Source organism: Embleya sp. NPDC008237, from assembly GCF_042956465.1.
Taxonomy (GTDB): domain Bacteria; phylum Actinomycetota; class Actinomycetes; order Streptomycetales; family Streptomycetaceae; genus Embleya.
This window is the reverse complement of record NZ_JBIBGL010000037.1, coordinates 1-54,470: the sequence shown is the minus strand read 5'-3', so window position 1 is coordinate 54,470 and position 54,470 is coordinate 1. Positions and strand designations below refer to the sequence as shown.

Annotated in this window: 48 protein-coding genes and 1 pseudogene; 29 read left to right on the top strand and 20 right to left on the bottom strand. The window is 70.9% G+C overall.

Features of this window, described 5'->3' with window-relative positions:
- Window positions 1-442 precede the first annotated feature (442 nt).
- Entirely contained in the window at window positions 443-733 is a 291-nt protein-coding gene (locus tag ACFZBU_RS46915; protein WP_391589978.1) for a DUF6225 family protein, read from the bottom strand.
- 201 nt (window positions 734-934) lie between these two features.
- On the opposite strand from ACFZBU_RS46915, the gene ACFZBU_RS46910 reads away from it, so the two are divergent.
- Both ACFZBU_RS46910 and ACFZBU_RS46905 read left to right on the top strand, forming a co-directional pair.
- Window positions 935-1,627: a hypothetical protein gene (locus ACFZBU_RS46910; protein WP_391589977.1), complete on the top strand. Its 693-nt coding sequence runs from the start codon at window positions 935-937 to the stop codon at window positions 1,625-1,627.
- 21 nt (window positions 1,628-1,648) lie between these two features.
- Window positions 1,649-2,556, top strand: a protein-coding gene (locus tag ACFZBU_RS46905; protein ID WP_391589976.1) for an IS5 family transposase whose coding sequence is annotated in 2 segments (ribosomal slippage) — window positions 1,649-1,997 and window positions 1,997-2,556 — 909 coding nt in all. Because the reading frame shifts where the segments join, the coding sequence is not laid out codon by codon here.
- Between the two features lie 1,278 nt (window positions 2,557-3,834).
- On the opposite strand, the gene ACFZBU_RS46900 is transcribed toward ACFZBU_RS46905, so the two are convergent.
- Complete coding sequence (locus ACFZBU_RS46900) at window positions 3,835-5,772, bottom strand: hypothetical protein (protein WP_391589975.1); 1,938 nt, start codon at window positions 5,770-5,772, stop codon at window positions 3,835-3,837.
- 481 nt (window positions 5,773-6,253) lie between these two features.
- Between ACFZBU_RS46900 and ACFZBU_RS46895 the strand changes: the two genes are divergently transcribed.
- A complete protein-coding gene (locus ACFZBU_RS46895) occupies window positions 6,254-7,045 on the top strand; it encodes a hypothetical protein (RefSeq protein WP_391589981.1) in 792 nt (263 codons plus the stop codon).
- A gap of 501 nt (window positions 7,046-7,546) precedes the next feature.
- Here ACFZBU_RS46895 and ACFZBU_RS46890 read toward each other — a convergent pair.
- Window positions 7,547-8,773 carry an MFS transporter gene (locus ACFZBU_RS46890; RefSeq protein ID WP_391589974.1) on the bottom strand — a complete coding sequence of 409 codons (1,227 nt, stop codon included), beginning with the start codon at window positions 8,771-8,773 and terminating at the stop codon, window positions 7,547-7,549.
- A 69-nt stretch (window positions 8,774-8,842) separates the two neighbouring features.
- On the opposite strand from ACFZBU_RS46890, the gene ACFZBU_RS46885 reads away from it, so the two are divergent.
- Together ACFZBU_RS46885 and ACFZBU_RS46880 are read left to right on the top strand one after the other, a co-directional pair.
- Window positions 8,843-9,214: a MerR family transcriptional regulator gene (locus tag ACFZBU_RS46885; RefSeq protein ID WP_391589973.1), complete on the top strand. Its 372-nt coding sequence runs from the start codon at window positions 8,843-8,845 to the stop codon at window positions 9,212-9,214.
- A gap of 65 nt (window positions 9,215-9,279) precedes the next feature.
- Window positions 9,280-9,429 (top strand): hypothetical protein, encoded by a 150-nt coding sequence (locus ACFZBU_RS46880; RefSeq protein ID WP_391589972.1) that lies wholly within the window; start codon window positions 9,280-9,282, stop codon window positions 9,427-9,429.
- Between the two features lie 665 nt (window positions 9,430-10,094).
- On the opposite strand, the gene ACFZBU_RS46875 is transcribed toward ACFZBU_RS46880, so the two are convergent.
- The 3 genes from ACFZBU_RS46875 to ACFZBU_RS46865 form a co-directional block, all read right to left on the bottom strand.
- Complete coding sequence (locus ACFZBU_RS46875) at window positions 10,095-11,156, bottom strand: GNAT family N-acetyltransferase (protein ID WP_391589971.1); 1,062 nt, start codon at window positions 11,154-11,156, stop codon at window positions 10,095-10,097.
- Between the two features lie 76 nt (window positions 11,157-11,232).
- Window positions 11,233-12,837 (bottom strand): MFS transporter, encoded by a 1,605-nt coding sequence (locus ACFZBU_RS46870; protein ID WP_391589970.1) that lies wholly within the window; start codon window positions 12,835-12,837, stop codon window positions 11,233-11,235.
- Between the two features lie 197 nt (window positions 12,838-13,034).
- Window positions 13,035-13,508 (bottom strand): MarR family winged helix-turn-helix transcriptional regulator, encoded by a 474-nt coding sequence (locus ACFZBU_RS46865; protein WP_391589969.1) that lies wholly within the window; start codon window positions 13,506-13,508, stop codon window positions 13,035-13,037.
- A gap of 744 nt (window positions 13,509-14,252) precedes the next feature.
- Here ACFZBU_RS46865 and ACFZBU_RS46860 point away from each other — a divergent pair.
- The gene (locus ACFZBU_RS46860; protein WP_391589968.1) at window positions 14,253-15,065 is read left to right on the top strand and encodes an IclR family transcriptional regulator; all 813 of its coding nucleotides are present in this window, start codon (window positions 14,253-14,255) and stop codon (window positions 15,063-15,065) included.
- 10 nt (window positions 15,066-15,075) lie between these two features.
- Window positions 15,076-15,741: a TetR/AcrR family transcriptional regulator gene (locus tag ACFZBU_RS46855; RefSeq protein WP_391589967.1), complete on the top strand. Its 666-nt coding sequence runs from the start codon at window positions 15,076-15,078 to the stop codon at window positions 15,739-15,741.
- On the opposite strand, the gene ACFZBU_RS46850 is transcribed toward ACFZBU_RS46855, so the two are convergent.
- The gene (locus ACFZBU_RS46850; RefSeq protein ID WP_391589966.1) at window positions 15,718-17,154 is read right to left on the bottom strand and encodes an MFS transporter; all 1,437 of its coding nucleotides are present in this window, start codon (window positions 17,152-17,154) and stop codon (window positions 15,718-15,720) included. The genes ACFZBU_RS46855 and ACFZBU_RS46850 overlap by 24 nt on opposite strands.
- 312 nt (window positions 17,155-17,466) lie before the next feature.
- Here ACFZBU_RS46850 and ACFZBU_RS46845 point away from each other — a divergent pair, with 312 nt between their 5' ends.
- The 6 genes from ACFZBU_RS46845 (at window position 17,467) to hcaB (ending at window position 22,465) form a co-directional block, all read left to right on the top strand.
- Entirely contained in the window at window positions 17,467-18,315 is an 849-nt protein-coding gene (locus ACFZBU_RS46845) for an alpha/beta fold hydrolase (RefSeq protein ID WP_391589965.1), read from the top strand.
- Window positions 18,316-18,455: 140 nt separating this feature from the next.
- Window positions 18,456-19,361 carry a VOC family protein gene (locus ACFZBU_RS46840; protein WP_391589964.1) on the top strand — a complete coding sequence of 302 codons (906 nt, stop codon included), beginning with the start codon at window positions 18,456-18,458 and terminating at the stop codon, window positions 19,359-19,361.
- 16 nt (window positions 19,362-19,377) lie between these two features.
- The gene (locus tag ACFZBU_RS46835) at window positions 19,378-20,712 is read left to right on the top strand and encodes an aromatic ring-hydroxylating dioxygenase subunit alpha (protein WP_391589963.1); all 1,335 of its coding nucleotides are present in this window, start codon (window positions 19,378-19,380) and stop codon (window positions 20,710-20,712) included.
- Window positions 20,709-21,254 carry an aromatic-ring-hydroxylating dioxygenase subunit beta gene (locus ACFZBU_RS46830; RefSeq protein WP_391589962.1) on the top strand — a complete coding sequence of 182 codons (546 nt, stop codon included), beginning with the start codon at window positions 20,709-20,711 and terminating at the stop codon, window positions 21,252-21,254. Before ACFZBU_RS46835 ends, ACFZBU_RS46830 begins: the two co-directional genes overlap by 4 nt.
- 13 nt (window positions 21,255-21,267) lie before the next feature.
- Window positions 21,268-21,687 (top strand): bifunctional 3-phenylpropionate/cinnamic acid dioxygenase ferredoxin subunit, encoded by a 420-nt coding sequence (locus ACFZBU_RS46825; RefSeq protein ID WP_391589961.1) that lies wholly within the window; start codon window positions 21,268-21,270, stop codon window positions 21,685-21,687.
- On the top strand, window positions 21,674-22,465 hold the full coding sequence (gene hcaB / locus ACFZBU_RS46820; protein WP_391589960.1) for a 3-(cis-5,6-dihydroxycyclohexa-1,3-dien-1-yl)propanoate dehydrogenase: 792 nt from the start codon (window positions 21,674-21,676) through the stop codon (window positions 22,463-22,465). The genes ACFZBU_RS46825 and hcaB overlap by 14 nt, the downstream gene beginning before the upstream one ends.
- 433 nt (window positions 22,466-22,898) lie before the next feature.
- Here hcaB and dmpG read toward each other — a convergent pair whose 3' ends face one another.
- The 5 genes from dmpG to ACFZBU_RS46795 form a co-directional block, all read right to left on the bottom strand.
- Window positions 22,899-23,924 (bottom strand): 4-hydroxy-2-oxovalerate aldolase, encoded by a 1,026-nt coding sequence (gene dmpG, locus ACFZBU_RS46815; RefSeq protein WP_391589959.1) that lies wholly within the window; start codon window positions 23,922-23,924, stop codon window positions 22,899-22,901.
- Window positions 23,921-24,808, bottom strand: coding sequence for an acetaldehyde dehydrogenase (acetylating) (locus ACFZBU_RS46810; RefSeq protein WP_391589980.1), 888 nt, complete (start codon window positions 24,806-24,808; stop codon window positions 23,921-23,923). Before ACFZBU_RS46810 ends, dmpG begins: the two co-directional genes overlap by 4 nt.
- A 118-nt stretch (window positions 24,809-24,926) precedes the next feature.
- Window positions 24,927-25,727: a 2-keto-4-pentenoate hydratase gene (locus ACFZBU_RS46805; RefSeq protein ID WP_391589958.1), complete on the bottom strand. Its 801-nt coding sequence runs from the start codon at window positions 25,725-25,727 to the stop codon at window positions 24,927-24,929.
- Entirely contained in the window at window positions 25,724-27,088 is a 1,365-nt protein-coding gene (locus ACFZBU_RS46800) for an NAD(P)/FAD-dependent oxidoreductase (RefSeq protein WP_391589957.1), read from the bottom strand. The genes ACFZBU_RS46805 and ACFZBU_RS46800 overlap by 4 nt, the downstream gene beginning before the upstream one ends.
- A gap of 303 nt (window positions 27,089-27,391) precedes the next feature.
- Window positions 27,392-27,703 (bottom strand): EamA family transporter, encoded by a 312-nt coding sequence (locus tag ACFZBU_RS46795; RefSeq protein ID WP_391589956.1) that lies wholly within the window; start codon window positions 27,701-27,703, stop codon window positions 27,392-27,394.
- Between the two features lie 53 nt (window positions 27,704-27,756).
- Between ACFZBU_RS46795 and ACFZBU_RS46790 the strand changes: the two are divergent.
- Window positions 27,757-28,390 (top strand): annotated as a pseudogene (locus ACFZBU_RS46790) (LysR substrate-binding domain-containing protein); the annotation flags it as partial.
- 311 nt (window positions 28,391-28,701) lie between these two features.
- On the opposite strand, the gene ACFZBU_RS46785 reads toward ACFZBU_RS46790, so the two are convergent.
- From ACFZBU_RS46785 to ACFZBU_RS46775, 3 genes are read right to left on the bottom strand one after another with little or no spacing between them, the layout of a single operon-like run.
- The gene (locus ACFZBU_RS46785) at window positions 28,702-29,331 is read right to left on the bottom strand and encodes a DUF1989 domain-containing protein (protein ID WP_391589955.1); all 630 of its coding nucleotides are present in this window, start codon (window positions 29,329-29,331) and stop codon (window positions 28,702-28,704) included.
- Window positions 29,332-30,798 (bottom strand): APC family permease, encoded by a 1,467-nt coding sequence (locus tag ACFZBU_RS46780; protein WP_391589954.1) that lies wholly within the window; start codon window positions 30,796-30,798, stop codon window positions 29,332-29,334.
- The gene (locus ACFZBU_RS46775) at window positions 30,795-32,423 is read right to left on the bottom strand and encodes an amidohydrolase (protein WP_391589953.1); all 1,629 of its coding nucleotides are present in this window, start codon (window positions 32,421-32,423) and stop codon (window positions 30,795-30,797) included. Before ACFZBU_RS46775 ends, ACFZBU_RS46780 begins: the two co-directional genes overlap by 4 nt.
- 110 nt (window positions 32,424-32,533) lie before the next feature.
- Here ACFZBU_RS46775 and ACFZBU_RS46770 point away from each other — a divergent pair, with 110 nt between their 5' ends.
- On the top strand, window positions 32,534-33,532 hold the full coding sequence (locus ACFZBU_RS46770) for a LacI family DNA-binding transcriptional regulator (RefSeq protein WP_391589952.1): 999 nt from the start codon (window positions 32,534-32,536) through the stop codon (window positions 33,530-33,532).
- Window positions 33,533-33,752: 220 nt separating this feature from the next.
- Here the strand turns inward: ACFZBU_RS46770 and ACFZBU_RS46765 are convergent, their stop codons facing one another.
- Window positions 33,753-34,616: a carbon-nitrogen hydrolase family protein gene (locus ACFZBU_RS46765; RefSeq protein ID WP_391589951.1), complete on the bottom strand. Its 864-nt coding sequence runs from the start codon at window positions 34,614-34,616 to the stop codon at window positions 33,753-33,755.
- Between the two features lie 302 nt (window positions 34,617-34,918).
- On the opposite strand from ACFZBU_RS46765, the gene ACFZBU_RS46760 reads away from it, so the two are divergent.
- On the top strand, window positions 34,919-36,655 hold the full coding sequence (locus ACFZBU_RS46760) for a SpoIIE family protein phosphatase (RefSeq protein WP_391589950.1): 1,737 nt from the start codon (window positions 34,919-34,921) through the stop codon (window positions 36,653-36,655).
- Between the two features lie 277 nt (window positions 36,656-36,932).
- Here ACFZBU_RS46760 and ACFZBU_RS46755 read toward each other — a convergent pair whose 3' ends face one another.
- Window positions 36,933-37,457, bottom strand: a complete 525-nt coding sequence (locus tag ACFZBU_RS46755) for a hypothetical protein (RefSeq protein WP_391589949.1) — start codon at window positions 37,455-37,457, stop codon at window positions 36,933-36,935.
- An 11-nt stretch (window positions 37,458-37,468) separates the two neighbouring features.
- Complete coding sequence (locus ACFZBU_RS46750; protein ID WP_391589948.1) at window positions 37,469-38,287, bottom strand: hypothetical protein; 819 nt, start codon at window positions 38,285-38,287, stop codon at window positions 37,469-37,471.
- A gap of 286 nt (window positions 38,288-38,573) precedes the next feature.
- Here ACFZBU_RS46750 and ACFZBU_RS46745 point away from each other — a divergent pair, with 286 nt between their 5' ends.
- Complete coding sequence (locus ACFZBU_RS46745) at window positions 38,574-39,536, top strand: TAXI family TRAP transporter solute-binding subunit (protein ID WP_391589947.1); 963 nt, start codon at window positions 38,574-38,576, stop codon at window positions 39,534-39,536.
- A gap of 69 nt (window positions 39,537-39,605) precedes the next feature.
- On the opposite strand, the gene ACFZBU_RS46740 is transcribed toward ACFZBU_RS46745, so the two are convergent.
- Window positions 39,606-40,418 (bottom strand): IclR family transcriptional regulator, encoded by an 813-nt coding sequence (locus ACFZBU_RS46740; RefSeq protein WP_391589946.1) that lies wholly within the window; start codon window positions 40,416-40,418, stop codon window positions 39,606-39,608.
- A gap of 213 nt (window positions 40,419-40,631) precedes the next feature.
- Between ACFZBU_RS46740 and ACFZBU_RS46735 the strand changes: the two genes are divergently transcribed.
- The 9 genes from ACFZBU_RS46735 to ACFZBU_RS46695 all read left to right on the top strand — a co-directional run bounded on the left by ACFZBU_RS46735 (window position 40,632) and on the right by ACFZBU_RS46695 (window position 48,567).
- Window positions 40,632-41,708, top strand: a complete 1,077-nt coding sequence (locus tag ACFZBU_RS46735; RefSeq protein WP_391589945.1) for an NAD(P)/FAD-dependent oxidoreductase — start codon at window positions 40,632-40,634, stop codon at window positions 41,706-41,708.
- 95 nt (window positions 41,709-41,803) lie between these two features.
- Window positions 41,804-42,142: an indolepyruvate ferredoxin oxidoreductase subunit alpha gene (locus ACFZBU_RS46730; protein ID WP_391589944.1), complete on the top strand. Its 339-nt coding sequence runs from the start codon at window positions 41,804-41,806 to the stop codon at window positions 42,140-42,142.
- Between the two features lie 3 nt (window positions 42,143-42,145).
- Window positions 42,146-43,327 (top strand): FAD-dependent monooxygenase, encoded by a 1,182-nt coding sequence (locus tag ACFZBU_RS46725; protein WP_391589943.1) that lies wholly within the window; start codon window positions 42,146-42,148, stop codon window positions 43,325-43,327.
- 20 nt (window positions 43,328-43,347) lie between these two features.
- Window positions 43,348-44,034: a class II aldolase/adducin family protein gene (locus ACFZBU_RS46720; RefSeq protein ID WP_391589979.1), complete on the top strand. Its 687-nt coding sequence runs from the start codon at window positions 43,348-43,350 to the stop codon at window positions 44,032-44,034.
- The gene (locus ACFZBU_RS46715) at window positions 44,031-45,110 is read left to right on the top strand and encodes a cupin domain-containing protein (RefSeq protein WP_391589942.1); all 1,080 of its coding nucleotides are present in this window, start codon (window positions 44,031-44,033) and stop codon (window positions 45,108-45,110) included. Before ACFZBU_RS46720 ends, ACFZBU_RS46715 begins: the two co-directional genes overlap by 4 nt.
- The gene (locus tag ACFZBU_RS46710; RefSeq protein ID WP_391589941.1) at window positions 45,107-45,943 is read left to right on the top strand and encodes a fumarylacetoacetate hydrolase family protein; all 837 of its coding nucleotides are present in this window, start codon (window positions 45,107-45,109) and stop codon (window positions 45,941-45,943) included. The genes ACFZBU_RS46715 and ACFZBU_RS46710 overlap by 4 nt, the downstream gene beginning before the upstream one ends.
- A complete protein-coding gene (locus ACFZBU_RS46705; RefSeq protein ID WP_391589940.1) occupies window positions 45,933-46,673 on the top strand; it encodes a maleylpyruvate isomerase family mycothiol-dependent enzyme in 741 nt (246 codons plus the stop codon). The genes ACFZBU_RS46710 and ACFZBU_RS46705 overlap by 11 nt, the downstream gene beginning before the upstream one ends.
- 51 nt (window positions 46,674-46,724) lie before the next feature.
- Entirely contained in the window at window positions 46,725-47,453 is a 729-nt protein-coding gene (locus ACFZBU_RS46700) for a dienelactone hydrolase family protein (protein WP_391589939.1), read from the top strand.
- Between the two features lie 364 nt (window positions 47,454-47,817).
- Complete coding sequence (locus ACFZBU_RS46695) at window positions 47,818-48,567, top strand: IclR family transcriptional regulator (RefSeq protein ID WP_391589938.1); 750 nt, start codon at window positions 47,818-47,820, stop codon at window positions 48,565-48,567.
- Here ACFZBU_RS46695 and ACFZBU_RS46690 read toward each other — a convergent pair.
- Window positions 48,515-49,303 (bottom strand): IclR family transcriptional regulator, encoded by a 789-nt coding sequence (locus ACFZBU_RS46690; protein ID WP_391589937.1) that lies wholly within the window; start codon window positions 49,301-49,303, stop codon window positions 48,515-48,517. The genes ACFZBU_RS46695 and ACFZBU_RS46690 overlap by 53 nt on opposite strands.
- A 95-nt stretch (window positions 49,304-49,398) precedes the next feature.
- Between ACFZBU_RS46690 and ACFZBU_RS46685 the strand changes: the two genes are divergently transcribed.
- Genes ACFZBU_RS46685 through ACFZBU_RS46675 form a run of 3 tightly spaced genes read left to right on the top strand, consistent with a single transcriptional unit; the run spans window position 49,399 to window position 53,763 of the window.
- On the top strand, window positions 49,399-50,943 hold the full coding sequence (locus ACFZBU_RS46685) for an APC family permease (RefSeq protein WP_391589936.1): 1,545 nt from the start codon (window positions 49,399-49,401) through the stop codon (window positions 50,941-50,943).
- 10 nt (window positions 50,944-50,953) lie between these two features.
- Entirely contained in the window at window positions 50,954-52,420 is a 1,467-nt protein-coding gene (locus tag ACFZBU_RS46680) for a GMC family oxidoreductase (protein WP_391589935.1), read from the top strand.
- Window positions 52,417-53,763 carry an aldehyde dehydrogenase family protein gene (locus ACFZBU_RS46675; RefSeq protein WP_391589934.1) on the top strand — a complete coding sequence of 449 codons (1,347 nt, stop codon included), beginning with the start codon at window positions 52,417-52,419 and terminating at the stop codon, window positions 53,761-53,763. Before ACFZBU_RS46680 ends, ACFZBU_RS46675 begins: the two co-directional genes overlap by 4 nt.
- Window positions 53,764-54,470 lie beyond the last annotated feature (707 nt).

The window sequence follows — 54,470 nt, the reverse complement described above, 5'->3', positions numbered from 1 at the left end:
CCTGGTCCTGAACGCGGCCCAGTGGGCACTGGTCGTATCCGGCCTGGACCGGTGGGCGGACGTCGGCGACAGCCTCGGTATTCCCGAACACGCGGCCATGGCGAACGAGGAACGGAACATCGCGGCACTGATCCGCGCCCGGCTCGCCGAGCAAAGGTGGGCATCCCCCGAGTGAGTGGACCCGGACGCCGACACGAACCCCACGTCAGGTTCCGCCGGCCACGGGCCCGGTGTTCGACGACTTCCCGCCGCGCCCGTCACCCTGTGCCGGCTCCTGCCGGCCGAACCCGGGCGCAGCCGGACGACGACGTACCCGGAGACGGCGAGGCTCACCGCCGCCACCGGGTGCGAAGCTCGCGCGTGGCTCCTTTCAAACCAGCCGGGGCGGAGCAAGCGGGAGGTGGGGCCCGGTCGGCATCCTCGGCGGGCGGTGTGTGGTCGATCAGTCCTCCCGGATCGGCCGCTCGTACACGCCGGTCGGGCGCTCCAGCGTGATCGTGACGTGCGTGTCCGGTACCGGGCCGCGGTCGTCGGGCCACGTCGTCGTGCCGTGTCCGGCGTGGGAGATCACCCAGTCCGTGTCGGCGACCGCCGTGTACTCCTCGGTCCCGGGCGATCCCTCGGGGACGGCGACCGTGAGCGGCGCGTCGTCGGGCAGACCCGCCAGGGCCGCGCGAAGCCGGCCCACCGTCCACGCGTCCGCGACGTGATGGATACGCTCGTATGCGGTCATCGGCCTGCCTCTCGTTCGAGTGCGACGGTTTCCGGGGGCGTGGTGGTCCGGTCCGTCGTTGCCGGGCCTGACGTGCGATCACCGTACGCGGACGCAACGAGGACACCGGGCTGTTACAAGGGGGCATCGACAGGCCGGCGTGCACACACCTGGCGTCGGAATTCTCTTGTTCCGGTCCTTCCCCGGTCCGACCATGACCGTATGGATTACCGCCCCGTTCTCGCAGCGCACGCCGTCCCGCTCACCCACGACATCCCGGAGTGGAACAAAGCCGCAGGGGTCACCGGGCTGGAGTCTTACGAGTGCAAGGCCTTCTATATTTGCGGCGTGATGCGCGAGTTCATACAGACCTCGGGGCTCACCCTCAAGAGCGACTATCATCTCGGGGCGCTCTTCGCCGCCCTCAATGCGGCCGAGCTCCTCGGCCGCGTCGTCTGCGGTGCCAGGCGCAAGGGAGCCAGGGAGAAGAGCGCCACCGATGCCCTTCGTCTCGGCCTGGAATACCTCGAAGAGCACAAGGGCCCATTGGCCGAGGATCTGCGGCTCTCCCGGGACGAGTACGTGAACCTGCGGAACTTCGCCGGTCACGGCGCCACCTACTTGCCCACGGGCGTGCGCTTCGACCCCGACTCGACCCGCCTTCTTCTCGTGCGTTTGGCCCATGCCCTGGACACGATGTGGTCCGACACGGACCTACCGGACAACCTGGCCGCGGTGGAGATCCATCCGGTGTGGACCCATGTGAAAGGGAAGCCGGAACCGGTGTACGTTCGCAATGTCCGGGCGCACCTCGTCACGAAGAGCCCCAGCGAGGGCCTTGACCACGCAGACTCCTGGCGGACCAGGATCGTAAGCCTTGATGCCTCATCTCCCCCAGTCACCGGCCGTGGCTAAGGCCTGTCTGATAATGATCTTGTGGTGTCTCGGGGTGGGTTGACGGATGCGGCGTGGGTTCGGATCGAGCCGTTGTTGCCGGTGGTGGATGGTCGTGGTCGGCCGTGGCGTGATCATCGGCAGGTGATCGACGGGGTGTTGTGGCGGTTGCGGACCGGTGCTCCGTGGCGGGATGTTCCGGCGCGGTACGGGCCCTGGCAGACGGTGTACGAGCGGTACTCGCGGTGGGAGGCGGACGGGACGTGGGCCGCCTTGTTGGATCACGTGCGGGTGCGGGAGGACGCGGTCGGCCGGGTGGACTGGTCGGTGTCGGTGGACTCGACGGTCGTGCGTGCGCATCAACACGCGGCGGGGGCGCGGAAAAGGGGGTTGCGGGCGGGGACGAACCGGGCGGCGTGGAGCGTGCGGCGTCGGGCCCGACGCCTGCGGGCCGCGAGGGTCTCGGCCGTTCGCGGGGCGGGTTGACGACGAAGTTGCATGTCGCGGTGGGCGGGCGGGGGTTGCCGTTGTCGATCGTGGTCACCCCGGGGCAGGCGGGGGACGGGCCGGCGTTGGACGCGGTGCTCGCCGGGATTCGGGTGCTGCGGCTCGGTCCGGGTCGGCCGCGGGTGCGGCCGATCCGGTTGATTGCCGATCGGGCGTACTCCTCGCGGGCGATCCGTGCCCGGTTGCGGGCGGCGGGGGTGCGGGTGGTGATCCCCGAACGGGCCGATCAGCGGGCGAATCGTCGTCGTCGGGGTCGTGCGGGCGGGCGTCCGCCGGCGTTCGACCGGGAGGCGTACCGCGAACGCAACGTGGTGGAGCGGTGTTTCGCTCGCCTGAAGCAGTTCCGGGCGATCGCGACACGCTTCGACAAGCTCGCCGCCCGCTACACGGCGGGCGTCGTCCTGGCCTCGCTGATCCTGTGGCTCCGCGAACCACAACCATGATCGTTTTGTCAGACAGGCTCTAGTGGCGGGCTGCCAGGCTGAGAATCCTTCTGGACTCTGTCTGCGACAGCCGCTTTCGGGATCTGGCGGCCCAGTAGCTTGCCAGCGCCGGATCGTCTTTGGAGGCGTCTCCCTTGACGAGCGGGCGCGTTGGTTCATGACGACACCGGAGCCCTCCGGCTGCCGACCCGTGTGTCCGGATCCGCGCCGGTGCCGGGCGGGGCGACGAGGGGGACCGGCTCCCTGCACGTAGTCCTGGTCGACCGGGGCGAACGCCTTGACCGGGGCCTCGTCGCCGAACTCGTCCGCGGACAACGGAGCCGGCGTGCTTCGCCGGGTGCGTGGACGCGACGACGGTCGTTTCCACAGTGCCGGGTGAACCCGCCGAACGCCGGCCGGTGGCGCTGTACCGTGACGACGCGGGCCGGGGGCCGGGCAGACGGGTAAGGAGACGCGAGACGGCGCCGGTCTGATCGGGCGCCGGTGGCGGCAGTCGCGCATCTCGCCCCCGGCCCGGCCTATCCGTTCATGCAGGCGAGCATGAACCGCTTCTCGCCCAGATGCGACGGGTCGGAGATGGCTGGCCACGCGATCCCGCACCATTCGAAGTCGGCCGGCTTCCCGGCGATCGCGAGTGACGTCCGCGTGTCACGGGCGAGCAACTCGCTTGCGCGTGCCTTCCCGGTCGTCGCCGACGTCGTCCCCGCCACAGCCGGCCAAGGCCGCGGCTGCGAGCACCGTCCCCATCGCGCCCGCGCGAACGCGCCGCCCTCACCCCATGATTGCCACGCGCGGGACCGTAGCAAGGAAGTGACGCGGTGTCAGTGGACAACCCCGGGAAATGGCGCGGCCCCGCCGCTTACATGCGGGGAAAGCTTGTTCGCAGTCGCGCGCGCGTCGGTCTGTGCCTGGCGCGGGTCGTCTGCAACATGCTCGCGCCATACGGCGATGCGGGCCTGGCGCAGCCGGACGGAGCTGTGTGCGTCGAACTCGCGTACGGCGATGTCGAGGTGGTTGGACGTACCGGGATGCCGGGCCCGCCGTTGTGCTCGCACGACCGCTCGCACCGGCGGGCCGGAGACCGTTGCCTGTGTCCCGGCGCGGGGCGGCCCGCACGACACACCTGAGGCGAGTGTGCGGGACCCTGCTCGGGGCACCCGCCCGCCCTGCACCGATCGGGGCTTCGGCGCGGGCGGGCGGTTCACCGGACCGGCGGTGGGGCGCCCGCCGCAGTGTGACGCGACGGGATGGATTGATTCGCGTTTCCGTGGGGCGGTTTCAGGTTCGGGTCGGCCTGCGTTCGATCGGTTCTCCGCCCCACATGTGGGCGTAGGGGTGGCATTCCGGGCATTTGTAGAACCCGCCGTCGGCAGCGGATCGCCGGCGGGCGCCGATGTTGCCCGGGGAACTGTCGCCGTCGCATTTCCCGCACCACGGTGGGATCTCGACCGGGGGCGGTTCGGGCTTGGCGAAGTGCAGGACGTCGCCGAAGTAGAGGCTGGCGCCGGGGATCACTCCCATGGTGCAGTCCTCGACGACGACGACGACGTCGTCGATCGGGAGGCGACGGGCTGCGGCGGCGACCGCCAGGCCCGCCGATTTGCCGCCGACGGGGGACAGGTCGTCGAACAACGCGAGGAGGTCGCGCCCGAACCCGGCCAGGAGTGCGTGCCCGCTCGTGCCGCAGTCGCACTCGACGGCTTCCGCGTGCATCTCGACGTGGCGTTCCAGCAGTTCGCGGAAGTCCTCCCCGTCCCAGGCGTCCATGTTCGTGCTCAGCCGGGTGAACGCCCGATCCCCGTCGAGCTCGCACTTCCCTTCCTCGTCGTCGGCGTCGCCGTCGCGTTGCGTCGGCAGGACGATCGGCGGCGGCAGGGAGGCGACGAGGTCGGGCACGCGGACGGTGTACGGGTCCACGTCCAGGACGGCCGGCAGCAGCGTCCGTGTGAGCGGGGCGAGTTCGAGGTGCCACGAGGCCGGTTTGACGTGGTGTTTCGGGTCCGCGGTGGCCTTCTGCACATCGGATTCGAGCTGATTGACCGCGTGGACGGTCATGTTCGGCTTCGGGGCGCGGGGGTGTGTCCGGGCCGCGACGGCGCCCTTCTGGACCGCCCGCCAGGCGAGCATCACCAGGTCGGCCATCGGCCGCACGGACGCCCCGCGCCGGGCCGCGTCCCGCAGCCGCACCCGATGGTTCTCGGGTACCGGGGGCAGGTTCCGTCGGGTCAACTGCTCGGCGAAGTAGCGCAGCACCTCGTCGGCGATCACCTCCACGACCAGGGTGATCAACTCCTGGCGGCGCGCGGTCGTCATGCCGGTGGGGTCGAGCCGTTTCGTCAGGTGCGCGTCCAGGGCGGTCGAGGCCGAGAGCGGATGGGGCCCGTGCGGGCTGTAGTGCGTGGCCCTGTCCGTGTAGTAACTCCCCGTCAGCTCGGCCGGTTGCACGTCCTCGTAGACGCCCTCGGCGGCGAGCAGCGCCTTGTCGAAGGAGGCCGGTTCCCACACGAACGCGTGGACGCTCGACGTGGCGTGGATCGCCGGCAGGCCGGCGTGCACGGTCGAGGCGATGAGGTCCGCCTGCTCGTCCGCGGCGGCGGACAGGGGCACGGGCCACGTCGACAGCGGGGCGATCAGTCCGGCGTCGGGCGCGTACCGCAGCAGCGCCAACGCCACCGTCTCCTCCCGCACACCCGCCTCGGGAATCGCCTCGGGCACGGCGGCGTCGGCGTACTTGCGGGCGAGGAGGTCCCGGCGGGCGCTCTCCCACGCCCGCCGCGCCGCGTCGCACCGGGCCCGGGTGTCCGCCCGGGCCTGCGCGGCCTCACGGCTCGCTTCCTGCCGCGCCTGCCGCACGGGATCGTTGAACCTGTCCAACTCGATCCGGGCGTCCGTGTCGCAGTCGACGCAACTCTCGCTGCCCCGCCGCCCGTGGCGGTACACCCACTCGAACGCCGCCCGTGAGGACAACGTCAGCGGCCCGCCGCATCGCGCGCACGCATGCCCGGGGACCACGGCCTCCGCCGACGTCAGCGCGATCATGCGCGCGTCCGGTGCGATCCCCGACACGGTCTCGGCCCAACGCGTCGTCTCCCCGAGGCCGTAGGAGACCCACGTCCAGTAGCGGGAGGCGATGTCCACCTCACGGGCCGAAGACTCCGCCCGGGCGGTCACCACCGGGGGCGTCATCCTCCCCGAACCGCCGGAGCCCTCATTCATCACGGGCCTGCCTTTCCCCGCGGGCTCCCGCCGGCGGGCGTCGTGCCCGCCGTGCGGGCGCCCCGCGTCGCTTCACCCCACGCCACCGTCGGGGACTCTTCCGGACGGCACGACCGGCCGACGGCCCGGGCCACGGGTGACCCACACACGCACCGTCGTCCCGCGTGGGGACGACACGAGCCGCATCGTAGAGGCGGGAGCCCCGCGGAACGGAAGCCGATGATCCGAGTGGGTGAACCCCCTGGGGCACGGTCCTCGCCGCGCACACGAGCGCACGCGTGCCTCCCCGCGAGAACACGAACAAACCCGGAACCGCCCCGCGACCTCATCGCCCACGTTCCCCGCTGCGGCATGACCTCCGCCCCACCGTCGCCCGCCGTAACTCCCGCCGGACGAACGACCCGAGCGGGCAGCGCCGACCCGCGCCGTCGGTCGCGCTCGTCGTCGGCCGTCCGGAGCCCCCACCCTCGCCTCTCTCGATCTGGCCCGAACGGCCCGCGACGCGTGCCAACGCGCCGGGATTCACCCGCACATCGTCACCGGCGACGGCGTTCTCGGCCACTCGCCCCGCGCCCCGTACGCCGCAGTGGTCGCCACCTGCTCCGTCCATGTCGTCCTGCTTGCCTGGGTCGAGCAGACCCGCCCCGGCGGGATGCTCCTGGTCCCCTGGACCTCGCCGTGGGTGTCCTACGGCATCGCCCGTCTGAGGCGCGACGACGACGGGGGAGCGACCGGCCCGTTCGCCGCCATGGGCTCGTTCATGCCGCTGCGAGCCGCTGCGGCCGGGTACGACGACAGCCCGCCGGCCGTGGACCACGACGCCCCCACCCGCGAGCGCGTGTCGCACCTGGCACCGTGGGCGGTGCAACGCGAGGCGCCCGAGGCCGCGTTCGTCGTCGGCGCCACGCTGCCCGGATACCGCTTCCTCACCGCCCGCGCCCACGACCCGCAGCCCGGTGAGTGGTGCTGCACCCTGCGGGTGATCGACGCGACCGGCGCGAACTGGGCCGACGTCGACCACCTCCGAGACCGCGACGAGGACCCGTTCACGGTCACCGTGCACGGCGAACGCGACGTGTGGGCCGACATCGAACACACCCACACCCGCTGGACCGCCCAAGGCCGCCCCGGACCCGGACGCTTCGGCTTGCGCGTTGAGCCCGACGGCGGCCAACACGTGTGGTACTGCCCCCTTCGCCAAAGGGGTGAACGTTGCATGCGCCGCTCCCGGCTGTCCGGTCGCTCGGCGAACTCCGGTTCGGGATCACCGTGAAGGGCTCGGACCGGGATGGGGTCGATCGCGTCATCGCGTTCGTCGAGGACCTGGCACTCGGGGTTGCCGACGGTGTGGACGTGGAGATCGACGTGATCCGGCACGACGTGGTCACTGCCGGACTGTGGGGAACCTGGAGAGGCTCGGTTGCCCGTTGTGCCGGGCGGCCGTTGACACCGAGTGGTGGGGCGACCGTGCCCCTAACCGCCCACGGACGCCCACGCGGTCGCCTGCTCCGTGCCGGCTCTGGCCGGCACGGAGGGAGTGGGCGTCACCGTGGTCGATACCCGCGGGAACCGAGCGGCGGACGGCTCGGACGCTCCCATGGTGCGGCCGGGAAACGGGGGACGGGGCTCCGGATGCCGCGGGTGCGTACATTCGTCGACACCCACCTCGCGTCCTGCGGCGGCGATTTCGTGCCGTGCGCCACGCGGGTTGCGAACGCGGTCGTCGACCGCCGGGGAACATGAGGGCCGCTGTCACATTCGCGAGGCGGTCGTCTCATTTCGGCGTCGTTGCGGTGTCGCGGAGTGTGTGCGGGGGGAATGCGTTCCTGCGTGCACCGACGACGATCGTGAGAGTCGGTAGCAAAAGCGCGAGGGCGCTCCAGCCGAGGTAGCTTGCTCCAGGTCCGCCGAGCAGGAGTCCACCGAGGATGCCGCTGCCGGCGATGCCGGTGTTCCAGGCTGTCACGAGCAGGGATTGGGCCACGTCCCCGGCCGCGCCGGCTGCTTCGGCGACGGCAGTCTGGAGCAGGGTTGCCGTGCCGCCGAAGGCGAGACCCCAGACGGCGGTGCCGACGAAGACCGGTACGGGGGAGCCGGTCAAGATTCCCAGGAGCAGAGCCGCGGTGGCGAAGAGGGCGCAACTGGTGATCATGAGGGTGCGCAGGTGCCGGTCGATGAATGCGCCGGTGATCCAGATACTCGCCAACGACAGCAGCCCGAAGGTGAGGAGGACGGCGTCGACCCGGTCCGCCATGCCGAGCGAGTCGAGGAAAGGTGCGATGTAGGTGTAGAGGGTGTTGTGCGCGAGTACGAAGATCAGCGTCACGAGGAGTATGGGGGCGACACCGGGGATGCGCAGAGTTCGGGCGAGCGGGAGCCGGGACTCCTTGGGCCGTCCCGGGAAGTTGGGCACGGTGGCGATGATCCATACGATCAGCGCCAGGGTGGCTGCGGTCGTGAGTCCGAAGGCGTAACGCCAGCCGACGGCCTTCGCGAGGAATGTGGCGGCGGGTACACCGACCGAGAGTGCGACGGGAGTGCCTGCCATCGCGATTGCCATGGCCTTGCCGCGTTGTTGCGGGGCGACCATGCGACGGGCGTACCCGGCGAGCAGGGCCCAGATGAGTCCCGCTACGACACCTCCGATGAACCGGGAGGCAAGCGTGAGGGGGAAGTTGTGCGAGAGGGCCGTGATGGTGTTGGTCACGGCGAATCCCGAGATCGCGGACAGCAGCAGGTGTCGGCGTGGCCATCCGATGGTGGCCCGTGTCAGGGGGAGGGCCGACAGCAGTGCCCCCAGGGCGAAGGCCGTGACCGTCTGACCGGCTGCCGACTCGCTCACTCCCAGATCGTGGCTCATCGCGGGCAGTACTCCGGCGGGCATTGTCTCGGTCAGGAGGGTGATCAGTCCTGCGGTGCCCAGTGCCAGCAGCCCCGAGAGGGGAAACCATGGGCCGGGGGTGGCAATCGACGTGGTGCGATCAGTTCTTGGCATGGCCATACGATCAACGGATGACATTGATGTCAGGGTCAAATCGATGACTTGCGCCGTTCGTGGGGAGGGTCGCACGTGAGGATCGGTGAGCTGTCGAAGCGCACGGGTACGCCGGTGCGTATGTTGCGCTACTACGAGGCGCGGAATCTGATCGTGTCGGAGCGTCTGCACAACGGATACCGGGACTACGACGACTACGTGGTCGATCGGGTTCGCCAGATCAGGGGTTTGCTCGACGTCGGCCTGCCGACGAGGATCATCCGGCAGATCCTGCCGTGCCTGGACAGCCCTCGAACGATTCACATGCCCTATCTGACGCCGGACATGGTTGCCGCGCTCGAGGAGGTTCGGGATCGCATGGCCGAGAAGATCGAATGTCTCACGAAGAACCACACGGCCATCGGCGACTACCTTCGCGCAGCCGGTTTCGATGCCGAGGCAAGCTGACGGCACGCCTCGGGCAACAGACCGGGCACGACGAGACCTCGGTCATCCGACCGGGAGGGGACGCCATGTCGTACGTCGAGGTTCCGGTTCGTCGCAAACACCTGGTCATGGTTGCACGCAACGCGCCGGCCCGTGAGGGAGTGGTGCGCACATCCCCGCGCGCCGTCGCGGCCGAGGCCGGGATTTCGCCGGGCACGCTGCAATACGTCACTTGATCACCGATTCGGCCGGGCATCTGCCGGGTGAGCCCGTCACGCAAGGCCGGCGGCGCCCGGACGCGGCGCAGCCGACCTTGCCGGGGCCCGCGGCACGGCGACGGCAACTCGCCGGCACGTCACGGTGTCGGCCTCGAACTCGACGACCACGCCGGCGTCGTCCTGACGGACGGTCCGCACCACAGCCCCCGGCCCGACCACGTCGGCCGGTGCGGCGGCGAGTCACTCGAAGATCCGCTGGTGCCGCCGACCACACGGGTGTCCTGGGCGCCTCCTTGTGGTGGCAACGAGCGTTTCCGGGCTGGTGCGGGATCGAAGGCGGAAGAGGAAGTGCAGCACGCGGAGTTCGGGGACTCCGCAGAGAACAAGGCGGGCAGCGGCACGCGGAAGAACCGCCGCGCGATGTGGTCTCGGGTGTTCGTGACCAGCCAGGTGTCCAGCGTCTGCGCGTCGTGACCCCGAGCGTCCGCAATTACCGTACGGGCGCCCGCCTCGTCGGTGATGGAAATCGGATCGGCATCACGTCGATGCCTTGCGTGTGGCGAGGTTGGCCGGACGGGCGCCGTGGCGCGGTGTGGCGCCGGTCGCCCGGTGAGGCGTTGTCGGCGGCGGCCGGCGCCCGGCCCTGGCCGGGTGGGGACCGAAGGGCTCTGTCCCGGGAGGGATCAGAAGTGTTTGACGAAACTCATGGAGCGGTCGGTGACGGTGAAGCCGAAGCTCTGGTAGAGGCCGAGGGCGCCGGTGGGGCTGTCGGCGTCGACTTCGAGTACGGCGTGGCGCAGGCCGTCGGCTCGCATTGCCCGCAGGACGTGGGCGAGCAGGGTGCGGGCAAGTCCCCGTCCTCGCGCGTCCCGCCGTGTGCCGACGGTGCTGATGTAACCGAACGGGCCGCCGCGCAGCGGCCATTCGTCCCGTTCCACGTCGACGAAGACGAAGCCGTCGACGCGTTCGCCGTCGTGCGCGTCCGGGGCGATGGCGAGGAGGGACAGGTCCGGGCGCGATGCCGCCAGTCGGTCGGCGGACGCCCAGTCGGCGGCGGTGATCGGTTGGCTGCCCCAGTGGTCGCGGAAGGCGTCGTTCCTGGCGGACCTGGCCCTCTCCTGCCACTGCGGCCCGTAGGGCACGAGACGCACTCCCGGGATGGTCGGCGGCTCGGCGACCGGGGTGTCGAGGTCGAGTTCCAGTTCCAACCACCATCGGGCCCGTTCGTAACCGTGGTTCTCGAGGAGCCGGATCGCGGGGATGGCGTGTTCGTGGGCGCTCGAGGCGAGCCGACCGGGCAGAGCGGCGTCGCTTGCCGCGAGATGCTGGAGCCCGCGCGCCTCTTGCCACGCCAGCAGCGCGCTGCCGATTCCTTCGCGGCGGCGGTCGGGGGCGACGGTGCCGTCGAGTTCGACGTCGACGCTCGTCTCCGGACTATCCGGGGCTGCGGCCGAACCGTAGGCGACGGCCCGCCCGGCGGAGTCGACGGCGATGACCGCGTCGTGTTCGAGGTCGAAGGTCTCGCTCGCGAATTCCTCCTCGAGTTCGTCCCTCGTCTCGAGGTAGCGGGGGTGATCGATCGTTCCGGCGGCGCGCTTGAGGTCGAGTATCAGGTCGATGTCGGCGGCCGTGACAGGTCGCCAGGTGAGGTCGTCGCCGGCCTTGGGCAGGTCGACGGTCGGCGGAGCGGTCACCCGGTCGCGCAATGCTCGGAGTCGGGGGCTGTGATCTGCTGGTCCGGTCACGGGAACCTACCTTCCAAGGTGATGCTTGTGTCGAGGGACGTGCCGGCCCGCGGCGGGGCGGGCCGGCACGGCCGGGTCAGTGCATCGCGGGCGCGACCGGGCCTCGGGAGGGGTCGCGTCGGCCGAGGCCCGCGGCGGCGAGGGCTGCTCCGGCCAGGCACGCGACGGCGGCGATGATCGCCGCGGTGTGTACGCCGTTCATGAACGCCTGACCGCTGCCCTCGACGATCTGGGCACGCAACTGGGCCGGCATGTCGGGGGACACGGGGGCGACACCCATCGCCACGGCGTCCTCGGCGGCGCGCATGCCCTCGGCCGTCGGCGTCGGGATTCCGGCGGAGACGAATTCGTCGATCATCGTCGAGCCGGCGCGACCGCTGATGACGGACATGAGTACGGAAGTGCCCAGCGCGCCGCCGATCTGCAGGGCGGTGGCCTGCAGGCCACCGGCCACGCCGCCGTCCTGGACGGGTGCGTTGCCGACGATCGCGTCCGAGGATGCCGCCATGACCATGCCGGTCCCGAGGCCGAGCGCGACGAACGGCGGCCACATCAGCGTGTACGAGGAGTCGATGTCCCACGTGAGCATGCCCAGCGCCGCGGCGGCTTGGAGCAGCATGCCGACCGGCATGCTCACCCGTGCACCGAGGCGTTCGGTGATCACCGCGCCGAGCGGGGCGGACACGACCGAGGCGAGACTGAGCGGCAGGGTCCGCACGCCGGCCTCCACCGGGGTGAAGCCGCGCACGTTCTGCAGGTAGAGCATGACGAAGAAGATCACGCCGAGCAGGACGAAGAAGTTCACGGCGGTGACGATCGTGCCGACGGTCAGTGCCCGGCTGCGGAACAGTCGCATCGGCAGCAGCGGGTGCGCGATGCGCGTCTCGTACCAGCCGAACAGGATCAACACGGCGATCCCCGCCGCGATCACGCCGATCGTGGAGACCTCGCCCCAGCCCCATGCCTCGCCCTTGACGACGCCGAAGACGAGCAGCAGCAGTCCGAGGGCGAGGATCAGCACGCCGGGGATGTCGAACCGGTGGTGCCCGGTGGAGTTCTTGCTCTGCGGCAGCACCGCGAGGCTGAAGGCGAGGGCGATCACGCCGATGGGGGCGTTGATGTAGAACACCGACTCCCAGTTGACGTGTTCGACGAGCAGTCCGCCCACGATCGGGCCGATCGCCGTGGACACCGAGGAGACCATCGCCCAGATGCCCACCGCCATGCCGAACTTCTTCGGAGGAAAGACCGCGCGCAGCAGGCCGAGCGTGTTGGGCATCAGCAGGGCGCCGAAGAACCCCTGCGCCGCGCGGAAGGCGATCACGCCTTCGATCGAGCCGGCCAGTCCGATCGCCACCGACGCGAGGGTGAAGCCGGCCACGCCGATCAGGTAGAACGTCCGGCGGCCGAAGCGGTCACCGAGCTTGCCGCCCAGGATCAGTGCGGCGGCCAAGGCCAGGAGGTAGGAGTTGGTGACCCATTGCAGGTCGGCGGTCGAGGCCTGCAGATCGCGGCCGATCTCCGGGTTGGCGATCGCCACGACCGAGCTGTCCAGGCCGACCATGAACAGGCCGAAGGCCACGGCTATCAGCGTCAGCCAGGGATTGGCGCGCGGGCTGCGAGTGGCGGGCGCCGGGCCGGGGGAGGGCGCGACGGAGCGGCCCACGTCGGTTGAAGACATGCGAAGGGGAGACTTCCTGATCGGATGGGTACGTGTGCGCCGGGTCGGGGACGCACACGTCGGAAGATCACATCGGGAAAAGGGGGGTGGGTCGGCGGGCGCGATGACGCGCGGTGCGCCGTGGCACGGAACAGCGGTCCTGCGGCCGGGGACCGACGATCCCGGAGACTCCGGACGTCGGTTCGATGCGGCCGGGATCAGCCGGTGCCGGGCTGGACCTGTCGGGTGAGTTCGGCCAGCGCGCCGACCGCGGAACCCAGGGCGGCGACCTCGCCGTCCGTCATCGTGCGCAGCGCGCCCACGACGTAGTCGATCACGAGTGCGTCCACGTCCGCGGAACGACGACGGGCCTGCGCCGTCAGGCGCAGGCGCACGACACGCCTGTCGCCGGGATCGACGTGCCGCTCCATCATGCCCTCGTCGACGAGTTTCGTGACCAGGGCGCTCACGTTGTTGGCCTTCATCAGCAGGGCCTCGGCCGCCTCGCGGACCGTGATGCCCTCGCGTTCGCCGACCACCCGCAGCAGCGCCAGGTGCGCCTCCGGCGGCTTGGGCCGGCCGAGATCCGCCACCAGCCTTCGCTCCACCGTCCGATGCAGCACCGGCAGGATCGCAGCCAGGCCGGCTGCGATGCGCCGATGCTCCTCGGTTGCGGGATCCGTCGAAGACACCCTGTGACCCTAGGTCACCGGAAATGGCTATGTCAAAGTAGGTATTTCTGTATAGCCATATGTCCGAGGGTGTGAGTGTCACCTCGCCGTCGGTCCCGCGAGCGCTCCCCAAGCCCAGGCGGGCCGCCCGGAGAACGGCCACGGTCGTGTGCGTCGCCACCCGCCCGCGAGGGCGTGGCGTCGGCGCATCCGCGAACGCGGTTCCCGAGACCGGCTGCGCTGCCGGAGTCGATGCCGGGCCGGGGCGTGCGCCCAGGCGCGGCGTACGCACCGAACGTGGCTTCCCCACGGCGAGAGCTCGGCACCCGATCGCACTGCTCCCGAGGTTCGCTTCGTGAAGGGACCGCCGGACCCGGCCGCGTCGCTCCCGCACCGATCCGGGCGTCCCGGTCCGCCCCGCTCGACCGACCCCTTCGACCAGGGTGTGCCGCCCCACCGACCGGGCCGTGAACCACGCTTGCCGATCGCGGCGCTGTGACTTGCACCGACACCTCGCTCGACGGGGACACTCCCACCCGATCACACCGGCCCGGCCCGCGTACCGCGCCGTCGGGTTCACGTGCGCCGCACGATGTTCCGCGCCACCCGCGCCGTCCCTGAGCCCCGCGCAGCCCATCGCACTCGTTCCGCGTACTCGGCCGGCCGCACGATCCCGGTTGACCTCGACCGCCAGCGAATGCCTAGAATATAGATTCTAGAGTCTCCGTTCTAGGGTAGTGCCGAGAGGGAGTCAGGAACATGGACATGGATATGACGGACCGAGCGGCGGCGAAGACCGGACTCGGGTCCGGCACGGAGCCGGCTCCGTCGGTGTTGTGGAAGGCGTTTCGGGTACTGGGGGTGTTCAGTCACAGCCGGCGCGTGCTGACGCTCGCGCAGATCGTGCGCCGCAGCGGGCTGCCCAAGTCCACCGCGCACCGCGTGTTGACGATGCTCCTCGAGGTCGGCGCGGTCGAACAGCACAGCGACGGATACCGGATGGGGCTGCGGATGTTCTCGTTCGGCACCCTCCCGCCCGAGGTCGCGCTGCGGGACGCCGCCCTGGTGCACCTGGAGGAACTCCACCGGGTGACCGGACAGACGTTGCACCTCGCGATCCTGCGCGACGGCGACGCCGTCTACCTGGAGAAGCTCCGCAGCCGCCGACACGACCGGTCCCCGGCCCTGGTCGGCGGCCGACTCCCGGCGCACTGCACCGCGATCGGCAAGGCCATGCTCGCCTACTCGACGGAGCACACCGTCGCCGAGGCACTGGCCGCGCCGCTGGAACGCCGCACCATCCACTCGCTGACCTCGCCCGCGCTCATCCGCCGACAGCTGACCGCGATCCGGACCGACGGCTACGCCGTCGATCGCGAGGAGGCCGTCGAGGGAATGGCCTGCGTCGCGGTCCCGGTGCTCTCCGGCGGCCGACCCGTGGCGGCGGTGTCGGTCGGCTTCGCGGCGGCTGCCGGCAGCGGCGCCGTACTGGTGGACCCGCTGCGCCGCGCGGCCGCCGCGGTCTCCCGCTCGCTGCTGACCGGCTCGGCCGGCCGGTTGATCGCGACCGGTGGGTAGGGTGGCGGCCATGGACAAGACCAGCGCGAACCGGGACCGGATCCTGGACGCGGCCGAGCGTCTGTTCAGCACCCGAGGCTACGCGGACGTCACCGTCAGCCAGGTCTGTCAGGCATCCGGCTTCCCGGTGGGCTCGATCTACCACCACTTCACCAACAAGTACGGCCTGCTCGCGGCGGTGTTCGAACGCTCCTCCGGGCTGTTCTTCGCATCGCTGCCGGCCGTGGACGACCTGCCCGGGGACCCGCTCGACCGACTCGGCGTCTTCTACGACGCGGCCGCGCACGTGATCGGCGACCGGATGCTGTTCATGCGGCTGATGTTCCTGCTGCAACTCCAGGAGGACAAGGACGGGACCATCGCGCCGCTGGTCCGCGAGGCCCGCCACCGGGTCCGGACCGAGCTGATCGCGGTGATCGAGCCGGTCGCGCGCAGCTGCGGCGTCCTCGACCCGGAGGAACTGGCCCTGGAACTGGCGGAGTTGACCATGTCGTTCACCGCCGGCCTGGTGGTCTTCACCGACGCCGAGGCGGTCGGAATCCCCGCCGGCATCCGCCGGCTGCGCCAACTGGTCCTGGCCACCATCAGGGACGCCGCAGGCCGGGAGGGCACCGCCCGGGGGAACGACACCCGAGAAGGCGCCGCGGCAGGATCAGCGACCCCGCACCGAAGCTAGCCCCGCCTCGGCGGCCCGCGGCGCGGAAAGGCCGAAGCGGGCCAGGAACACCACGGCCAGCGCCACGACCACGCCCGATCCGGACAGTACGACGATCGCCCCCTCGCGCGGCGGCCCACCGTTCGCGGTGAACGCGGCCAGGACCGCCGCGACGAAACTGCTCGCGGCCGCGCCACCGATCCAACGGGTCAACGCGTTCGCGCTGTTGGCCATGCCGATCCGGGAAGCGGGCACGAACTCGGCCAACAGCGACGGGATCGCGGCGTACCCCAGACTCACCATCACCCCGATCGCGAAGCTCGCCACCACCACCTGATACGGCCGATCGTGCGCCACGGTCAGCACACCGAACCCGCCCACTCCCGCGAGTCCGGCCCCAACGAGGGTGAAGCGGGCGCCGAAGCGCACGACCGACCGGCCGCCGATCGGCGCGGCGATCATCGACGCGATCGTCATCGGCAACAGGTACACCACCGAGGCGGTCAGCGCCGACGCGCCGAAGCCGTAGCCCGCGGCGTCGGGCCGTCCACGCACCAGTTGGGTCAGCGCCAGCACCGCCAGGTACATCACCGCCCCGACCAGCGCCGACAACACGTTCGCCACCACGATCGGCCGGCGCCGCAACAGGTCCATCGCCAACAGCGGATCGCGGCGCCCCCGTTCGACCCGAACGAAGATCCCCAGGACGACCACCGCCGCGACCGCCATGGCGGGAACGGCCGGTGACGTCCATCCCCAACTACCGCCCTGCGACAGCGGCAACATCACCAGGACCAATCCGGTCCCCAACACGGCGGCACCCGCGACATCCACCCGCCCGCCCGCGTCGACCCCCGATCCGCGCGGCACGAACAGGACGACCAGGAGCACCGAGCACACCGCCACCGCGGCGCAGCCCCAGAACAACACCCGGTACCCCGGATACGCCCGATTCAGCAGACCGGCGGCCACCGGGCCCAGCCCGCCGCCCACGGCCAGGGTCCCCGACACCAACGCCACCGCGGAGGCGAGCCGGTCGCCGGCCATCTCGCGATACAGCACCGTGACCGCCAGCGGGAACACCGCCCCCGCCGTGCCCTGGAGAGCACGCCCGAGCAGGAACAGCGGGAACGAGGGGGCGAGCGCGGACAGTACGGCGCCCACGGCGAGCACCGACAGGCAACACACCAGGACACCCCGGCCGGCTCGCAGGTCGGCGATCCGCCCGAACACCGGGACGGTGACCGCCGAGGTGAGCAACCCCGCCGTCACCGCCCAGTTCGCGGCACCGGGCGAGACGCTCAACTCCCGGGCGATGTCCGGAAGCACGGGAACCACGACGGCCGGCACCGCGCCCGCCACCACCCCGGCGAAGCACAACGCGAACAGCAGCGGGCCGGAACGGGCGGACGGCGGATCCTGAAGGCTTGGCATGGCCGCACCGTGCCATCGGCCGGCGCGCCGACGGGCGATCCGTCCCGCCGGCCGGGACGACCGAACGCCGACCGCACCGGCCGCACAGCCCCGCCGCCCCGGTGTCCCGGCCACCGGAACGATCCTCCCCGGGCGTGGGCTGCGCGACCGAGACTCGCAGGCGTGGATGCGATCGCCGCCACACCCCGCCCGCCACGGCGCGACCGGGCGGCCCGTCGACGACCTCCCGGCGCAGGCACGTGTGAACAGGCGGCGCCCGCGCGGGGGCATCCACGCGACATCCAGGCGACTCACCCGACAGGAGCCCGACACATGAGCAACACGATCGTCACGTCCGATGTGACGGTGGGAGAACACACCCTCCGGGTCAATCGCGCAGGCAAGGGCAACGCCGAGACGATTCTCTTCCTGCACGGCTCGGGCCCCGGCGCCACCGGCATGTCGAACTTCGCCGGCACCATCGAGGCCCTGTCCGACACCTACGACTGCCTGGTCGTGGACCAGGTCGGGTGGGGCGACTCCAGCCACCCCGAGAACACCCCGCCCGGCTCCCGCCTGCGGCAGAACGTCGCGGCCTGCCTCGGCCTGCTCGACGAACTGGGCCTGGAGCGGGTCCACCTCGTCGGCAACTCGCTGGGCGGCGCACTCGCGCTGCACCTGTTGGTCCGCGCTCCCGAGCGGTTCGGCAAGGCCGTGCTGATGGGCGCCGCCGGAGCGGGCAACGCGAGCACACCGCAGCCGGCGATCATGCGACTGATCACCTTCTACGACGACCCCACTGCGCGGTCGATGGCCGAGTTGATCTCGTTCATGTTGTACGACCCCAAGCTGTTCGGCGACCGGCTCGACGCCATCGCCGAGGAGCGCCTGGCGGTGGCGATCCGCCCCGAGGTGGAGCGTTCGCACCGCCAGACCTTCGCCATGGCACCGGGCGCAGGTCCCGGGCTGCCCGAGATCGCACTGAAGCGGATCACCAACGACGTGCTGCTGGTGCACGGACGCGAAGACGTGATGGTCCCGCCCGAGGGCAGCGAGTGGTTCGTCCGGCGGATCCCCAACGCCCGCCTGTACCTGATGCCGCAGTGCGGCCACTGGGCGCAGATCGAACAGGCCGACCGTTTCCAAGCCGTGACCCGCGCCTTCCTCGCCGGCGCACTGTAGGCCCACCACACGCCGCCCCGTCCCATCGAAAGCCGTCCGGGCACCGCGCCGTCCCGCCCGAAAGCCGTCCCACCGCGCACACGCCCCGCAGTACCCATCCCCGCACCGCCATCCCCCGAACAAGGGAGCAGGACCAGACCATGAGCATCGTGAGCGCCCTGGGCTACGTCGTCGTACGAGGCCCTTTGGAGGAATGGCGCCGGTTCGGCCCCGAGATCCTCGGGTTGCAGCCCGCCCCCTCGGCCGATCCGGACACCCTCCTGTTCAAGACCGACAGCCGTTCCTGGCGGCTGGCGATCGAGGCCGGCGAGCCCGCCGGCCCGCAGTCCCTGGTCGCCCTCGGCCTGGAGGTCAGGTCGGCCGAGCAGTTGGACGCCCTCGCCGACACGCTGCGCTCGCGCGGCATCGAGGTGCACGAGGACCCGGATCTGGCCGAACGCCGCCGGGTTCGCGGCCTGATCGCGTTCCGCGACGCGACCGGCAACACCGTCGAGGCGTACTGGGGCCCGACCGTCGACAAGACCGGCTTCACCTCACCGCGCGGCGTCACCTTCGTCGCCGGCGAGACGGCAGCCGGCGAGATCGGGATCGGCCACACCTTCCTGCTGGCCGACGACGTCGCCCGGGCCGCGGCCTTCTACACCGAGCACCTCGGCTTCAAGCTCTCCGACACGATCGCGTTCGGCCCGCAGTCCGCCCACTTCCTGCACTGCAATCCCCGGCACCACTCGATCGCCTTCGCCGCGCTCCCGGGCGCACCGGCCTCGGGCCTGGGCCATCTGATGCTCGAAGTCGACACCCTGGAAGCCGTCGGCCGCGCCCTGGACGCCGTCCAGGAACAGGAGTTGCCCATCCCGCTGTCCATCGGCGAACACAGCAACGACCGGATGACCTCCTTCTACGTCCGCACCCCCTCCGGCTTCGACATCGAATACGGCTACAACGGCCGGGTCATCGACGACCGGGACTGGACCGTCAGCCACTACGAGTCGCCCAGCACCTGGGGCCACCGCTTCGCCACCCCGCCCGGCCCCGGAACCGACTGACCGAGAAAGGCCCGTCATGTTCGACGTCACCGAACTGGTCCAGCCCGACCAAGGGCTGATCAACCCCAGCATCTACACCGACCCCGAGATCTACCAGGCCGAACTGGAACGAGTCTTCGCCCGCAGCTGGCTCTTCCTCGCCCACGACACCCAACTCGCCAAACCGGGCAGCTTCGTGCAGACCTACATGGCCGAGGACCCGGTCCTGGTGGTCCGCCAACGCGACGGCTCCGTCAAGGCGTTCCTGAACCAGTGTCGGCATCGCGGCATGCGCATCTGCCGCTCCGACGAAGGCGTCGCCCGCGCGTTCACCTGCACCTACCACGGCTGGGGCTACAACCTGGCCGGCGAACTGGTCAACGTACCCATGCAGGACCGCGCCTACCACGACGACATAGACAAGTCCAAGTGGGGCCCCACGCAGGTGCCGCGCCTGCACAACCACAAGGGCTTCATCTTCGGCACCTGGGACGAGAGCGCACCCTCCTTCGAGGACTACCTCGGCGACATGCTCTGGTACTTCGACGCCCTCGCCGACCGCTACGACGCGGGCCTGACCCTGGTACCCGGCGCCACCAAATGGGTCATCGACTGCAACTGGAAATTCGCCGCCGAACAGTTCGCGAGCGACATGTACCACGTGCCGTCCTCGCACGCCTCCGCGCTGGTGGCGCTGATCGAAGACCCCGCCGTACTCGCCGAGTTCCAGCAACAAAGCGCCGCCGCCCCCGGCCGGCAGTACGCCGGCAACGGCCACGGCTCCGGCTTCGGACTGCGCCCCGACCTGGTACCCACCCAAGCCGGACCCGACTTCGACGCCTGGGTCGTCGCCAACCGCGAACAGATCTACCGCCGCATCGGCGAACAGCGCGCACTCGCCGTCAACGGACACAACACCGTCTTCCCCAACTTCTCCTGGCTGACCATCAACAACACCATGCGGGTCTGGCACCCGCGCGGACCCGGCCAGATCGAGGTCTGGTCCTGGACCTACCTGCCCAAGGACGCCGACGAGTCGGCCAAACAGGCGGTCCGCACCAGCACCATCCGCACCTTCAGCGCCGCCGGCGTCTTCGAGACCGACGACGGCGAGAACTGGACCGAGATCCAGCAGGTGCTGCGCGGCCACCAGGCCCGCAAGACCACCTTCAACGCCCAGATGGGCCTGGGCCACGAACGCCACGGCACCGACGGCATGCCCGGCCGGGTCACCGACGACATGTACACCGAGATGGCCGCCCGCGGCATGTACCGGCGCTGGGCCGACCTGATGTCCGGGCTCAGCTGGCCGGAGATCACCGAACGGGACAAGGCCCGAGCGCAGCGGGAACAGGAGGCGCACCTCGCATGAGCGACACCACCACACCACCACGACGCACCGACGTCGACCTCGAGACCCGGTACGACATCGAGCGCTTCCTCTACCTGGAGGCCGAACTCCTGGACGACCAACGGTTCGAGGACTGGCTGGAACTCTTCGACGACGACATCCACTACTGGCTGCCGACCCGCACCACCCGAACCGTCCGCGAACGCGACCTGGAAATCGCCGGACCGGACGGCGCGGCCTTCTTCGACGACGACAAGGCCTTCCTGACCGGCCGCGTACGCCGATTGGCCTCCGGCCGCTCGTGGTCCGAGGAACCCCCCTCCAGAACCCGCCGGCTGATCACCAACATCCGACCCACCCGACTGGACACCGGCGAGTTCGAAGTCCGGGCCAACTTCCACGTACTGCGCAGCCGCGCCGAACGCCACCACGACACCTTCTTCGGCGAACGCACCGACCTGCTGCGCCGCATCCCGCAGGAGCCGGGATTCCACATCGCCCGACGCCGGATCGTGCTGGACACCACCACGCTTCTGGCCCCGAGCATCAGCATCTTCCTGTGAGCGGACTACTCCTATGAGCGAATACAACCGGGAGCCGTGGATCCGAGCCGGTCGGGTCGACGAGATCCCCGAGGACCAGGCCCTGCGGCTGGAGACCACCCCACCGGTGTCGGTGTTCCGGTCCGGCGGCGAGCTGTTCTGCGTCGACGACACCTGCACCCACGAGGACTTCTCCCTCGCGGACGGCTGGGTGGAGGACGGCGCGGTGGAATGCCCGCTGCACCTGGCCAAGTTCTGCCTGCGCACCGGCGCGGCGCTCGCAGCACCCGCGTACCGTCCACTGGCCACGCACGAGGTGCGGGTCGACGGGGCGGATGTGTATGTGCGCGTCGCCCGGGGCGGCGACCGCCGAGCCGACGGGCACTGCCCGGGCGCGATCGGTGCGGACACGGGCGGCCGGGACGCGGAAGGGGCCGGACATGGGGTGGCTTGAGGGCTCGTCGATCCTGGTTACCGGCGGCGGCTCCGGCGTCGGAAGGGCCGTCGTGGAGCGCTTCGTCGCCGAGGGCGCGCGGGTGGTCGTGCTCGACCGGTCCGCCGAGCGGCTGGACGAACTCACCACCGCGTTGGGTGATTCGATCCGTACCGTGGTCGGCGATGTGACCCGCTACGAGGACCACGAGCGTGCATGCGCGTGCGCCGAGGAGGCGTTCGGCGGCCTGGACACCCTCGTCGGCAACGCCGGACTGTGGGACTTCGCCCGATCGTTGGCCGACACGCCCGCCGACGTCCTGGACGCCGGCTTCGACGAGCTGTTCGCGGTCAACGTCAAGGGCTACCTGCTGGGCGCGAAGGCTGCGGTACCGCTGCTGCGCCGCTCGCGCGGCAGCATCGTGTTCACGCTGTCCAACGCCTCCTTCTACCCCGGACCAGGGGGCGGGCCCGTGTACACGGCGGCCAAGCACGCGGGGCTGGGCCTGGTCCGCCAACTCGCCTACGAACTGGCGCCGGACATCCGGGTGAACGCGGTTGCCCCGGGCCCGATGGCGACCGGCCTCAGCGGTCCCAAGGCGATGGGACTGGCGGACACCACAATCGCCCGGGAGGTGCCCATCGACCGCATCGTGACCGAGCAGTCCGCGCTCGGCGTCGCGGTACGCGCCGAGGACGGCGTCGGCCCTTACGTGCTGCTCGCCGCGCGGGAGTCGGCGACCACGACCGGAGCCGTGATCGACATCAGCACCACCGGCATCCCGCGCCGGCACAGGTAGCCCGGAGCGCAGGCCGGGCGAACCGCCGCGGATGAAGAGAACCGAACACGTCGACCAGCGTGCCGAACCGGCACGCTGGTCGACGCACGTGCGTGGTCGGTCCGCCCGGGATCGGCGCTGGGCGGGCGGCGACGTCGGGGCCCGGGTTCCCATGCAGGACGGATCACACCATGCCCGGGAATGGTGTTTCACGATCCGTGTGTCGTCGGATGCCGCAGCCCGCCGGCCCACACCGGCTCGACTCGGCGCCTGCGCCGGCCACGCCGGGACGCCCGACCCCGGAGCCGCGTGGCCGCACCGATACGCCGCAGGCCGCGCATGCGAAGGCCGCCCGCCCGCGATGGCAGTCGCGGACGGGCGGCCTTCGGTGTGTGGGAGGACGCGTGGATCGATCGGGTCGGCACGGGCCTCGGTCAGGCCGTGGTGCCGGCCGCTACGCGGTCGTGGCCGAGCGGGCGTCGACCAGGTCGAGGGCGACGTCGACGATCAAGTCCTCCTGGCCGCCGACCAGGCCGCGCCGGCCCGCTTCGACCAGCACGTCCCGGGTGTCCAGGCCGTAGCGGGCGGCGGCACGCTCGGCATGGTGCAGGAACGAGGAGTACACGCCCGCATAGCCCAGGGTGAGGGTCTCCCGGTCCACCCGCACCGGTCGTTCCTGCAACGGGCGCACGAGATCGTCGGCCGCGTCCATCAGCGCGAACAGGTCGCAGCCGTGCGACCAGCCGTGCAGTTCGGCGACCGCCGCGAACGCCTCGATCGGGCAGTTGCCCGCCCCCGCTCCCTGTCCGGCGAGCGAGGCATCGACCCGGGTGACCCCGGCCTCGACGGCCACGACCGAATTGGCCACCGCCAAGGCGAGATTGTGGTGGGCGTGGATGCCGATCGCGGTCGTGTCGTGCAACACGTCGCGGTAGGCGCGGACCCGGTCCCGGACGCCGTCCATGGTCAGCCGCCCCCCGGAGTCCACGACGTACACGCAGTGCGCTCCATAGGACTCCATCAGTTTGGCCTGACCGGCCAGCCGGTCCGGCTCGGCCATGTGCGACATCATCAGGAACCCCGAGACGTCCATGCCCAGTTCGCGGGCCAGCGCGACGTGCTGGGCAGCGATGTCGGCCTCGGTGCAGTGGGTGGCCACGCGCACCGAACGGATGCCCAACGCATGCGCGCGGCGCAGATCGTCGGCGGTGCCGATGCCGGGCAGAATGAGCGTGGCGGGCGTGGCCGAACCGAGTTCGGCGACGGCCGCGGCGATCCACTCGTCGTCGGAGTGGGCGCCGAACCCATAGGTGAAGCTCGATCCGGCCAGGCCGTCGCCGTGCGCGATCTCGACCGAGTCGACACCGGCGGCGTCCAGCGCACGGGCGATGGCACGGACGGTGTCCAGCCGGTAGCGGTGGCCGACGGCGTGCATGCCGTCCCGCAGGGTGACGTCCTGGATGTACAGGCGGGGGGTCATACGGTGGGCCCTTCGAAGGCGAGGACGCCGACGCGTTCGGCGACACGGAGCGCGGCGGACGTCATGATGTCGAGGTTTCCGGCGTAGGCCGGCAGGTAGTGCCCCGCGCCCTCGACTTCGAGCAGGGCGGTGACCTTCCAGCGGGCCCGGTCCGCCTCGTCGGGCCGCAGCCGGGCCCCCAGGTCCGCGTCCACCGGGTCGATCTGCACGGGATGGCGCAACCGATAGCCGGGTACGTACGCGGCCACGTCGGCGACCATCGTGGTCACCGACTCGGTGATCTCGGCCGGATCGCCGTCCTCGGTCAGACAGATCACCGTGTCCCGCATGATCAGTGGCGGCTCGGCGGGGTTCAGCACGATGATCGCCTTGCCGCGCCGGGCGCCGCCGACCCGTTCGATGGCCCGCGAAGTCGTCTCGGTGAACTCGTCGATGTTGGCGCGGGTGCCGGGGCCGGCCGAGCGGGAGGAGATCGACGCGACGATCTCGCCGTAGATCACCGGGGCCCGGCGGGCGACGGCGGCGACGATCGGTACGGTAGCCTGCCCGCCGCAGGTCACCATGTTCACGTTCGGCGACGCGAGGTGCGCGTCCAGGTTGACCGCCGGGATCACGAACGGCCCGATCGCGGCGGGCGTCAGGTCGATCACGCGCTTGCCGTGCGCGCGCAGGAGCGCGTCGTGGTGCTGGTGCGCGCGGGCGGAGGTGGCGTCGAAGACCACCGCGATCTCCTCGAAGTCGGGCAGCGCGAGCAGCTCGTCGATGCCGTCGGAGGTGGTGGGCACACCCAGTCGACGGGCCCGGGCCAGGCCGTCGGAGTCGGGGTCGATGCCGACCATGGCGCCCATGGTCAGGACGGACGAGGTGCGCAGCACCTTGATCATCAGGTCGGTGCCGATGTTGCCCGATCCGATGATCGCCACCTTCACCGGCGCGGCCGAGGGTCCTTCCCCGGCCGTCGTCGGTGTCGCAGCTGCTGTCTTGCCGGAGTTCGTCACGAGGTCACTTCCCGGTCCGTATGCCGACCGACCCGAGGCCGGTGATGTGCGCGGTGAGGTGGTCGTCGGCGCCCAGGGCGGTCATCCGGCCCAGCGCGCCGGTGAGCACGATGTCGCCCGCGCTCAGAGGTGTGCCCAGCGCGCCGAGGGTGTCCGCCAGCCAGACGGCGGCGGTGAGCGGGTGGCCCAGGCAGTCGGTCCCGGTGCCCCAGGAGACCGCCTCGCCGCCGCGGGTCAGCGTCATCACGCAGTTGCCCAGGTCCACCGCTGTGGGCGAGACCGGGACGGTGCCGAGCACGAAGGCCGCGGAGGAGCCGTTGTCGGCGATGGTGTCCACCAGCGCGATGTCCCAGTCGGCGATGCGGCTGTCCACGATCTCCAGCGCGGGCAGCACGAAAGCGGTGGCCCGCAGCACGTCGGCGATCGTGTGCCGGCCCAGGTCCAGATCGCGGTCCAGGACCAGGGCGACCTCGGCTTCGGCGCGCGGCCGGATCAGGCCGGTGAACGGCATCTCGGCGCCGTCGGCGTAGGCCATGTCGGCGAAGAGGGTGCCGAAGTCGGGTCGGTCGACTCCGAGTTGCCGTTGTACGGCGGTGGAGGTCAGGCCGATCTTGTAGCCGACCGGGCGGCGGCCTTCGGCGATCCAGCGGGCGACGTTGTGGCGTTGTACGGCGTAGCCGCCGGCGGCCGGATCGGTGTCCGGGAGTTGGGTGCGGATCGGCGGGATGGCCGTCCCGGTGCGGTCGGCCTCGTACAGGAGGTCCGCGACGCGGGCGATTCGCGGGTCGTCGGGGTGCTCGGTCACGGTGCCTCCTTGCCGTTCGCGCCGACCGCGCGTGGCGATTGGGCCTCGGGGTGGGATCGAAGCCGAGCCGCCAATGGGCCCGGTGCCGCGGCGGTCCTGGCCAGGGCTCGCAGGTCGGTCGTGGGGGAGGCCAGCGCGGCGGCGTGCACCGGCAAGCGGCGCTCGATGAGCGTGCGTGCGGCGCGCAGTTCGCGTGCACGGTCCAGGCCGGCGGCGGCTACCGTGATGCCGCCGCGGGTCCAGAAGCCGAGGAAGCCGCCGTCGGCCGGCTCGCCTGCCTCGGCCGGGTCCACCGGGTCCACCGTGGTTGCGGCCTCGGTGCGCAGGACGAACTCGTCGCCGGGGGCCGGGCGTCCGTACATCTGTAGGGTCCGGCCGTACTGCTCGGAGTAGAAGTAGGGCAGTGCGGTGTGGCTTTCCGGGACGCCCGCGAGCACGGCGCCGGCGACCGCGCCCTGCTGCACGGCGTTGTCCCAGTGTTCGATCCGGCCTCGGGTGGGCAGATGCGGATGCGGCTGGTTGGTCGCGTCGCCGGCGGCGAGGATCCACGGCACGCTGGTGCGGCAGTGCCGATCGACGACGATGCCGTCGTCGCACAACACCCCCGCTGCCTCGGCGAGCGCGGTGTCGGGTCGTACCCCGACGCCGACCACCACGGTCGCGGCGGGCAACAGCTGTCCGTCGGTGAGGCGGACCCCGGTGACGTGGGTGTCGCCGGTGAACGCGGTCACCGACACCCCGGTCCGCAGCCGTACCCCGGCCCGTTCGTGCAGCGCGGTCATCCGCGCGGCCAACACCGGGCCGAGCGGGCCCTCCAGCGGCCGGGCGCCCATCTCGACCACGGTGACGTCCAGGCCGGCCTCGCGCGCGACCGCCGCGACCTCCAGACCGATGAAGCCGCCACCCACCACGACCACCGGACCGCCCGCGCGCAGCCGGGCGGCGAGCGCCCGGGCGTCGCGCACGTCCCGCAGCGTCAGCACGCCGGGTAGTTCGGCGCCGGGCACCGGCAGGGTGCGCGGGAGCATGCCGGTGGCGAGCAGGACCCGATCGGCGTACAGCGTCTGCCCGTCGTCGAGTTCGACGGCCCGGTGTTCGGGATCAAGGGCCAAGACGCGCGTGGCGGGAAACAGCGTGATCCGCTGCTCGGCGTATGCCTGCCGGGGCAGAATCGCATGCAGGAAGGCGTGCTCGCCGCCGGCCAATGCCTTGGACAAGGGCGGTCGTTCATAGGGGAGTTCGCTTCCCGCCTCGACGACGGTGACGCGCCCGGCGAAGCCGTGCCGGCGCAGTGCGAGAGCGGCGGAGATGCCGGCCGCGCTCCCTCCGACGATGACATGGTGGTGCGTCTCGTCGCCCATGTGAACTCCGTTCTCCCCATCCCCCACGGGACGGAGGCCGCAAGGCTACGAACGGACCGGCACGCGCGCGGCCGACCGTTCCGGCGACCGGGACACAGCCTTGGGTCGGCGAAGTCGCGCGATCTACGGTCGTGAATCGGATGGCGGACTCGGTGGTGGGTGTGACTGATCGCCGGGGACGACGAGGCAACTGTCCCCGCAGGAGTGGACGCCCCTCTGACCGGATGGGTGTGGACGCTCGTCACCGGTCCATCGCCTGAGCAGGATCGCTTGGTCACCGGGTGCATGTCCCGGGTTCCGAGATCATCCCGTGGTGCCGTTCCGGCGTATCCGAACCATGCCCTTGGTGGAAGCAGAGAGCGCTGTTGTGACGGCTACGGCGTTGGCACCGACGATCGCCCAGATGGCTGCCCACGCGGCCGCATCGAGGTGTTGGTGGAGTACGACGAGACCCACCAGGGCGACAAAGACGGGGTGGACGCTCATGAACACGCCGAAGGAGTGCGCCGGGACACGTCGGAGTGCGAGCAGGTCGGCGAGGAACGGCACCACGGAGGGCAGGACTCCGGCGGCCAGTGCGCCGGCGAGGGCGGCCGGGGTCGGGGACGCTGCCACAGGTCCCGACAGGGAGGTAGAGCGCGCCAGACGGCTGCTGCTGCGGCTTGGGCGTCTCCCGCAACCTCCTCGCCCTGGAGGAGATCCTCGGCGTACGGCTCCTGCACCGCACCAGCCGCACGGTCGCCCCCACCACCGCAGGCGTGCAGGTCCTCGCCCGCGCCCGCCCGCTGCCGGCCGGCGCCGACGACCTCGTCACCGAAGCCGGCACCGGCCACAGCCGCCTGCACATCGGCCACGCCTGGTCCGCCTCCGGCCGCCGCACCAACGATTCCGGCGTCGCTGGCATCACGACCATCCCGAGATCGAACTCCGGCTCATCCGCCACAACTCCACCACCGGCGGGCTCGACGAGGGGTTGTGCGACCGCGCGATCGTCCGCGCCCCACTCGACCTCGAGGCCTGGTCACACGCCTTCGTCGGCCACGAACACCGCTGTCTGGCCCTCGCCTCCGACGACCAGTGGGCACGCCGACGCAGCATCCGTCTGGACGAAGTCTCCACCCGCACCCTCGCCCTCGACCGCCGCACGGCACCACCGCCCTGAACCTGTGGCCCGAGGCCCAACGACCCGCCGTCGAGTACATCCACATCTGGCGCCGCCAGGACCCGCACCCGGCCACCCGCGCCGCCGTCGCTCTCGCCATCGACCTCTACCGCGAGACCGGCAAGCCGCAATTGCGGTGATGAAGTCGCGGCCGCGGAGCGAGCAGGGCCACGCGGCTCGCCCGCGCGTGCCCGGCTCCTGGGAGAGTTCCGGTGTGCGGTGCCCACCGGCGGCGCCCATTGCGGGTTGTTCCGCCCGAGGGTTGACGTCGCGGCCGACGAAGCCGGAGACGCCGCCCCACCGGAAGTTCGCGGCTCGCGCATCGGCCGTCGACCGATAGACGGCACGGGATGCGGGATCTGAACGGTAGGTGCGGACACGTACGGACACGCGGCCCGTCGTTTCGGTGGGACGCGGTCACCCACCCCGTTCCGCGGATGAGCGGCGATGGTCAGGGGTCCACGAGGATCTCGAAGTCCCGTGGCGAACCGTCGCCGCCGTTGGTCGGGTAGTGGTCGTCGGGACAGGAGGACACCACAAGCGTCAGATCCATCTCCGCGCGCAGTTCGACGTACATCCCCGGACGGAACGGCGGCCGCTTGTAGACGATCTTCCCGCCCGGCTCCACCTCCGCTGTCATGAACAGGTTCCAAGGCTGCGGCGGATCGGCGGTCGGCCACTGCGGCAACGCCTGTGCGTGGTTCGCGGTGCAGCTCCGATGGGTGCCCGGGAGGCCGACGTTGAGGTACGTCTCTGTCCGGCACGGCGCGATCAGGGTGTCGTGGTCGATGCCCGAGGTGTCGTCGACGACAGTGACGCAGGCCCGGTAGCAATTGGTCGACAGCGTGTCTCCCGGTCGGAAGTGGATCCGCTGCAGCACCTCCCTGCACTGCGAGAGGCCCAGATACTCGCCCGGGTCGTCTCGTGTGTGAGCCCACAGATCCACCACCTGTGTGCCGGAGGTGTTGACGACACGAAGCGTCTGCCCGCGACGGACGTCGACCGCAGTGCCCCGGCCCGCGGGCACGATCACACGTCGAGTCGGATTCGTGTCGTCGCCGGCCGCGTCGTAGGCGTGCATCTACGCTCCCTCGGTTCGGCTCGGGGCCTGCGCGAGCAGGTCGTCGTGCGAAAGGGCCGGTTGCGGCTCGTGGCGAACCCGCCTCGCGCGCCGCGTTGCCACCGCGCCGGCGAGGAAGGCCACCGGTACGACGAGGAGCAGGACGGTGTTGGTGGCCGTCCCGGCTCCGGTGAGGACGGAGAAGTTCTCGACGATGAGGTAGAGGGCTGCGGTGAGCGCGACGGCGGCCACGGTGGGCGCGATGAGCCGCCGAACGATTCCAACGCCGTGGGAGTCGCGTGCGAAGAACACGATGATCGCGATGGAGCACAGAACCTGGAGTCCGATGATTCCGGCGATGCCGATGCCGTTGAGCCACAGGAACGTCTGCAGGTACGGGTCGGCCCCGAACAGTTGGAAGCCGACGACGCCCAGGACGGTCAAGGCCGTGACCAGCAGGCTCGCGTTGGCGGGCGAGTGGGTCCTCGGGTCGGTCCTGGCGAGGACGCGAGGCAGTACGCGATCGCGCGCGAGAGCGTGCAGGTATCGGGCCGAGGCGTTGTGCACCGCGAGTACGGAAGCCAGGGCACTGGTCACCAGGAGCAGGTGCATCGCGTCGCTGACGGGTTTGCCCACCCATTGGGTCATCGCGACGAAGAACATGTCGGCCGGATCGGAGTCGGCCGTCTCGATGGCCTTCGATGCGCCGAAGGACATGATCACGGCCCAGACGACGAGGGAGTAGAACACTGCCAGGAAGCCGACCGCGATGTATGTCGCCCTCGGTACCGCCCTCTTGCCGTCCCTGGTCTCGCCGCGGTAGATGGCGGTCGACTCGAATCCCAGGAAGGCTCCGAAGGAGAGGACGAACAGGCCGCCCACGCCGGGCGCGAAGATGTTTCCGGGGCTGAAGCCGTCGAGACTGAGTCCTTCCGCGCCGCCTTGGACGACGACCGGCACGGTGAAGACGAGGAGGACCAGGACCTCCAGGACGAGGATCGTTCCCAGGACCTTGGCGCTCAGGGTCACGTTGAGGTAGCCCAGGATCGCGACGATCGCGCCGCCGATCGTCGCCCACACGCCCCAGGGCACGTGGAGTCCGAACACCGATTCGGCGCTCTGTTGGGCGAATACGCCGATGGCGGGGACGAATCCGACGGCGATGGGGATGTAGGAGGCGAGGGCCACGAAGGCGGCGCCCCCGCCGACGACGCGGCCGAGCCCTTCCGAGATGTAGGCGTAGAAGGCGCCGGGGTTGGGGACGTGCCGGGTCATCGCCGTGAAGCCGACCGCGAACACGAGCATCGCGATGCCGCCGAGCAGATAGCCGCCCGGTGCTCCGATGCCCCCGAACTGGATCGCGAGTGGCGCCACGCCCGACATGACCGCCAGCGGCGCGGCCGCCGCGACGACGAAGAACACCAGATCCCACATGCCGAGCGCGTTGGGTCGCAGTTCCTTCGAGGGTTCCCGCGCGGAATCGTTCATGGTCTTTCCTCTCCGAACGAGAACCCGCCGTCGACGATAGTGGCGAGCACGGGCAGTTCCGGCAGTTCGTCGGCGGGGACCCGGAGGGGGTCGCCGCCGAAGCAGGTGAGGTCGGCGGCCATGCCTTCGACGACGCGGCCGCGCGAGGTGTCGCCGAGTGCCTTCGCGGCCGCGACCGTGTAGGCGTGCAGGGCCTCGGCGGGTCGCAGGACCTGATGCGGTTCGAAGACCGCACTACCTGCGAGGCCCGGTGGGCGCCTGAGTTGTGCCCAGGCCATCCCGACACGTGGGTCGAACGGCGCCACCGGCCAGTCGGAACCGAGTGCCAGCGGGATACCCAGGTTCAGCATGTCCCTCGTCCGGTACGCCCGGGACGCGCGGTCGGGGCCCAGGCGGGACGACCACTTGTCCGACCGATCGTGGCGGCGCCATTGCATCTGGAGAGGTTGCATCGACGCGGTGGCGCCGAGCCGACCCATGCCGGACAGATCGGCGTCGGTCAGCGTCTCGATGTGCTCGATCCGATGGGGCGCGCCGTTCGCGGCGAGGACCCCCACCTTCCGATACGTTTCGACGACCTCCCCCACCGCCCGGTCGCCGATCGCGTGCGTGGCGATCTGGAACCCCTCCGCGGCGTATCGCGACACCACGTCCGCGAACTGTTCCCGATCCGTCCAGTAGGACTTGTGGCTGTGGCCGCAGGTGTCGGGCTCGTAGAGCCATGCCGTGCCCGTCTCGACGACGCCGTCGAGGAACAGCTTGATCATGCCCGTGCGCCATCGACGCCCGCGGTCGGTCCGTCGCGCGACGAACTCTTCGACACCGTCGTCCCCGCGCCCGGGTTCGTGCCACAGGGCGACGTCCAGGCGGACGGGAAGATCCTCGGTCGTCTCGATCTCGGCCAGCAGGTCGAGGGTGTCGAGGGACCCGTCCATGACCACGCCCCCGGTGAGCCCGGTGCGGGCGAAGTCGCGCAACACGCGCGTGGTGTGTTCCCGCAGTTGCGAGCGGGTCACCTGCGGGCATGCTCGCAGGAGCAGCTTGTAGGCACTGGGCTCGCGGAGTTCGCCCGTGGGCCGGCCGTCGGCGTCCACGACCACGACCGACTGATCGGCGAACGTCTCGCTCCCGTCGATGCCGGCGTGCGCGAGCGCGGCGTCCGTCGCCACGCCGGTGTGGAGGTCGTGGAACATCACCACCGTCGGCATGGCGTGCACGGCATCGGCGAAGTCGACGCCGCGGATCGGCCGCCCCTCGAGCGCGGCGTAGTCCAGGTTCCAGGCGAAGACCCACTGTTCGCCTCTGCGGACCGTCGCGTCGGCCTCGGCCCGCAGCGCGGCCAACACGTCCCGGAAGCTGGTCAGTCCGCCGAGGTCGGCGCCTCGGGCCAACTCGGCGCCCCAGATCGGGTGCGTGTGGGAGTCGATCAGGCCGGGGGTGACGGTCCCTCCGTGGGCATCCACGAGGGAACCGGAGGGCCGGGAGGCCAGGACCTCCGCCGATGTGCCGACCAGGGTGATCCGGCCGTCACGCCACGCCACCGCTTCGGCGACGGGACGCGCCGGATCCATCGTGTGCACGTTCGCGTTGACGATGGCGCCATCGCGCAGTGATGAGATTCGCATGGCCAGACCGTAGCCCAAAACGATTTGGGCGTGAAGGGGGCAGCCGAATCGCGATGGACTACGGTGTGCGGATGGCCGCGCGTTCCGGAAAACGAGTGACGATCAAAGACGTGGCGGAGACCGCCGGAGTGTCCATCACGACCGTCTCTCATGCCCTGAACGACAAGGGCGAGGTCAACGCCGAGACCCGCCGACGGGTTCGCGAGGCCGCGGCCGCCCTGGGGTACCGCCCGAACCGGGCCGCCCAGGATCTGCGCGGGACACCGCGCAAGTCCGTCGCGCTGATCCTTCCGCGGACCGACGGCTCGCCCGCGGAGGCGGAGTCGATCGGGCTCGACTACTACCTCGAGATCGCGTCGGCGTGCGCCGGCGCGGCGTTCGCGGGCGGCAACTCCCTCGTATTCCCGCCGCCTCTGGAGACGGCCGAGGAGTGGGCGCAGATGGGTCTGGACGGCGTGATCATCTGCGACCCGTCCGAGGAAGACCCCCGCATCGACATCCTGGAAAGCGTCGGTGTGCCCGTGGTCACCATCGAACCCGACGCCGGTCGTCCCGATCGCCCGTTCTACGTCCGCGCCGACACCACCGCCAGCACCGTGGCCCTGCTGGATCACCTCAAGGCCGCGGGCGCGCGGAGAATCGTCCTGCTGTGGGCCGAGTCGACCTGGTCGTGGGCCCTGGAGACCCGGGCGGCCTACGAGTCCTGGTGCTGGGCGAACGGACGAGGACGGCTCGTCACGCCGGTGCCGCTCGTGGCGTTGGAACTCAGCGCCTACCGGGCGACCATCGAACTCCTGGACGGCGAAGCGCCGCCGGACGCCGTCTTCGCCTCCGCGGAGAGATACTCCACCGGTGTACTGCAGGCGTGCCGGGAACGAGGGCTGCGCGTCCCCGAGGACATCCTCGTGGTCGGCGGCGTCGACGGCTCGACCGCGCGCTTGAGCGACCCCGCCATCACGGCCGTCGACCCACGCCCGACTCGGTTGGGGGCGGCTGCCATACACATGCTCCTGGAGCGCATCCAGGGCCTGGCCGTGACCGAACCGATCACCGTTCCCAGCGCGATCCACCTCAGGGCCAGCTCCACCAGGGCCCGGGCAGAGCCGTAGACACCAGGGCCGCGCGGAACCGCCCGAAGGGAGCCGCGAATTCCGTGCATCCCCGGTCGAACAGGCGGGTGACGACGAGCAGGCACCGGCACGCCGCATCGAGGCGCCGACCACGACCCGCCCTCGAACTCGTCCGCCCGGGAGGCACCCCACCGGGCGACCATTCGCTCCCGTCCGAACGACGCCCGCCGCGGGGACCGCCCGACCGTCGAGGAGCGGGTCATCCCTGCGGGCGCGTGGCGTGGATCGGGTCGACCAAGGCCCGGTACATCCCCGGACGCCGGTCGTGCAGGTACGGGTTCGCGCGTTGCGCGGCTGCCACGGCCGTCGTGTCGATCCACGCGTCGGCCATGCCGGACTCGGTTTCGATCCTCGCCAGCACCTCCCCCGAAGGACCGACCACGCTGCTCCCACCCACGTACGTCGTTCCACGCTCCTTGCCGGAGTGGTTCGCGTAGGCGACGTATATCTGGTTCTCCCACGCGCGCGCCCGGATCAGATGGTCCGCCACGAATGCGAACGGCTCCATCTGCGCGGTCGGAACGGCGACGAGATGAGCGCCGGCGATCGCGGCCGCTCGAACGTTCTCCGGAAACTCGACGTCGTAGCAGATCATCATGGCGACCTTCACGCCGTGGTAGTCCACCATCGTGAACGGCCTGTCGCCGGGCTCGAACAGGCGGCGGTCGAGATCGCCGAACAAATGCGACTTCCGATGACGACCCCGTACCTCGCCCTGGGAGTCGACGAAGTACGCCGTGTTGTACATCCGGGGTTCTCCGGACGAGTCGATCTCCGGAAGGCAGACGACGATGGCGACCCGGCATGACCTCGCGATCCGGCGAACGGGGTCGAGGAGATTGCTGCGCGCGAGATCGGCGAGCGGCCGGTCGATGTCGTAGCCGGTGAGGAACATCTCCGGCGTGACCAGGACTTCGAGACCCCGGCGCCGGGCCCGTTCGGCGGCCCGACGGAGTTCGACGAGGTTGGTCTCCGGGTCACCGGGGGATCCCGGCGATTGGAGGATTGCGACCCATAGACCGTCGCCCGGTCGTCGCCGTGCGCGCGCTTCGCGATCAGTCATGACTGTCTCCCGATCGGTGGGTGGTGGATGCCCGATACCAGGCGGAGGCGAATGCCGCGCCCGATGCCGTCCCTCGTCGGCGGAGCAGACACCCGTCCCCATGCGGACACGGGGGACCGTCGCGTACTTCCGGACCGGTCCGCGCTCCGTGTTCGCAAACCACTCTTCCCGCCAGGGTTGTGGCATTCGGAACCTAAAACGTTTTTGGCGTCATGTCAAGGTCCCCCGAAGCGCGGGCAGCGGTCCGGAGGGCGCCGTAGTCGGTTGCGCGGGTACCGTGGACAGGACCCGGAGGTGTTCCGATGGGCGCGGGAGACGAGGTTGGGCCGCTGCGCGTGCGGGTGCGGTCGATGTACGAGGCCGCAACACGTATCGGTGCCGATCTGGACGTGCGGCGGACGACGCAGGCCATCGTCGACGTGGTTGTGCCGGCCCTTGGGAAAGCGGCGACCGTCGACCTGTACCTGGCAGTCTCCGAGGGGGAGGACTCGGAAGGTGTCACTCCTGCTCCGCAGGGGACGATCGCTCGTTTCGCGGCGTGTGGTGACCTGCCCGAAGGCATGATCACGGCGGGCGGACGCTTGCCGTCACTGTCGATGGGCCCGCACGACGCGGCCCTGATGACCGGGGACGTTGTGGTGATCGAGGACGCCTGGGCGTTCATGACCTCGCGGCACGGCGTCGAGCCGACGCGGCGCATGGTTCCCGACCGCGTCTCACGGGCGATCGTCGCCCCGCTGTTCGCGCGAGGACGGCTGTTGGGGGTGGTCACCGTGTGGCAGGACCGGGCGCGAGACCTGCATCCCGACGACGTCGAGATCCTGCACGAGATTGCCTCGCGTGGCGGACTGGCCGTCGACAACGCCCGTCGGTACACGCGCGAGCACGCCACGGCGGTCGGGCTGCAACGTATGTTGCTGCCCCGAGCCACCACGGACACTGACGCGGCCGAGACCGCGGCGATCTACCGTCCGGCCGGCGAAGGGGCGGGCATCGGCGGCCAATGGTTCGATGTGATCCCCCTGTCGTCGACACGCGTCGGCCTGGTCGTCGGCGAGGCCTTCGGTCGAGGGCCGGCCGCCACCGCGACGATGGGCCAGGTGCGGGCGGCCATGCTCACCCTTGCCCACCTCGACCTGGAACCGGAGGAGTTGCTCACCCACGTGGACGATCTCGTCCGGCGCCTGGGCGCCGAGGCTGAACCGGGCGCGGATCCGGTGGGCGCGAGGTGTGTCTATGCCGTGTACGACCCGGTCACCTCGCGCTGCGTGCTCGCGGACGCCGGCCATCACGCCCCGTTGCTCGTCGCCCCCGGCCGGGAACCGGCCCTGGTCGAACTCCCGCCCGGGCCGCCCCTGGGTGGGGGCGGCATCCCGTTCGAGACGGCGGAGTTGGAACTGGGGCCTTCCTCGGTCCTCGTCTTCCACGGCAGCGGGTTCCTCGATCGCCAGGGTGACTCGGCAGGCACCGGTCTGCGCCGACTGCGGAGCTCGATCGGTCGACGGTGCCGGGCGGGCCGCGCCCTGGCCGACGTGTGTCGGGACATCGTCGACGACACCGCGCCCGAGGGCGAGTCCACGGACGTGGTCCTGCTGTGCACCCGCACGCGCTCGATACCCCCCGCGAACACGGTCCGGTGGGTCTTCCCGGCCCGGGCGGAGGCGGTGCCCGAGATCCGCAGGCTGGTGACCGAACAGTTGGCGGTGTGGCGGCTCGACGAGGAGGCCTTCGCCACGGAACTCGTGATCAGCGAGTTGGCGGGAAACGCCGTCCGCTACGGCGGCGATTCGATGACGGTGCGGCTGATCCGAGGAAAGGACCTGTTGGTGTGCGAGGTCGGTGACGGCAGCAGCACTCAGCCTCGCATCAGGCGAGCCCGCAGCACCGACGAGGGCGGCCGAGGGTTGTTCCTGGTGTCCCAGGTCACCGAACGCTGGGGCTGCAGGTTCGGACCCGACGGCAAGACGATCTGGGCGGAGCAGCGGCTGGATCGAGGGCGCGAGAGCGCTGGGGGATGGACGGGCCAGGCAGGGGAGTGAGCAGCGTTCTCGAATCCCGCGAGCCCATCGGCAATCGGATGATCTCCAGGCCGAGAATCGGGCGTTTGCAGGGCACCCCGGCCGCTGGAGGCGGTTGCCGCATGCGCACCCGCCGCACGTGTCGCTCGTGCACCACGCCTTGAGGGTCACTGCGGATGCAACGCCGCTGGGCGGCGGCCGACACGGCCGAGCACGCGGCGGTCCCCTTGCTCGCGGTGGGCGGCGCCGTCCCGTTCGGGAACGGGCATGCGTGACGGCGCCGCCCATCCGCCCGGGGTCAGGCCGGGGCCGGAACGGCCCAGGGGAAGGGGGAGAGGTCGAGCTCGGGGTGCACGGCGGAGCACGTGTCGCAGGTGCGGGCGTCCTTGTCGGCGGAGAAGCGGGCGCACGCGGTGGCGTAGAAGTGCGACATGGGTGTGTCGTTGTCGTGCGGCCATTCGTAGCGGTGCAGTTCCCGGTCGCAGCCCGGGCAGTACCAGGCAGCTCCCAGGCGCCCTGCGCGCAGCGGCAGGTAGCGGATGGTGGCGCCGGCGGCGCGGGGGACGATGCGGTGCGGGGTGCCGGCCGGTACGTAGACGTGGTCGCCCACGCCCATCCGGAACCGGTTGACCGAGCTTCCCCGCATGAGCACGTCGGCGGCGCCGGACATCTGGGCGAGCACCGTGTCCTTTTGGCAGATCAGGTGGAACGGTTGCGGCACTCGGTTGTGCGACAGGTGCAGTTGCGGGTCGGTGTCGTCGGGCAGGACCGCGGCGTCGGCGTAGTCGCCGAGTTCGGGTGCGACCTCGAGGGCGTGAAGCATGCGTCGCCGGTTCACGGTCGGCCGACCTCCTGGGGCTGCGCAGAGGACTGTGACGGGGACGGCGTCCCGGACGGCGAAGGCATGTTCGCCTCGGGGCGGGCCGCAGTTTGGCCGTCGCCGGCCGAACGCAGCGCATGGTAGGCGGCGTTGGCGGCCCGGGTCTGCTCGACCTGGCGGGCCCAGCCCCACCGTGCGGCGGGGAAGCCGTCGTTGACGTGGCCGCACTGCGCGCAGACGCGGCCCTGTTCGGTGTTGCGCAGATCGGCGAACTCGGCCGAGCCGACGGCGGTGGGGAACTGGTGTACGACGTCCTCCTCGCGGCCGTAGCGCTCGGTGTCGTAGCCGGGCAGGCCCACCGGGGTCGCGTCGTAGGCGTGCCGGACGGTCTCGGCCTTGCACTTTCGGCAACGGGCGATCATGGCCTCGGACTGGTCGCCCTCCTCGGACTGGTGCTGGGTGACCACCACGACGGCGTACGACGTCGGGTCCTTCTCGTCGCGCAGGAAGGAGTTGACGCCGTGCAGGTTCTGGGTCGCCATGATGTGGCCCGAGGACAGCATCGACCCTTGGGAGCCGAAGCCCACGACCACTTCGCTGACCGTGTTCCAGTGGAAGAAGTGGCCGTATTCCCGGTCGGGTCCGCCGATCATCACGCTGCCGCACGGGACGATCGCGCCGGCGTGGTCGTAGGGGAACAACGGCATCAGTTGGGACGCGGCCTTGGCCATGCGCTCGTAGACGTTGGCCTTCAGCGGCTCGAAGTCCGGATCCGGCGGCGGGATGTGCCTGGTCTCCTCGACCGGGGCCGAGGCGTGTTCGACGACGCTCACCACAACTCCTTTGGGTAAGAACGTTGCACGATGCGGAACAGCGAGCCTGATTGTGGTACTCGACTTCGCTCGCCGGCAAGGCCGATTCGGTTGTGAATCATGTGCGCCGCAGCATCGCGCCCAGCGCGTTCCGGGTGGAGAGCAGAGTCCCGGCGGGAAGTCCAGCCTTGTATCGGCCGAGGAATAAGCAGCATAGTACGGATCAGTGTTCTGCACAGTGACACATCCATCCCGGAAAGAGGATCGTATGCCGTCGAACTCGCGGACCCGGTCGGCGCCTTCCGAAGTGGGGGACGAACCGGGCCTGAGCGCACCGGTCACCCTGCACCTGCGCGGCGACTGGGGACAGGCCAACATGCACCGCATCTGTGGCTGGATCGCCCAGGAGATCGGCGACCGGGCGCCCGCGGGCTCCCGCTTCGCCGTCTGGTCCGGCCGCGGCGGCGCGGACGCGATCACCGCCCTGCGCGAGCGTGAGGCGGACATCAGCATCATCACGCCCACCGCCGCGGTGCGGATGCTCGCCCGGACGGGCGGCCTGGACGGGCTCCGCAGTCTGGGAGTGATCGGCCAGTGGGACCGTCTGGTGGTCGCGGTGGACGCCGGGCTGCCGGTGCACAGCGTTGCGGAACTCGCGGAGTTCACCGGCAGATTGACCGTGGCGACGTCACCCGACGACGGGGTCAACCTGGTCGGGTTGGCCGCGCACAAGGCGCTCGCCGTGGCCGGTGTGGATGCGGGAAGACTCGACTTCGTCTACGACGAGCGCCCGTTCCCGTGCATCGAACGATTCGCCGACGCGCACGCCGACGTGCTCGTGCACGAGGCGGTCATGACGCCCCGGTGGCAGCACCTCGATCGGCTGCGGCCGGTGAAGTACCTGCCCTGGGGCGACGACGTGCTGCGGGCCTTCGCGGCCGAGGGCTGGGGCGCGGCGGTGGTGCCCGCCGGATTCCTCCCCGGGCTGACCGAGGACCTGCACACGCTGGACTTCTCCGACTTCGCCGTGCTGTGCCGCGAGGACCTCCCGGAGGAGGTCGCCTACCTCGCCACGTGGTGCATGGTGCGCACCCGTCGGGCCCTGGAGGCGCAGTACGCACACCTCCCGGCCGATCGTTCGCCGGTGACGTATCCGCTCGTGCCCGCCGACATGGCCCGCACGCCGATCGCACTGCATCCCGCGGCGGCGCGCGCGTACATGGACCTGGGCGCCGACGACGCGCCCGACGATCCACTCATGTGGGGCTGAGCCTCCCGTCGCGACGATCGTGGCCGGGCCCCGCGTCGCCGGGCCCGGCCACGACGCCGCGTGCGGGGCTCAGCCGATCCGTCCGCCGAGTTCGGCGGCCGCGTGCCGGGCCGCCTTCGCGGTGTCGCCCATCCACTCCCGGCCGGCCCGGGAACTGGGCGCGGTCACCGAGATCGCGGCCCGGGCCCGACCCCGCTTGTCCCGGACGACGACGGCGACCGCGCACACGTCGTTTTCGCTCTCGCCGTCGTTGGTCGCGTACCCGCGCTCGCGGACCTCGTCCAGATGGGCACGGAGCCGGTCGAGCGAGTCGAGTGTGTTCGGGGTGGGCGTGCCCAGCGGATCCGACGGGTAGAGCGCGGCCAATGCCTCGGCGGGAAGTTCCGCCAACAGCACCTTGCCCGCCGCGGTGGCGTGCGCGGGCAACGTCCAGCCGATCCGACCACCGGTGCGCAACGTCTGGACGCTTTCCACGCTGTCCAGGAAGAGCACCTCGGTGCCGCGCAGGTGGGCGAGGTGGACCGTTTCGCCGATCTCGTCGCGCAATCGGACCAGGGTGCCGTGGGCGAGCGTGCGGATGTCGATGTTCTGCACCACCGACAGACCGATGTCGATCAGCGCGGGACCGGCTCGGTAGGCGCGGGAGAGGGCGTCCTGTTCGACGAAGCCGTGGTGGCCGAGCGTGGCCAACATGCGGTGCACCGTGGAACGGGACAGTCCCATGTCCCGTGCGACCTGGTTGACCCGGAGCATCTCGCTGTCCTCGAACATGCGCAGCAGGCGCAGCACGTTGTCGACGGCGCCGATGAGTCCGGCCGGGCGTTCCGTCCGGGCTGCTTCCTTCTTGGTCGCTTCCTCGCGATGACCGCTGTCTTCTTCCACGCGGTGCACAGTAGCGCAGCGATTTCAACCCCCGTTCGGTCTCGCTCGATTCCAAATGGAGAGCTCCGTCCGGGCCGCTTCCCTCCCGGGTCGCTTCCTTGCGACCACCGCTGTTCCGGGTAAGCCGGCGTGCTGTGGCGCAGCGATTCAACCCTTGCCCCTGTTCCATGCAATGGTGCATCCTGTGGATCACTGTTCCGTATGATGCGTCATATGAGTCTGGCGCGGAGGAGCCCCAATGCCCACTCGGCCCTCGGGGAGCTGACCATGTACCCACCCGTCCCGCAGACCCCGCCCGACGCGACCCTGGTCACGGATCTGCTGATCGTCGGAGCCGGCCCTGCCGGGCTCTTCGCGTGCCACTACGCGGGGATGCGCGATCTGGACGTGACACTGCTCGATTCGCTGCCCCACCTCGGCGGCCAGGTCGCGGCGCTGTACCCGGACAAGGAGATCTTCGATCTGGCCGGCTTCCCGACAGTGCTGGGACGGGAGTTGGTGGCGCGGCTGACCGAACAGGCGCTGACCGCCGAGCCCTCGATCCTGCTCGGCGACGGCGCGGCCGAACTGCGCCACGAGACGGACGCGGTGGTGGTCACGACCACCGGCGGTCGACGGATCCATGCCGGCGCGGTGCTGATCACCGCCGGCATCGGCCGCTTCACCCCACGACCGCTGCCCGCCCTCGAGGGCTTTCGCGGGTCCGGCGTGCACCACGTGGTCTCCGCGCCGCACGAGTACGCCGGTCACGACGTGGTCGTCGTCGGCGGCGGCGACAGTGCCGTCGACTGGGCCAACACCCTCGCCCCACACGCCCGCACGGTCACCCTCGTGCACCGCCGGGCCAGGTTCCGCGCGCACGAGCACGCAGTCGCCCGACTGCTGGACTCGCCGGTACGGGTCCACACCAACAGCGAGATCGCCCAGGTGCACGGCGACCGGGCGATCCACGCGGTGACCGTGCGCCACTGCGATGACGACCGACTCGAACGGTGCGCCGCCGACGTGCTGATCCCGGCCCTGGGGCACGTCGCCTCGCTCGGCCCGCTCACGGGCTGGGGCCTGCGGATCGACCGACAACAGATCGGTGTGGACACCGACATGTCCACCGGCATCGACCGGGTCTACGCCGCCGGGGACATCACCGCCTACCCCGGAAAGGTGCGGCTGATGGCGGTGGGGTTCGGCGAGGCCGCGACCGCCGTCAACAACATCGCGGTACGGATCCGCCCCGACGAGGACCTGTTCCCGGGCCACTCCAGCGACCGTGTCCCCGCGCACACGCGCTGACGCCGCCGGCAGCCCCGAGCCGGAGGTTCCGGGCGCTCAGAAGATTCCGATGTCCTGCGGGCCGGATGCCACCGAGCCCGAAGAGAGGAGACGGCATGACGTATGTGATCAACGAGAGGTGCATCGGCGAACTCGACGGGTCGTGTGTCGACGTGTGCCCCGTGGACTGCATCTACGAGGGCCTGACCAAGCGCTACATCAACCCCGTCGAGTGCATCGAGTGCGGTGCCTGCCTGCCGGAATGTCCGGTGGACGCGATCGTCGCCCCGGCCGGCGGTCCCGACCCCGCGTGGGTCGCCGACAACGCCGCGTTCTTCGCACTGCCGCTGCCCGGCAGGAACACCCCGCTCGAGAACCCCGGCGGGGCCTACGGCACCGGGGCGATCGGGGTCGACACCCCCCTCGTCACCGGCTGGACCAAGGAGTCGAAGTAGCCCATGCAGCACATCCCACTTCTCATCGTCGGCGGCGGCATCGGGGGCATGGCCGCCGGCCTGGCCCTGGCCCGAGCCGGCTTCGACGCGCACATCGTGGAACAGGCCCCGGAGTTCGCCGAGATCGGCGCGGGCATCCAACTCGCCCCGAACGCCCTGCGAGTGCTCGAGGACCTGGGCGTCGCGGCCGAGGTGCACGACCTCGCGGTCCGCCCGCGCAACCTGGTCTTCATGCACGCCGACACCGGCCGGCACCTGACCACCGTCGACTTCGGCGAGCCGTTCCTGGCCCGATACGGCCGCCCGTACAGCGTGATGCACCGCGGCGACCTGCTCGACATCCTGCTGCGCGCGTGCCGTGAATACCCGCGCGTGACCCTGGAGAACAACCGCCGCGTCGTCGACATCCAGGATTTCGGCACCGCCGCCGAGGTGCGTTTCGCGGACGGCGACACCTACCGCACCGACGCGCTGGTCGGCGCCGACGGCCTGTGGTCGCGCGCCCGCGGACTGCTCTCGACCGACCGCCCGATCACCGACACCTACGTGGCCTACCGGGGCGCGCTGCCGATGGGCGAGACCACCGTCCCGGTCGAACCCGACGACGAGATCATCTGGATCGGCCCGAACAAGCACCTCGTGCAATACCCCATCCGGCGCGGCGAGTTGTACAACCAGGTCGCCGTCTTCCGGAGCACGCGTTACACGCCCGAACTGGAACCCACCGACGACTGGGGCGGCCCGACCGAACTGGACGCGGCCTTCGCCGGCTCGTGCGAACAGGTGCGCACCTCGATCACCATGTTCAACCGGGACCGGCGCTGGGTGATGTACGACCGCGAACCGCTCGCCGACTGGACCCGCGGGCGGGTCACCCTCCTCGGCGACGCCGCGCACCCGATGGTGCAGTACCTGGCGCAGGGCGCCTGCCAGGCCCTCGAGGACGCCGAGTGCCTGGCCCGGCACCTGGCCAAGCACGCCGGCGACATCGACGAGGCGTTCGCCGGGTACCAGGCCGAACGCATCCCCCGGACCGCGCTCGTCCAGCACGTCGCGCGCGGATGGGGGCAGGTCTGGCACGACGACGGCGAGGTCGTTCCCGCTCTGCGCGACCGCGTGTTCGGCCGCCGTGCCACCGACGACTACACCGACCTGGACTGGCTCTACCAGCCGGTCACCTCCTGAACGGAGCAAGCGTGAACGACATGATCGACGAGACGGTACGGGCGAGCCGCGCGCTCGCCGCCGCCGGACTGACGGACATGGTCTGGGGCCACGCCGGCGTGCGCGACGACGCCGGCCGGGGTGTGTGGATGAAGGCCGCGGGCTGGGGCTTCGAGGAGATCGACGCCGACCGCGTCCTGCTGGTGGACCGCGCCGGCGACGTGCGCGACGGACGGGGCAAGCGGCACATCGAATTCCCCATTCACACCGAGATCATGGCCGCGCGACCGGACGTGGGCTGTGTGGTGCACACGCATGCCCCCGCGCTGGCCGCGTTCGCGTCCCTGGACACCCCGCTCCGGCCGATCTCGCACGACGGTGTGCTCTTCTGCGATCCGCAACTCCCGCGCTTCACCGACACCGGCGCGCTGATCGCGAACGCCGACCTGGGTGCGGCGCTCGCCACGACACTCGGGGACGGCATCGCGTGCCTGATGCCACAGCACGGCGCCGTCACCGTCGGACCCGATGCCGCGACCGCGGTGATGTACGCGGTACTGCTGGAACGAGCCTGCCGCACCCAACTGATGGCGATGGCCGCCGGCGGCCCCAAGGTCTGGTCCGACGACGCCGAGGCCGCCTTCAAACGCGACCAGGTCTGGAACCCCGCCCAGCGCGACGCCGGTTGGAACTACCTCGCGCGCCTCGCGGAAAGGAACCCACGATGACGCCCCCCATCCCCACGTCGACCGAATCCGAGACCACCGCCGCAGAGCGGCAGCTGTACCGGGACTTCGCCGAGTTCGGTCTGATCCCGCTGTGGACGCAGCGCGCCGACCTGATGCCGGCGACGCCCACGCCGCGCGCGGTGCCGCACATTTGGCACTGGGGCGACCTGTACCCGCTCGCCGCCCGCGCCGGCGACCTGATCCCGGTCGGCCGGGGCGGCGAACGGCGGGCGATCGCGGTGTCCAACCCCGGCCTGCCCGGGCTCCCGTACGCCACGCCCACCCTGTGGGCGGCGATCCAGTACCTGGGCCCGTACGAGGTCGCCCCCGCCCACCGGCACAGCCAGAACGCCTTCCGCTTCGTCCTCGAGGGCGAGGGTGTCTGGACGGTGGTCGACGGTGATCCGGTCGCCATGCGCCGGGGCGACCTGCTGCTCACCCCCGGCTGGTGCTTCCACGGCCACCACAACCCCAACCCCCGCCCGATGGCCTGGCTCGACGGCCTGGACATCCCGTTCGTCGCCTACACCGACGCCGGATTCTTCGAGTTCGGCGAGGATGGCGTCCACGACCGCTCCACACCGCACCGCTCGCGGTCCGAACGCATCTGGGGCCACCCCGGACTGCGCCCGGTCTCGGCACCGGCGGCCACCGCGAACTCGCCACTGGCCGCCTACCGCTGGGAGCACACCGACGCGGCACTCGCCGCGCAACTCGAGGTCGCCGCCGAGGGCCACCCGGGTGTGCTCGAACCGGGGCACGCGGCCGTGCGGTTCACCAACCCGACTACCGGATCCGACGCGCTGACCACGCTGCGCACCGAAATGCACCGCATCGTGGCCGGGCAGCGCACCGCGGCGGTGCGGGAGACCGGATCCGCCGTCTGGCAGGTGTTCGAGGGAAGCGGCGCGATCACCCTGGACGGCGCCCGCACCGACCTCGCGCGCGGCGATGTGATCGCGGTGCCGTCATGGTGCGAGGTCGCCCTGGAAGCCCGCACCGACCTGGACCTGTTCCGCTTCTCCGACACCCCCGTCTTCGAACGACTCGATCTCGCCCGCAGGGAGTATTCATGAGGCTCGCCACCATCCGCACCCGAGGCACCACCGCCGCGGTCCGCATCGACGACACCGAGGCGGTGGAGATCGGCTACAAGGACCTCGGCGCGCTCTTGGAGCGCCCGGACTGGGCCGAGCGCGCGGCCGAGGCGGCCGGCCCCCGCCACGACGTGTCCGGCCTGGACTACGCACCGGTGGTGCCCCGTCCGGGGAAGATCTTCTGCGTGGGCCTCAACTACCGCTCGCACATCACCGAGATGGGCCGCGAGATACCGCGGTACCCGACGCTGTTCGCCAAGTTCCCGGCGGTGTTGATCGGCGCGCACGACGACATCGTGCTGCCCGCCGTGTCCGAGGCCGTGGACTGGGAGGGCGAGTTGGCCGTCGTGGTCGGCGCGCGGGCCCGACACGTGCCGGTCGCGGACGCGGCCCGGCACATCGCCGGATACGCCGTGCTCAACGACGTCACCGCCCGCGACTGGCAATACCGCACCAAGGAATGGCTCCAGGGCAAGAACTTCGAGGCCACCACCCCGTTCGGGCCGTATCTGGTCACCGCCGACGAGACCGGCGACCCGCCCCGACGGCTGAGCACCGAGGTCGATGGGGAGACCGTGCAGAGCGCGGACACCGGCGACCTCGTCTTCGACCCCGCGCACCTGATCTCCTACCTGTCGACCATCATCACGCTCGAACCCGGCGACGTGATCGCCACCGGCACCCCCGGCGGCGTCGGCCACGCCCGCACCCCGGCCCGCTACCTCGCCGACGGCAACGTCCTCACCACCTCGATCGAAGGACTCGGCGAGTGCCGCAACCGATGCGTAGCGGAAAAGCCCCGTGACGTCTGACCGGCCGTCCCGGACGGTGCTCACGCACTGGCTGAGCGAGGGCACCGGCCGGCTGCTCGACGCCGTCGTCGCCCTCGACGACGCCCGCGTGGTCGGCCCCTCCGCGCTGCCCGGCTGGACGAACGCACACCTGCTCACCCACGTGGCCCGCAACGCCGACGCCCTGGGTAACCTGCTCGACTGGGCGGCCACCGGCGTCGAGTCGCCGATGTACCCACACGGCGCGGCGCAGCGAGCGGCGGACATCGACGCGGGTGCCGGCCGCCCGCCCGCGGCGATCCGCGCGGACGTGTTCGACAGCGCCGTGCGCCTGCGCGATCGGCTCGCGGGCGTGCCCGAGTCGGCGTGGGGTCGGCACGTGCGCACCGCGCAGGGCCGCCAGGTCCGGGCGGACCGGGTGCCGTGGCTGCGGGTACGCGAGGTGTGGATCCACCTGATCGACCTGGACACCGGCGCGACCTTCGCCGAGATGCCGGGCGATCTCGCGCAGGCGCTGCTCGACGACGTGGTCGACACGCTGGCCGCGAAGGGCGTGGGTTGCCCCGCGCTGGTCGTCCACGATCGGCCCGGCGGCTCCGCCCGCACCACTCGATTGCCCGCGCCGGGCGAGGCCGTGGCGCATGTCGAGGGCATCACCGACGAGTTGCTCGGCTGGCTCACCGGTCGCAGCGACGGCGCGGGACTGATCCACTCGGCAGCCGCGCTGCCGGCATTGCCCCCCTGGTTGTGACCGCGGGCCCTGACCGGTCCGATTCCACTACTTGGCGAAGGAACTTCCCCGATGAGCGAGCAATGGATTACCGTCCCGACCGCCGACGGCCCGATGCGGGTATTCACCGTGCGCCCCGATGCCGTGACCACCCACGCGGGGGCCGTCGTGGTGTTGCAGGAGGCGTTCGGGGTCAATGAACACATCCGCACGGTCGCCCGCCGGATCGCCGAGCGCGGCTACCTGGCGGTGGCCCCCGACCTGTTCCACCGCACCGGCGTCGCCGAGCTGCCCTACGACCGGCACACCGACGCGATGGGGCTGATCGGCGCGATCGGGCCGGACGCGGTCGCTGCGGACATCGGCGCCCTCCTGTCCCAACTCGTGGAGAACGAGGAGGTGCCCGCGGCCCGTACCGCGATCGTCGGCTTCTGCTTCGGCGGTCGGGCCGCGTTCACCGCAGCCACGTGCTGCCCGGGACTGGCCGGTGTGGCGGTCTTCTACGGCCCCGGGATCGCCGCGGGACCGCATGCCGTGCTGGACCGGGCGGCGAAGATCGACGCGCCGCTGTTGCTGCACACGGGCGAGCAGGACCCGACCATCCCGGCCGAGCACGTGGCCGCGATCGACGCCGCACTGACCGGGGCCGGAGTGGCCTTCGAGCAGCACACCTACCCGGGCGTCGGACATGCCTTCGCGTGCGACGCCCGTCCGGACAAGTACGTCCCGGACGCGGCGGCGACGGCGTGGACGCGCACGTACGACTTCCTGGCGCGGGTGCTGCCGAGCGGCGCGGGCTGAGTGATCGGCGGTCCCGGGGAGTTAGCGGCAGTCGCACGGCGGCGGCGGGGTTGGTGACCTGCCGGGCATGGCGGCAGTCCTGTCGGTCGGTCCGGGTCGGGATGTGACGTCGGCCTTCGAACCGCGGTGGTGGTCTCGAAGGCCGACGTTCGTCGTTCGGGGGGATCCGGCCGTGCGGTCGCCGTCGAGGCCGGCGGTCGCGGGTCACGCGGCGGGTGGTGGCGCCGAGCCGGGGTGGCCCGAGAAGGCGTGCGCGGCGGCGCTTCACGACGGGCCGGCGCGGCCCGCGGCGCGGCCCGGTGCTCGCCGGCCCCGAAGGAGGTGGGTCCGGATGCCGCTGCCCGTGTGTCGATATCATCGCCGGGTGAACACCGGAGCCGTCAGGAGTCTGGGCCGTGGGCTCGACGTGCTGCTTGCCGTGGCCGCCGGCGGCGGTCCGGCGACGTCGACGGAGATCGCCGAGCGTCTCGGACGCAACCGGGTCCAGGTGTCCCGCACGCTGCACAGCCTGGAGGCGGCGCGTGTGCTCACCCGGGATCCCGACACGCTCGCCTATGCGCTGAGTTGGCAGCTGTACAGCCGGGCGACGCGCGCGGTCAGGGCGCGGCTGCTCACCGAGGGGCCGCCGATCCTGCGGGCGGCGGTGGAGGCGACCGGGGCGAGTGCGTTTCTGGCCGAGGTGCGCGGGGACGGCTCGGTGGCCTTTCTCGAGGACGTGCCGTCGGGGCTGTCGTGGGTGGGCCGTTCGTATCCGCTGTACTGCGACGACGCGGGCCAGGCGCTGCTGTGGGACTGCGGCCGCGAGGAGCTGGAGATCGTGTTCGCCGACACCGAGTTCATCGCCTACGGACCCGCCGCGCCGAGCGGAGTGGCCGAGTTCGAGGCACGGTTGATCGCGGCTCGCGAGCGTGGCTACGCGGTCGTGGACGGGGAATCGGAGCCGGGCGTGTTCGCCGTCGCCGCGCCGGTGCGGGACTTCTCCGGCGAGGTCGTCTGCGCGCTGCACACGCAAGGACCCTCGACGCGGCTGGCCCCGCTGGCGGACCGGCACGGTGCGGTTATCAGGGATCTGGCCGATCGGCTCTCCACCCTGCTCGGCCGGCCGCGGCCCTGACCTCCAGTGCGGCGACCGCCGCCTTCACGGACGCCGCGATCTCGGCCGACCGGTCGGCCAGCCTGAATCGCGGAACGGCCAGACTCAGCGCGGCCACGATGGCTCCGGATTCGTTCCGTACGGGTGCGGAGAAGTCCACCACGTCGTGCTCGAATTCGCGGTCCGCGACCACGATCCCCTCCGCGCGGGCGGTCGCGTTGTAGGCGGCCAGCGTGGCGATGTCGCGGGCCGCCCGCGGCCCGCCGCCGACGAATTCGACGGCACCGAGCAACGCGGCGAGTTCCTGCTCGGAGTGGTCGAGCAACAGCGCCCGCCCCGGCCCGGTACACCAGATCGGTGTCAGGGCGCCGGGCGCGGCCGCCACGTACGACGACCAGTGGCTGAGCTGACTCTCCACCGTGAGCACCATGCCCTGTGACGGCACCGCGAGCCAGGCCGGTTCGTGCCAGCGCGCCACCAGGCCGCGCAGCGGCGGTCGGGCGGCGACCAACAGGTGCGTGTCGGCCGCCGCCCGAGCCAGCGCGAAGAAGCCGGGACCGATGCGCCAGCCGCGTCCTTGCTCGTCGCGCTCGACGAGGTCCAACGCGGCCAGGTCCTTGAGCATGCGGGACGCCTGGGCCGCGTCCACGCCGATCAGTTCGGCGAGTCGGACATTGCCCTGGTAGCCGGCCGAGCCCAGTTCCGCGGCGAGGACCGCGTGCAGGAGGGCGAGGCCCTTGTCAAAGGTCGTGGTCACCACACCACCCTAGCGCGATCAATTTACGCATGAGTCATTGACGATTATGAACGCGACTCTCCATGATTGCGGCACCCCACCACAAAGGAGGCCGCATGACGACGGCCGACCCACCCCACACGCGCCGCGCACTGCGGCGCTTCCACGTGCTGGCCATGCTGCTGTGCGCGATCGTCGGCCTGGACACCCTGGGCTCGGTGGCCGCGAACGGCCCCGAGGGACTGACCTGGCTGGCCATCCTCGGGCTGTTGTTCTTCGCGCCCTACGGGCTCCTGATCGCCGAACTCGGGGCTGCCTTCCCGGACGAAGGCGGACCCTACGTCTGGACCAAACTGGCCTTCGGCCGCTTCACCGCGGGCCTCAACCAGGTCTTCTACTGGATCTCCAACCCGGTCTGGATCGGCGGCTCGCTGTGCGTGACGGCGATCGCCACGTTCGAGAGCTTCTTCCACCCGCTGCCGGGCGCCTGGCAATACCTGGCGGGAGCGGTCTTCGTCGGGTCGGCCGGTCTCGCCGTCCATGCGTCCGTCGTGGTCGGCCGCCGGCTGCTCGTGGCCGGAGCGATCGCCAGGATCGTGCTCCTCGGCTTCTTCGTCGTCTCACTGACCGTCTTCGCGCTCCGCAACGGCGTCCAGCCGCTCTCGCCCGGCGACTACACCCCCACCTATTTGGGCCTGGTCGCGCTCGCCCCGGTCATCGCCTTCAACTACATGGGTTTCGAGGTGCCCAGCGCGGCCGCCGGCGAGATGGCCGACCCCCAACGGGACGTGCCCGCGGCGCTGTTGCGCGGCGGCCTGCTCTCCCTGTTGCTGTACGGGATCCCGATCCTGGGCACACTGCTGGTGCTGCCCCGCGACCAACTCGGCTCCCTGACCGGATTCATCGACGCCTGCCGCGCGGTTTTCACCGTGTACGGCGGCCACGTCACCACCGACGGCACGGTCGTACTCACCGGCGCCGGCGCCGCACTCGCCAAAGTGGCGGCGGCGGGCCTGATCGTCGGCCTGCTCACCAGCGGCACCGCGTGGGCCATGGGCCTGAGCCGGGCCCAGGCGGTGGCCTGCGCCGACGGCGCCGGACCCCAGTGGCTGGGCGCGATCTCCGCCCGACACGGCACTCCCACGCGCGTCAATCTGCTGTCCACCGCGATCGCCGCCGTCGTGATGCTCGCCGCGCTCGGCCTGAGCGACGGTGACGCGCAGAAGTACTTCACCGCTGGCATCGGCCTGGCGATCTCGGCAACCGCGATCTCCTACCTGCTGACGTTCTCCTCCTTCCTGATGCTGCGCCGCAAGTACCCCGACGTGCACCGCCCCTACCGGATCCCGGGCGGCCGCCCGGGTGCGTGGACGGTCACCGTCCTGACCGTCGGCACGATGCTGTTCACCGTGGTCGCCCTGGTCTGGCCGGGACTGGGCGTCGGGTGGTTCGGCACCTCGGGCGACGCGGCCGACTACCTGCCCGCCGGCTTCGAGGGGCACCGAGCGGCCTACACCGCCACGCAACTCGTCCCGATCGCGCTGATCGTCGGCCTCGGCTGCCTTCTTCATGCCCTCGGCACACGCCATCGCCGCGCCCTCGTCCGCGCCTCCTCCACTCCCGCGTCCACCTCCCTCTCCACGTCCACCCTCTCCGGCTGAGGAGCCATCGTTGAAGTTCCCCGACCACGCCGAGATCATCGTCCTGGGCGGCGGTACGGCGGGCTGCGTCGTCGCCGCCCGTCTCGCCCGCCGGCATCGGGTGCTCGTCCTGGAGGCGGGCCCCGACTACGGGCTCGACCGTGCCTTTTGGCCCGCCGACCTGCTGGACGCCACCACCCTGCCGACCTCGCACGACTGGGGCTATCGCGGAACGCGTCACGCCTTCGAGCGCTGCCGCGCGATCGGGGGCTGCTCCACCCACAACGGCTGCACACAGAGCAGCGGATGGGCCGGCGACTACGACGCGTGGGCGGCAGCCGGCTCTCCCGGCTGGGACTCGGCCACACTGCGACCGTTGTTCGACCAGGCGTCCGCGGCCATGCAGTTGCGGGCCTACCGCGAAGACGAGATCCAACCGTTCCAGCAACACTTCATCGCGGCGGGCGCGGCGCTCGGCTTGCCGGTCCGCAACGACTTCGACGACCTCGCCGGTGGACTCGGCATCGGCTGCGCGCCGGTCAACATCACCCCCGCCGGCGTGCGCGTCAACACGGCCTTCGCCTACCTCGACCCCGTTCGCGAACAGGGCAACCTCACCGTGCTCGGCGGCGTGCAGGCAGATCGGATCGTGCTGGACAACGGCCGGGCGGTGGCGGTGGACGTCCTCGCCGGCGGCCGCCGACACCGGATCCGCGCCGACCTCGTGGTACTGAGCGCCGGCGCCTACGGCAGCCCCGAAGTACTGCTGCGCTCCGGCATCGGTCCGGCCGCCCACCTCGCCGAGGTCGGCGTCGACGTGCTGCACGACCTCCCGGGAGTGGGCGAGAACCTGCACGATCACCCCTCCGTCCAACTGGAGTTCGCCGCCTCCGCGGAACTCGCCGCAGACCTGGCCGACTTCGCCCGGGCCCGCATGCTGCCCGACGAACAAGCGCTGGCCAAACTCCGCTCGCCCCACGCCGGAGACGCCCCCTACGACCTGCACGTCTACCCGTGGGTCGAGCGCGACGCGAGCACCGAGCACGGCTGGCGCTGCATCATTCCGGTCGCGCTGCTGCGTCCCCGCTCACGGGGCACGGTACGGCTGCGTTCCGCCGACCCGTACGCCCTCGCCCACGTCGACCACGCCTACCTCACCCACCCGGACGACCTCGAGGCCCTCGCCCACGGCCTGGGCTGGATACGGGAACTGGACCTGTCGCCCTACCCGGGACCGGCGCTGCTCACTCCCCAAGGCGACAGCCACGCCTGGATCGAGGCGAACCACCAGCACTACTGGCATCCGGCGGGCAGTTGCCGAATGGGGCCGGCCGACGACCCGTCGGCCGTCGTCGACCACACCGGCAAGGTGCACGGCCTGGAGGGCCTCCATGTCGCCGACGCCTCCGTCTTCCCCGACATTCCCCGCAGTACCCCCGCGCTGCCGACCACGGTGGTCGGCGAGCGAGTGGCCGCATTCATCCAGGAGACCCTGTGACTCACCTCGACATCATCGATCCGCGCACCGGCGAGGTCTACGACCGCGTTCCCACCGCGTCGTCCACGGAACTGGACGCCGCCGTTCGCGCGGCTGCAACCGCCTTCGAGACCTGGCGGTCCGTCACCCCCGGGGAGCGACAGGACACGCTCCTGGCCCTGGCCGCCGCGATCGCCGAGCAGGCGCCGAGGCTGGCCGCAGCCGAGTGCCGCAACACGGGCAAGGACTACACCGAGGTGCTGGAGGCGGAAATCCCAGCCGCCGTCGACGTGCTCCGCTTCATGGCCGGCGCGGCGCGCAGCGTCCACGGGCCGACGGCCGGCGAGTACGTGCGCGGACACTCCTCACTCGTGGCCCGCGAACCGGTGGGCGTCTGCGCCCTGATCACGCCGTGGAACCACCCGCTGGGATCGGCCGTCGACAAACTCGCGCCGGCACTGGCCGCAGGAAACACGGTCGTCCTCAAACCCGCCGAGACCACCCCCATGAGCACCCTCGTCCTCGGCGAGATCTGCAACGAAGTGCTGCCGCCCGGTGTCGTCAACGTCGTCTGCGGTGATCGCGACACCGGCCGAGCCCTGGTCGTCAACCCGTTCACCGCCCTGGTCTCCCTCACGGGAAGCACCCGGGCGGGCGCCGAGGTCACCGCCGCCGCAGGCCTCGCCGGCATCAAACGGCTGCACCTGGAACTGGGCGGTGACGCCCCCGCGATCGTGCTCGCCGACGCCGACTTGGCCGAGGCGGCGGACGGCATCGTGGAAGCCGCCTTCTACAACGCGGGTCAGGACTGCACCGCCGCATGTCGAGTACTGGTCGCCGCCGAGGTACACGATCGAATGGTCGCGATGTTGGCCGAACGCGCGACCGGGACCGAGGTCGGCCCGCTGAACAGCCGGGCCCACCTGTCCCGGGTGAGCGCCTACCTCCAGGGCCTGCCCGAGCACGCCACCGTCGTCACCGGCGGCGCGCCCGCCCCCGGGCCCGGTTTCTTCTTCGCGCCGACCGTGGTGACCGGCGTACGCCAGGGCGACGCGATCGTGCAGGACGAGGTGTTCGGCCCGGTTCTCACCGTCCAGCCCTTCACCGACGAAGACGACGCGATCCGACTGGCGAACGACGTGCCCTTCGGCCTGGCGGCGTCCGTGTGGAGCCGTGATGTGGCGACGGGTGCCCGCCTGGCCCGGCGCATCGACGCGGGCACCGTGTGGATCAACTGCCACGGCGTGTACGCGACCGAGATGCCACACGGTGGCTTCAAGCACTCCGGGTACGGAAAGGACCTGTCGGTCTACGCGCTGGACTCCTACTCCCGGATCAAGCACGTGATGAACAAGACCACCTGACGCCCCGCGACCGAATTCACCGAGTGGGTCCCGACTCACGGCGACAGGCGGGGCGCGACTGCGGGCCGCGCTCCGCCGACCGCCGTGAGCGGGGGACGACAAGGTGGCCGACACGGCGAGGGCGCGTGTGGGCGGGAGGGCGGTTCGTAGTGTCGGTGCAGCCAAGCGCTGCCCACGATGCCCGCCGGAAGGCGATCTCCTCCTTGCGAGGCTTCGTCGAGCACCTGTCGGCGAGTTCGCCGTACCGGCGAAATTTCGCCTCGACCCGAACTGTTCGCAGCACGCTGCGAACAGTTCGGGTCGAGGTCACCCGATTCGTCAATCGATACCACCTGCGGAGCAAGCCGGCCCCTGATCTCCCGGTTGCGTATCCGAACGCCGGCGCGGTCTCGTCGTCGCTTGAAAGCCGATGCGCTCCCTCTGTCGCCATAGGCACGTGTGGGCCGAGGTCGTGTACTGCCTTCGAGGTCGAGTCCACGCGCCCGCCGAATGGCATGATCACCGAGGTCGAAGTGCCGCGACGCAGCGCCGTCGACGTATGGATGGCGGCGAGGGCGTTCCACGGATATCGCCCGGAAGAAGATCATGCCCGGCAATCCTTCAGGTGCACGGCGACGACCGAGGCAGGACCGGTTGCGCGGGGGCTTGCCCACCGGTTCACCCCCGCGTTGTTCCGCGGTGCCGGCGGTTCGAGTCGCGGTGGACGG

Excerpts from the sequence above, each read along its gene's own strand:
- ACFZBU_RS46685 (WP_391589936.1), top strand. The coding sequence starts at position 49,399 with ATGACGACGGCCGACCCACCCCACACGCGCCGCGCACTGCGGCGCTTC.
- ACFZBU_RS46840 (WP_391589964.1), top strand. The coding sequence starts at position 18,456 with ATGAGCATCGTGAGCGCCCTGGGCTACGTCGTCGTACGAGGCCCTTTG.
- ACFZBU_RS46715 (WP_391589942.1), top strand. The coding sequence starts at position 44,031 with ATGACGCCCCCCATCCCCACGTCGACCGAATCCGAGACCACCGCCGCA.
- ACFZBU_RS46825 (WP_391589961.1), top strand. The coding sequence starts at position 21,268 with ATGAGCGAATACAACCGGGAGCCGTGGATCCGAGCCGGTCGGGTCGAC.
- ACFZBU_RS46900 (WP_391589975.1), bottom strand. The coding sequence starts at position 5,772 with ATGAATGAGGGCTCCGGCGGTTCGGGGAGGATGACGCCCCCGGTGGTG.
- ACFZBU_RS46910 (WP_391589977.1), top strand. The coding sequence starts at position 935 with ATGGATTACCGCCCCGTTCTCGCAGCGCACGCCGTCCCGCTCACCCAC.
- ACFZBU_RS46700 (WP_391589939.1), top strand. The coding sequence starts at position 46,725 with ATGAGCGAGCAATGGATTACCGTCCCGACCGCCGACGGCCCGATGCGG.
- ACFZBU_RS46755 (WP_391589949.1), bottom strand. The coding sequence starts at position 37,457 with ATGCTTCACGCCCTCGAGGTCGCACCCGAACTCGGCGACTACGCCGAC.
- ACFZBU_RS46775 (WP_391589953.1), bottom strand. The coding sequence starts at position 32,423 with ATGCGAATCTCATCACTGCGCGATGGCGCCATCGTCAACGCGAACGTG.
- ACFZBU_RS46845 (WP_391589965.1), top strand. The coding sequence starts at position 17,467 with ATGAGCAACACGATCGTCACGTCCGATGTGACGGTGGGAGAACACACC.
- ACFZBU_RS46720 (WP_391589979.1), top strand. The coding sequence starts at position 43,348 with ATGATCGACGAGACGGTACGGGCGAGCCGCGCGCTCGCCGCCGCCGGA.
- dmpG (WP_391589959.1), bottom strand. The coding sequence starts at position 23,924 with ATGACCCCCCGCCTGTACATCCAGGACGTCACCCTGCGGGACGGCATG.
- ACFZBU_RS46855 (WP_391589967.1), top strand. The coding sequence starts at position 15,076 with ATGGACAAGACCAGCGCGAACCGGGACCGGATCCTGGACGCGGCCGAG.
- ACFZBU_RS46915 (WP_391589978.1), bottom strand. The coding sequence starts at position 733 with ATGACCGCATACGAGCGTATCCATCACGTCGCGGACGCGTGGACGGTG.
- ACFZBU_RS46835 (WP_391589963.1), top strand. The coding sequence starts at position 19,378 with ATGTTCGACGTCACCGAACTGGTCCAGCCCGACCAAGGGCTGATCAAC.
- ACFZBU_RS46765 (WP_391589951.1), bottom strand. The coding sequence starts at position 34,616 with ATGACTGATCGCGAAGCGCGCGCACGGCGACGACCGGGCGACGGTCTA.
- ACFZBU_RS46890 (WP_391589974.1), bottom strand. The coding sequence starts at position 8,773 with ATGGCCATGCCAAGAACTGATCGCACCACGTCGATTGCCACCCCCGGC.
- ACFZBU_RS46830 (WP_391589962.1), top strand. The coding sequence starts at position 20,709 with ATGAGCGACACCACCACACCACCACGACGCACCGACGTCGACCTCGAG.
- ACFZBU_RS46760 (WP_391589950.1), top strand. The coding sequence starts at position 34,919 with ATGGGCGCGGGAGACGAGGTTGGGCCGCTGCGCGTGCGGGTGCGGTCG.
- ACFZBU_RS46860 (WP_391589968.1), top strand. The coding sequence starts at position 14,253 with ATGGATATGACGGACCGAGCGGCGGCGAAGACCGGACTCGGGTCCGGC.
- ACFZBU_RS46735 (WP_391589945.1), top strand. The coding sequence starts at position 40,632 with ATGAGTCTGGCGCGGAGGAGCCCCAATGCCCACTCGGCCCTCGGGGAG.
- ACFZBU_RS46800 (WP_391589957.1), bottom strand. The coding sequence starts at position 27,088 with ATGGGCGACGAGACGCACCACCATGTCATCGTCGGAGGGAGCGCGGCC.
- ACFZBU_RS46780 (WP_391589954.1), bottom strand. The coding sequence starts at position 30,798 with ATGAACGATTCCGCGCGGGAACCCTCGAAGGAACTGCGACCCAACGCG.
- ACFZBU_RS46850 (WP_391589966.1), bottom strand. The coding sequence starts at position 17,154 with ATGCCAAGCCTTCAGGATCCGCCGTCCGCCCGTTCCGGCCCGCTGCTG.
- hcaB (WP_391589960.1), top strand. The coding sequence starts at position 21,674 with ATGGGGTGGCTTGAGGGCTCGTCGATCCTGGTTACCGGCGGCGGCTCC.
- ACFZBU_RS46710 (WP_391589941.1), top strand. The coding sequence starts at position 45,107 with ATGAGGCTCGCCACCATCCGCACCCGAGGCACCACCGCCGCGGTCCGC.
- ACFZBU_RS46785 (WP_391589955.1), bottom strand. The coding sequence starts at position 29,331 with ATGCACGCCTACGACGCGGCCGGCGACGACACGAATCCGACTCGACGT.
- ACFZBU_RS46725 (WP_391589943.1), top strand. The coding sequence starts at position 42,146 with ATGCAGCACATCCCACTTCTCATCGTCGGCGGCGGCATCGGGGGCATG.
- ACFZBU_RS46810 (WP_391589980.1), bottom strand. The coding sequence starts at position 24,808 with ATGATCAAGGTGCTGCGCACCTCGTCCGTCCTGACCATGGGCGCCATG.
- ACFZBU_RS46880 (WP_391589972.1), top strand. The coding sequence starts at position 9,280 with ATGTCGTACGTCGAGGTTCCGGTTCGTCGCAAACACCTGGTCATGGTT.
- ACFZBU_RS46870 (WP_391589970.1), bottom strand. The coding sequence starts at position 12,837 with ATGTCTTCAACCGACGTGGGCCGCTCCGTCGCGCCCTCCCCCGGCCCG.
- ACFZBU_RS46730 (WP_391589944.1), top strand. The coding sequence starts at position 41,804 with ATGACGTATGTGATCAACGAGAGGTGCATCGGCGAACTCGACGGGTCG.